At 34.5% G+C, this 57,671-nt stretch carries 58 protein-coding genes (2 of these 58 only partly in view); 36 read left to right on the forward strand and 22 right to left on the reverse strand.

Annotation, left to right across the window (positions count from 1 at the left end):
• From rsmA to ABTV69_RS04095, 7 genes are all read right to left on the reverse strand, one after another.
• Positions 1-371, reverse strand: partial view of a 16S rRNA (adenine(1518)-N(6)/adenine(1519)-N(6))-dimethyltransferase RsmA gene (rsmA, locus tag ABTV69_RS04065; RefSeq protein WP_433834400.1) — the 5' end (the start) only. The gene continues 415 nt to the left of window position 1, outside the view; the window shows 371 of its 786 coding nt (coding positions 1-371); the start codon lies at positions 369-371; the stop codon falls past the left edge of the window.
• A 174-nt stretch (positions 372-545) separates the two neighbouring features.
• Positions 546-857, reverse strand: a complete 312-nt coding sequence (locus ABTV69_RS04070) for a DUF4286 family protein (RefSeq protein ID WP_433834401.1) — start codon at positions 855-857, stop codon at positions 546-548.
• A gap of 60 nt (positions 858-917) precedes the next feature.
• A complete protein-coding gene (locus ABTV69_RS04075; RefSeq protein WP_433834402.1) occupies positions 918-2,699 on the reverse strand; it encodes a tetratricopeptide repeat protein in 1,782 nt (593 codons plus the stop codon).
• Positions 2,700-2,741: 42 nt separating this feature from the next.
• Complete coding sequence (lgt, locus tag ABTV69_RS04080) at positions 2,742-3,587, reverse strand: prolipoprotein diacylglyceryl transferase (protein WP_433834403.1); 846 nt, start codon at positions 3,585-3,587, stop codon at positions 2,742-2,744.
• A gap of 66 nt (positions 3,588-3,653) precedes the next feature.
• The gene (serS, locus tag ABTV69_RS04085; protein ID WP_433834404.1) at positions 3,654-4,925 is read right to left on the reverse strand and encodes a serine--tRNA ligase; all 1,272 of its coding nucleotides are present in this window, start codon (positions 4,923-4,925) and stop codon (positions 3,654-3,656) included.
• A 157-nt stretch (positions 4,926-5,082) separates the two neighbouring features.
• Positions 5,083-6,006 (reverse strand): hypothetical protein, encoded by a 924-nt coding sequence (locus tag ABTV69_RS04090; RefSeq protein ID WP_433834405.1) that lies wholly within the window; start codon positions 6,004-6,006, stop codon positions 5,083-5,085.
• A gap of 77 nt (positions 6,007-6,083) precedes the next feature.
• The gene (locus ABTV69_RS04095) at positions 6,084-6,623 is read right to left on the reverse strand and encodes a DMP19 family protein (RefSeq protein ID WP_433834406.1); all 540 of its coding nucleotides are present in this window, start codon (positions 6,621-6,623) and stop codon (positions 6,084-6,086) included.
• A 246-nt stretch (positions 6,624-6,869) separates the two neighbouring features.
• On the opposite strand from ABTV69_RS04095, the gene ABTV69_RS04100 reads away from it, so the two are divergent.
• Positions 6,870-7,319: a protease complex subunit PrcB family protein gene (locus ABTV69_RS04100; RefSeq protein WP_433834407.1), complete on the forward strand. Its 450-nt coding sequence runs from the start codon at positions 6,870-6,872 to the stop codon at positions 7,317-7,319.
• A gap of 143 nt (positions 7,320-7,462) precedes the next feature.
• On the opposite strand, the gene ABTV69_RS04105 is transcribed toward ABTV69_RS04100, so the two are convergent.
• Positions 7,463-7,639, reverse strand: a complete 177-nt coding sequence (locus ABTV69_RS04105) for a hypothetical protein (RefSeq protein WP_433834408.1) — start codon at positions 7,637-7,639, stop codon at positions 7,463-7,465.
• A 401-nt stretch (positions 7,640-8,040) separates the two neighbouring features.
• Here ABTV69_RS04105 and ABTV69_RS04110 point away from each other — a divergent pair, with 401 nt between their 5' ends.
• Together ABTV69_RS04110 and ABTV69_RS04115 are read left to right on the forward strand one after the other, a co-directional pair.
• A complete protein-coding gene (locus tag ABTV69_RS04110) occupies positions 8,041-8,943 on the forward strand; it encodes a PhzF family phenazine biosynthesis protein (RefSeq protein ID WP_433834409.1) in 903 nt (300 codons plus the stop codon).
• Between the two features lie 52 nt (positions 8,944-8,995).
• A complete protein-coding gene (locus tag ABTV69_RS04115) occupies positions 8,996-9,739 on the forward strand; it encodes a hypothetical protein (protein WP_433834410.1) in 744 nt (247 codons plus the stop codon).
• A gap of 54 nt (positions 9,740-9,793) precedes the next feature.
• Here ABTV69_RS04115 and ABTV69_RS04120 read toward each other — a convergent pair whose 3' ends face one another.
• On the reverse strand, positions 9,794-10,021 hold the full coding sequence (locus ABTV69_RS04120; protein ID WP_306153757.1) for a CDGSH iron-sulfur domain-containing protein: 228 nt from the start codon (positions 10,019-10,021) through the stop codon (positions 9,794-9,796).
• 283 nt (positions 10,022-10,304) lie between these two features.
• Positions 10,305-11,804 (reverse strand): family 43 glycosylhydrolase, encoded by a 1,500-nt coding sequence (locus ABTV69_RS04125; RefSeq protein ID WP_433834411.1) that lies wholly within the window; start codon positions 11,802-11,804, stop codon positions 10,305-10,307.
• Positions 11,805-12,214: 410 nt separating this feature from the next.
• Between ABTV69_RS04125 and metG the strand changes: the two genes are divergently transcribed.
• From metG to ABTV69_RS04180, 11 genes are all read left to right on the forward strand, one after another.
• Positions 12,215-14,350 carry a methionine--tRNA ligase gene (gene metG, locus ABTV69_RS04130; RefSeq protein WP_433834412.1) on the forward strand — a complete coding sequence of 712 codons (2,136 nt, stop codon included), beginning with the start codon at positions 12,215-12,217 and terminating at the stop codon, positions 14,348-14,350.
• Between the two features lie 144 nt (positions 14,351-14,494).
• Positions 14,495-15,946, forward strand: a complete 1,452-nt coding sequence (locus ABTV69_RS04135; protein WP_433834413.1) for a hypothetical protein — start codon at positions 14,495-14,497, stop codon at positions 15,944-15,946.
• Between the two features lie 134 nt (positions 15,947-16,080).
• Complete coding sequence (locus ABTV69_RS04140; RefSeq protein ID WP_433834414.1) at positions 16,081-16,968, forward strand: DMT family transporter; 888 nt, start codon at positions 16,081-16,083, stop codon at positions 16,966-16,968.
• Positions 16,969-17,343: 375 nt separating this feature from the next.
• Positions 17,344-18,051 carry an HAD family hydrolase gene (locus ABTV69_RS04145; RefSeq protein ID WP_144216688.1) on the forward strand — a complete coding sequence of 236 codons (708 nt, stop codon included), beginning with the start codon at positions 17,344-17,346 and terminating at the stop codon, positions 18,049-18,051.
• Entirely contained in the window at positions 18,051-18,680 is a 630-nt protein-coding gene (locus ABTV69_RS04150) for a CatA-like O-acetyltransferase (RefSeq protein ID WP_433834415.1), read from the forward strand. The genes ABTV69_RS04145 and ABTV69_RS04150 overlap by 1 nt, the downstream gene beginning before the upstream one ends.
• 128 nt (positions 18,681-18,808) lie before the next feature.
• Positions 18,809-20,107, forward strand: coding sequence for a hypothetical protein (locus ABTV69_RS04155; RefSeq protein WP_433834416.1), 1,299 nt, complete (start codon positions 18,809-18,811; stop codon positions 20,105-20,107).
• Between the two features lie 177 nt (positions 20,108-20,284).
• Positions 20,285-21,415, forward strand: coding sequence for an OmpA family protein (locus ABTV69_RS04160; protein WP_433834417.1), 1,131 nt, complete (start codon positions 20,285-20,287; stop codon positions 21,413-21,415).
• Positions 21,416-21,606: 191 nt separating this feature from the next.
• Positions 21,607-22,986 carry a hypothetical protein gene (locus ABTV69_RS04165; RefSeq protein ID WP_433834418.1) on the forward strand — a complete coding sequence of 460 codons (1,380 nt, stop codon included), beginning with the start codon at positions 21,607-21,609 and terminating at the stop codon, positions 22,984-22,986.
• Positions 22,987-23,082: 96 nt separating this feature from the next.
• Positions 23,083-23,601, forward strand: a complete 519-nt coding sequence (locus tag ABTV69_RS04170) for a ferritin (protein WP_433834419.1) — start codon at positions 23,083-23,085, stop codon at positions 23,599-23,601.
• A gap of 82 nt (positions 23,602-23,683) precedes the next feature.
• Positions 23,684-23,869: a hypothetical protein gene (locus tag ABTV69_RS04175; protein WP_144216676.1), complete on the forward strand. Its 186-nt coding sequence runs from the start codon at positions 23,684-23,686 to the stop codon at positions 23,867-23,869.
• An 83-nt stretch (positions 23,870-23,952) separates the two neighbouring features.
• A complete protein-coding gene (locus ABTV69_RS04180) occupies positions 23,953-24,645 on the forward strand; it encodes a DUF2461 domain-containing protein (protein ID WP_433836669.1) in 693 nt (230 codons plus the stop codon).
• Positions 24,646-24,751: 106 nt separating this feature from the next.
• Here the strand turns inward: ABTV69_RS04180 and ABTV69_RS04185 are convergent, their stop codons facing one another.
• Positions 24,752-25,075, reverse strand: coding sequence for a single-stranded DNA-binding protein (locus ABTV69_RS04185; protein WP_433834420.1), 324 nt, complete (start codon positions 25,073-25,075; stop codon positions 24,752-24,754).
• A gap of 178 nt (positions 25,076-25,253) precedes the next feature.
• Here ABTV69_RS04185 and ABTV69_RS04190 point away from each other — a divergent pair, with 178 nt between their 5' ends.
• The 6 genes from ABTV69_RS04190 to ABTV69_RS04215 are packed head-to-tail and all read left to right on the forward strand — an operon-like array spanning position 25,254 to position 30,861.
• Positions 25,254-26,783 (forward strand): GNAT family N-acetyltransferase, encoded by a 1,530-nt coding sequence (locus ABTV69_RS04190; protein ID WP_433834421.1) that lies wholly within the window; start codon positions 25,254-25,256, stop codon positions 26,781-26,783.
• On the forward strand, positions 26,780-27,127 hold the full coding sequence (locus tag ABTV69_RS04195) for a hypothetical protein (protein WP_306153792.1): 348 nt from the start codon (positions 26,780-26,782) through the stop codon (positions 27,125-27,127). The genes ABTV69_RS04190 and ABTV69_RS04195 overlap by 4 nt, the downstream gene beginning before the upstream one ends.
• A gap of 16 nt (positions 27,128-27,143) precedes the next feature.
• A complete protein-coding gene (locus ABTV69_RS04200; RefSeq protein WP_433834422.1) occupies positions 27,144-29,540 on the forward strand; it encodes a M28 family peptidase in 2,397 nt (798 codons plus the stop codon).
• Positions 29,541-29,569: 29 nt separating this feature from the next.
• Positions 29,570-30,439, forward strand: coding sequence for a tetratricopeptide repeat protein (locus ABTV69_RS04205; RefSeq protein ID WP_433834423.1), 870 nt, complete (start codon positions 29,570-29,572; stop codon positions 30,437-30,439).
• Positions 30,440-30,467: 28 nt separating this feature from the next.
• Complete coding sequence (locus ABTV69_RS04210; protein WP_433834424.1) at positions 30,468-30,710, forward strand: SRPBCC family protein; 243 nt, start codon at positions 30,468-30,470, stop codon at positions 30,708-30,710.
• A 7-nt stretch (positions 30,711-30,717) separates the two neighbouring features.
• On the forward strand, positions 30,718-30,861 hold the full coding sequence (locus ABTV69_RS04215) for a hypothetical protein (protein ID WP_433834425.1): 144 nt from the start codon (positions 30,718-30,720) through the stop codon (positions 30,859-30,861).
• A gap of 118 nt (positions 30,862-30,979) precedes the next feature.
• On the opposite strand, the gene ABTV69_RS04220 is transcribed toward ABTV69_RS04215, so the two are convergent.
• Positions 30,980-31,375 carry a rhodanese-like domain-containing protein gene (locus tag ABTV69_RS04220; protein WP_433834426.1) on the reverse strand — a complete coding sequence of 132 codons (396 nt, stop codon included), beginning with the start codon at positions 31,373-31,375 and terminating at the stop codon, positions 30,980-30,982.
• 146 nt (positions 31,376-31,521) lie between these two features.
• Here ABTV69_RS04220 and ABTV69_RS04225 point away from each other — a divergent pair, with 146 nt between their 5' ends.
• The 11 genes from ABTV69_RS04225 (at position 31,522) to ABTV69_RS04275 (ending at position 43,365) form a co-directional block, all read left to right on the forward strand.
• Positions 31,522-32,424 (forward strand): LysR family transcriptional regulator, encoded by a 903-nt coding sequence (locus ABTV69_RS04225; protein ID WP_433834427.1) that lies wholly within the window; start codon positions 31,522-31,524, stop codon positions 32,422-32,424.
• Entirely contained in the window at positions 32,409-32,858 is a 450-nt protein-coding gene (locus ABTV69_RS04230) for an N-acetyltransferase family protein (protein ID WP_433834428.1), read from the forward strand. Before ABTV69_RS04225 ends, ABTV69_RS04230 begins: the two co-directional genes overlap by 16 nt.
• Before the next feature lie 211 nt (positions 32,859-33,069).
• Entirely contained in the window at positions 33,070-33,888 is an 819-nt protein-coding gene (locus ABTV69_RS04235; RefSeq protein ID WP_433834429.1) for an SDR family oxidoreductase, read from the forward strand.
• A gap of 53 nt (positions 33,889-33,941) precedes the next feature.
• Positions 33,942-35,825 (forward strand): DUF2207 domain-containing protein, encoded by a 1,884-nt coding sequence (locus ABTV69_RS04240; RefSeq protein ID WP_433834430.1) that lies wholly within the window; start codon positions 33,942-33,944, stop codon positions 35,823-35,825.
• A 107-nt stretch (positions 35,826-35,932) separates the two neighbouring features.
• A complete protein-coding gene (locus tag ABTV69_RS04245; RefSeq protein ID WP_433834431.1) occupies positions 35,933-36,409 on the forward strand; it encodes a methylated-DNA--[protein]-cysteine S-methyltransferase in 477 nt (158 codons plus the stop codon).
• Positions 36,410-36,652: 243 nt separating this feature from the next.
• On the forward strand, positions 36,653-37,366 hold the full coding sequence (locus tag ABTV69_RS04250; RefSeq protein ID WP_433834432.1) for a 3'-5' exonuclease: 714 nt from the start codon (positions 36,653-36,655) through the stop codon (positions 37,364-37,366).
• Between the two features lie 69 nt (positions 37,367-37,435).
• On the forward strand, positions 37,436-38,509 hold the full coding sequence (locus ABTV69_RS04255; RefSeq protein ID WP_433834433.1) for a winged helix DNA-binding domain-containing protein: 1,074 nt from the start codon (positions 37,436-37,438) through the stop codon (positions 38,507-38,509).
• 138 nt (positions 38,510-38,647) lie between these two features.
• Positions 38,648-40,087, forward strand: a complete 1,440-nt coding sequence (locus ABTV69_RS04260) for a nucleoside recognition domain-containing protein (RefSeq protein WP_433834434.1) — start codon at positions 38,648-38,650, stop codon at positions 40,085-40,087.
• Positions 40,088-40,468: 381 nt separating this feature from the next.
• Positions 40,469-40,930 (forward strand): IS200/IS605 family transposase, encoded by a 462-nt coding sequence (tnpA, locus tag ABTV69_RS04265; protein ID WP_433834435.1) that lies wholly within the window; start codon positions 40,469-40,471, stop codon positions 40,928-40,930.
• Positions 40,931-40,935: 5 nt separating this feature from the next.
• A complete protein-coding gene (locus ABTV69_RS04270; protein ID WP_433834436.1) occupies positions 40,936-41,682 on the forward strand; it encodes a hypothetical protein in 747 nt (248 codons plus the stop codon).
• A gap of 78 nt (positions 41,683-41,760) precedes the next feature.
• Positions 41,761-43,365, forward strand: coding sequence for a fumarate hydratase (locus ABTV69_RS04275; RefSeq protein WP_433834437.1), 1,605 nt, complete (start codon positions 41,761-41,763; stop codon positions 43,363-43,365).
• A gap of 143 nt (positions 43,366-43,508) precedes the next feature.
• Here the strand turns inward: ABTV69_RS04275 and ABTV69_RS04280 are convergent, their stop codons facing one another.
• Positions 43,509-44,009: a PAS domain-containing protein gene (locus ABTV69_RS04280; RefSeq protein WP_433834438.1), complete on the reverse strand. Its 501-nt coding sequence runs from the start codon at positions 44,007-44,009 to the stop codon at positions 43,509-43,511.
• 104 nt (positions 44,010-44,113) lie between these two features.
• Positions 44,114-45,196: a DNA polymerase IV gene (gene dinB / locus ABTV69_RS04285; RefSeq protein ID WP_433834439.1), complete on the reverse strand. Its 1,083-nt coding sequence runs from the start codon at positions 45,194-45,196 to the stop codon at positions 44,114-44,116.
• Between the two features lie 140 nt (positions 45,197-45,336).
• Between dinB and ABTV69_RS04290 the strand changes: the two genes are divergently transcribed.
• Positions 45,337-46,071: a metallophosphoesterase family protein gene (locus ABTV69_RS04290; protein WP_433834440.1), complete on the forward strand. Its 735-nt coding sequence runs from the start codon at positions 45,337-45,339 to the stop codon at positions 46,069-46,071.
• 49 nt (positions 46,072-46,120) lie between these two features.
• Positions 46,121-46,648 carry a DUF6646 family protein gene (locus ABTV69_RS04295; protein ID WP_433834441.1) on the forward strand — a complete coding sequence of 176 codons (528 nt, stop codon included), beginning with the start codon at positions 46,121-46,123 and terminating at the stop codon, positions 46,646-46,648.
• 130 nt (positions 46,649-46,778) lie between these two features.
• Here the strand turns inward: ABTV69_RS04295 and ABTV69_RS04300 are convergent, their stop codons facing one another.
• The 6 genes from ABTV69_RS04300 to ABTV69_RS04325 all read right to left on the reverse strand — a co-directional run bounded on the left by ABTV69_RS04300 (position 46,779) and on the right by ABTV69_RS04325 (position 53,555).
• Positions 46,779-47,435: a CoA transferase subunit B gene (locus ABTV69_RS04300; RefSeq protein WP_223706314.1), complete on the reverse strand. Its 657-nt coding sequence runs from the start codon at positions 47,433-47,435 to the stop codon at positions 46,779-46,781.
• A gap of 82 nt (positions 47,436-47,517) precedes the next feature.
• On the reverse strand, positions 47,518-48,411 hold the full coding sequence (gene bla, locus ABTV69_RS04305) for a class A beta-lactamase, subclass A2 (RefSeq protein ID WP_433834442.1): 894 nt from the start codon (positions 48,409-48,411) through the stop codon (positions 47,518-47,520).
• Positions 48,412-48,503: 92 nt separating this feature from the next.
• Positions 48,504-49,205, reverse strand: a complete 702-nt coding sequence (locus ABTV69_RS04310; RefSeq protein WP_433834443.1) for a CoA transferase subunit A — start codon at positions 49,203-49,205, stop codon at positions 48,504-48,506.
• A gap of 166 nt (positions 49,206-49,371) precedes the next feature.
• Complete coding sequence (locus ABTV69_RS04315; protein ID WP_433834444.1) at positions 49,372-51,678, reverse strand: penicillin-binding protein 1A; 2,307 nt, start codon at positions 51,676-51,678, stop codon at positions 49,372-49,374.
• A gap of 10 nt (positions 51,679-51,688) precedes the next feature.
• Positions 51,689-52,168, reverse strand: a complete 480-nt coding sequence (locus tag ABTV69_RS04320) for a gliding motility lipoprotein GldH (protein ID WP_433834445.1) — start codon at positions 52,166-52,168, stop codon at positions 51,689-51,691.
• Complete coding sequence (locus ABTV69_RS04325) at positions 52,152-53,555, reverse strand: PSP1 domain-containing protein (RefSeq protein WP_433834446.1); 1,404 nt, start codon at positions 53,553-53,555, stop codon at positions 52,152-52,154. Before ABTV69_RS04325 ends, ABTV69_RS04320 begins: the two co-directional genes overlap by 17 nt.
• Positions 53,556-53,910: 355 nt before the next feature.
• Between ABTV69_RS04325 and ABTV69_RS04330 the strand changes: the two genes are divergently transcribed.
• Genes ABTV69_RS04330 through ABTV69_RS04340 form a run of 3 tightly spaced genes read left to right on the forward strand, consistent with a single transcriptional unit; the run spans position 53,911 to position 57,034 of the window.
• Entirely contained in the window at positions 53,911-55,089 is a 1,179-nt protein-coding gene (locus ABTV69_RS04330) for an ankyrin repeat domain-containing protein (RefSeq protein WP_433834447.1), read from the forward strand.
• A gap of 32 nt (positions 55,090-55,121) precedes the next feature.
• Positions 55,122-56,471 carry an ankyrin repeat domain-containing protein gene (locus tag ABTV69_RS04335; RefSeq protein WP_433834448.1) on the forward strand — a complete coding sequence of 450 codons (1,350 nt, stop codon included), beginning with the start codon at positions 55,122-55,124 and terminating at the stop codon, positions 56,469-56,471.
• A 20-nt stretch (positions 56,472-56,491) separates the two neighbouring features.
• Complete coding sequence (locus ABTV69_RS04340) at positions 56,492-57,034, forward strand: hypothetical protein (protein WP_433834449.1); 543 nt, start codon at positions 56,492-56,494, stop codon at positions 57,032-57,034.
• 62 nt (positions 57,035-57,096) lie between these two features.
• On the opposite strand, the gene ABTV69_RS04345 is transcribed toward ABTV69_RS04340, so the two are convergent.
• Both ABTV69_RS04345 and ABTV69_RS04350 read right to left on the reverse strand, forming a co-directional pair.
• Positions 57,097-57,327, reverse strand: a complete 231-nt coding sequence (locus tag ABTV69_RS04345; RefSeq protein ID WP_433834450.1) for a ferredoxin — start codon at positions 57,325-57,327, stop codon at positions 57,097-57,099.
• On the reverse strand, positions 57,327-57,671 hold the 3' end of the coding sequence (locus tag ABTV69_RS04350; protein WP_433834451.1) for a peptidase U32 family protein. The gene runs 897 nt beyond the window's last position; only the last 345 of its 1,242 coding nucleotides appear in the window; its start codon lies off the right edge, out of view; its stop codon occupies positions 57,327-57,329. Before ABTV69_RS04350 ends, ABTV69_RS04345 begins: the two co-directional genes overlap by 1 nt.

Consider the following 57,671-nt stretch of genomic DNA (forward strand, 5'->3'; position numbering starts at 1 on the left):
TGGTCTCTAAGTTCTAATGTTCTAAAAACAATCTGAGAAGAAATATTATACGGAAAGTTGCCTATTATGGCAAACTGTTTATTTTGGTAAACTTCATTTATATTATACTTCAGGAAATCCTGAGAGATAATTTTATCTTTTAATTTTGGATAATTGGCATCCAAATACGCTACCGATTCGGTATCGATCTCAATAACGTGCGTGTTGATTGGTTTTTCAAGCAAATATTTAGTAAGCACACCCATTCCTGGTCCTATTTCTAAAACCTCATCATATCCTTTAAGCGTCAAAGTATCGGCAATAGCTTTTGCGATACTTTCATCCTTAAGAAAGTGCTGTCCTAAATGTTTTTTTGCTTTTACTTTTTCCATTTCAATTCTTGTTTGTCACGAGGCTGCAAAAGTATTCTTTTTGTTCTAAAGGCACTAAGAAGCAAAGCTTTATTTTCGTTTTTTTTGCCATTAGTGCTCAAAGACAACCAGTTTTTGTTCTTTTCCTCAATTTTTGAACTAAAAAAACGAGATCGAAGACTAAAAACTAAAAAATTAATGTTCTGAAATAACTTCTAATTCTGTTCTAAAAGAAAGCATCTTATCTGCAAATAGACTCAAAGCTTCTCGGTGAAATTCTGGTTCATCTTCGATATAAAACTTTTCCAAAGTTTCTTTGCTATCAGTCACGTACTGCACTGAGTAAGTAATGCCACCCATTTCTTCTTCAACCAGAACTTTTACAATTCTTGCAGAAAAAAATTTATTCGTTGCTAGAATTTCTGGTATGTGTTTTTCCTGCATCCATTTTAACCATTGGTCGTGAACGCTTTCGTGTATATTTGTGGTAACGTTGTAAATAATCATTTTTTCTTGTTTAATCGTTTATCCGGTTAAACGGTTAATCGATTAACCGCTTAAACAGAATTACAAATTCTTATCCCCTCTCAATTCTCGGTATTTTTTTCTAGCATCGACAAAGTAAATACTGTCTTGATGGTTAAAAATTACCTTTTCATATAAAGGCTTTGCCTTTTCTGGTTCTTTTAATTCGTCGTTATAAATTTCAGCCGAGAAAAACAACGCTTCGTCTACATAAATTCCGTCACTGTGATTGTCTATAATCTGCTGATATTGGCTTAAAGCCGAAGCAAAATCTTTCTGGCTCTCATAAACTTTTCCTAAACGAAGCAAAGTCACGGCTTCAATTTCTTGACCTTTATAGGCTTTCAGAATATTCTGAAACTGTGCTATCGCTTCTTGCTTTTTATTTTGATAAATTAAAAAATCGCCTTTTGCAAATTGTTTCAAAGCCACTTGAGTCGAATCTGCTGCCGTATTATCATTAATTAAAAGAAAATATTCTAGAGCATCGTTGGCAATTAATTGCGTGTTCGCCGCTTTTAATTCTTTAAACTGTTTATTTGCCCATTCAAAATCGCCTTTGTAATAACTTGTTTTGGCAGCTTTCAAACTAGCTTCGTGCGCCATTACATCGTTCTTTAAATCCAATTGAATCTGTGAATAATAAATCAGCGCCTGATTGTACTTTTCTTCCAAAAGCAAAATATCAGCCAATTCCATTTTAGCGTCGGCTTTTTGATATTCGTTTAAATTCAATTCTAGGGCTTTTTTGATCACTGCCTTGCCTTCTTCTGGTTTTTTCAAATTAAAAGCCAAAAAATGAGCTTGAATGATTTGCAAAGATAAGCTAAAAGGATTGATTTCGTAAGTTGCCACTAATTGCTGCAATTCCTGATTGATGGCTGGATAATCTTTTTCCTGCGCATTATCAATCTTAATCTGCATTAAATAGGCATTGCTCTGAATTAGTAAATCTCGATCTTTAGTATTTTGAAGAATAAAATTTAAGATTTCAACTGCTGTTTCATCATCATCTTCATTCATTGCAAACTGACTCAGATTGACGATACTCATCAACGATTCTGGCTCGCGCTTGTAAATGGCTTTTTCTTGAATAAACGCTTTACCGAATTCTTTCTGCTGTACATAAAACCAGCTTAAATAATGATTCCAGAAAACCTCTTGATCTTTCTGCGTTTTCAATATCAATGCTTTTCGCATGGCATCTTTGAAAGCCGTATTATCGGTTTCACCATTCATGAATCGAGACAATTGCGTCTGAATCAAATTGGTATTTTGCGGATTTGTAAAAGATTCTGTCAATAACAAATCAATCATCAAATCGGTTTTTCCTAACTGGCCGTACAGCATTCCGATTTGAAAATTGAAATTAAAGTTCGGCTGAACTTGCATTGCCGTTTGATACGCTTTTAAAGCATATTCCAACAATACCTTTTTCTCAAATGAACTTGCAACTCCGTACACATCATTCGGACTCGTTTTTATTTTTTCGATTGCTTGTTCGTAATAATTTTTAGCTTTCGAATCGTTTTTCTGCAATTGAAAGTTGTATCCCAATTCAACTAAAAAAACACCTTGTTTATAGCGATTGAAACGATCTTGAATTGCTTTTTCGGCATTTGCGTATTGCTGCAATTGCTGATAACAATCGACAGTTCTTAAAAAATATTGAGTATTGGACGGCGCTGCTCGCAAAAGCTCTTCATAACTGATTTTAGCTTTATCAAAATCTCCTTTATCGTAGTAATATTGGGCCAACTGCTCGTTTTGACCAAATGCAAAACCAGAACATAATAAAACGATACAAATCAATATGTTTTTCATATTTTTTTTAGTTTCAGTCCAGTCGCAGTTTTCAGTCGTTATTTAAAACTGTAAACTGTCACTATCAACTGTGGCTTTTTTACTTTTCCAAAAAATCAAACCTAAACCAATTAAAATGAACGGAATACTTAAAATCTGCCCCATATTAATTAGCATATTATTTTCGAAAGCTTCTTGATTTTCCTTGAAAAATTCAATTATGAAACGAGCTGTAAATAATAAAGTTAAGAAAGTTCCGAAGATTAATCCCTGTGCATTTCTGATTTTTTCTGATTTGTACATGTAAAACAAAATTCCAAAAATCAATAAATAAGCAAATGCCTCATACAATTGAGTTGGATGTCTCGGAATTAAATCGTCTCGCTGAAAAACCACACCCCAATTTCCATTAGTTGGTTTTCCATAGATTTCAGAATTCATAAAATTCCCCATTCTTATAAAAGCGCCAGTTACAGGAACCGCAACAGCCATTTTATCTAAAAGCTCTAAGAATTGGACTTTGTATTTTCGACAATATAAAATCATTGCCGTAATTACTCCAATCGAACCTCCGTGACTTGCTAAACCTTGATACCCTACAAACTGATAAACTCCTTTTATTTTCTGAATTGGTAAAAGAATTTCTATCGGATGCTTAAAAAAATAATCAGGTTCGTAAAAGAAACAATGTCCCAGTCTTGCGCCCAGAACGGTTCCGACGATGACATAAATCAATAAAGAGTCAAGATTGTCTAAAGAAAGATTTTCTTTTTTATAAATGTTTCTTACGATATAAAACCCGAGAAGAAGTCCGCAGGCAAAAAGAGCTCCGTAATATTTAAGAGGAAAACTATCTGTAATCCAGAATATAACGGGATCAACGTTCCAGTTTAAGATACCGTTTTTCATTTGTTGTTTTTTACATTTAAGAAACCCGACAGGTTTAAAAAAACAGTCGGGTTTAACCTTAAAAAATTAGTTTATAATATCAAATCCGCAGTAAGGACGTAAAACCTCTGGGATTACGATTCCTTCTGGAGTTTGATAATTTTCAATGATTCCTGCTAAAACACGTGGAAGCGCTAACGAACTTCCGTTAAGCGTGTGCGCCAATTGATTTTTTCCTTCTTTGTCTTTGAAACGTAATTTCAAACGGTTTGCCTGGAAAGTTTCAAAGTTAGAAACAGAACTAATCTCTAACCAGCGATCTTGAGCAGTTGAAAACACTTCAAAATCGTAAGTTAAAGCAGATGTGAATCCCATATCGCCACCGCAAAGACGTAAAATTCTATATGGCAATTTCAATTCTTGAAGAATATTTTTAACATGTTCTACCATTCCATCTAATGCTGCATAAGAATTGTCTGGATGCTCGATGCGAACGATTTCTACTTTGTCAAATTGGTGCAAACGGTTTAATCCGCGAACGTGCGCTCCGTAAGAACCTGCCTCACGACGGAAACATGGCGTGTATGCTGTTTGTAAAACTGGCAATTCGCTTTCGTTTAAGATTACATCACGGAATAAATTCGTAACTGGAACCTCAGCCGTTGGAATTAGATATAAATCGTCTAAACCTGCATGATACATCTGCCCTTCTTTATCTGGCAATTGTCCTGTTCCGTATCCAGAAGCTTCGTTTACCAAATGAGGAACCTGAACTTCGTTATAACCTGCAGCGGTATTTTTGTCTAAAAAGTAATTGATTAAAGCACGTTGTAAACGAGCTCCTTTTCCTTTATAAACAGGAAATCCTGCTCCAGTAATTTTTACACCCAATTCAAAATCGATGATGTCGTATTTCTTTACCAATTCCCAATGCGGTTGCGCGCCTTCGTGTAAAACCGGAATATCGCCTTCTTGAAAAACATTTACGTTATCATCTGGAGTCTTTCCTTCAGGAACAATATCCGCTGGAAGATTTGGTAAAGTGTATAATTTATTGGTTAACTCAACAGCCAAAGCTTCTGCTTTTTCGCTCAGTTCTTTGCTTTTCTCTTTTAGTGAAACTGTTTTTTCTTTTAAGATTGCTGCTTTAGCTTTCTCTCCAGCTTTCATCAATTCACCAATATCTTTGGACAATTTATTAGATTCTGATAAAGTATTGTCTAATTCTACTTGTGCAGCACGACGATTTTCGTCTAATTGAACCACTTCTTCAACAACGCTTTTAGCATCGATATTTCGTTTTGCTAAAGCTTTGATTACTTTCTCTTGATTGTCTCTAATAAATGCAATTTGTAACATAGCTTGTTTTTTATAACTATTCTATTTTTATAACGGAAGCAAATTTAAGGAAATGTTTGTTAACAATAGGTCAAAGTTTTGCAGTAAAACCGAAATCATCTATAAACCGCAAAAGCACCCTAAAAGTGCTTTTCGTATTATTTGAAATTTATACTGTTTATTCTAAGAAACGATGCCTGTCGTCTCTATGAAAAGCATAATCTTTTCCGTTAAACTTAATCTTTTCCAATTCTTTTTTAGTTTTCAGATCGCTTTGTTGTATAACTCCGTTTTCTAGATCTTCTTCAACAGCTTCTTCATAAGAAAAGTTTTTAGTGATTAGCAGATCAAAATAACCGTTTGTTTTGTGATCCGAAAAACTCATTCCTGTTTCTAAGGTTTCGATTTGAAAAGTACCGCTTCCGTTAGAATCGCCGTTGGTTAATCGAATAGGATATTCGTATAATACCTTTTTTATCTCATTGTCTATTAAAGCAATTAGTGTAAATTTTTGTTCAGAGTACAATACAATTCGGCTTCTTGCGCTGGCTTGGGTATAAAATCCAATTGCAAGCGTTTTTTCGTCCAGAAAAACCAAATCTTTTAAAATATGTGATTTCGAAAACTGGATGGCTTCATTATCATAATAACCGAGGTTTTCATCAAATTCTTCAGCAATTATGCTTCCATTTTCGCGATTTACAAACAAGTACTTGCGCTGAAAATAATTGCCAAGTTCTTCATCATCATCGCTGGTTCTAAATGCTTTCTTGTCATGTGATACTGTTGTAAGAACAAAAAAAACAGTTTGTTCATCATAATTGATTGAGCTTGATTCTGCAATTTTAATATCGGAATATTTGATTTTGAGATGAGAGGCTACTTTTGAAAGCAGCTGCAGATTCATTTCTTTTGAATCTTCAATTTCATCCAGATTTTTAAAAATGAGTTTTTTTATGGGCTTTTTGTTATGAGCAAGATGTGCTTGCGTTTCTGAAAGCAGCTCTTGATACTGAACTTCGGCAGCGTTTTTAACATCTTCTTTTTTTCCGCAGGAAAAGAAAAACATCAAAACGCCGCTTAAAAGAATCGTTTTTTTCATAGATTTTCGGTTTGTTAGATTTTTTGGGCATTCCAAATATATAATTTTCTTACAAACCACAGCTAAAAAATAAAAACTTAATCTCTCTTAATTTCGTGTCCAACAAACTCTTCTAATGTTTTAAACATTTCTTCAACCGAAAGCACATCTGTATCGGGATGTGATTTTAAAAAAGCAGCATTCAATGCAACTAGATTTTCGTCTAGTTCAAAATAAGCGTTGTTATTTAGCAAATCTCTAAAAGCGTTTGGAGTATCGTATTTTTCTTTTAAAAATTTTCCTAATTTAATAGTGCTCTGCAAACGCAGTTTACGACATTGCTCTTTAAATAATTCCAAATGTTTTTCTGCACCGATTAAAGCTAAACCTTCTTCGATTAACTCGTTTAATTCCTTATTCCATCCAGAATCGTAAACAAACTTAGAAAAGTTTCCCTCTGCATATTTTGAAGCGTAAAAATCTAAATAATAACTCATCAAAGCATCTTCATGAATCAAATCGTCGTCTATTTTTTCTTCACGCATTAAATTGATTACCGAAATATTAGAATTTACAACGTCTTGCGGGTTTTCACTATTCGCCGCACTTTCTGAAATGATGATTTTACCGAATTCCATGTGAGTTTTTGTTTAAAGATTGTTTTGCAAAGTTGAGGCAAATAAATTATTCTTCCGTAGAATTTAATAGTTTTTCTACACATTTATTCGATTGAGGCAATATTTGATCAGAATTAGCGTTATCTTTATCTAATATAAAGATGCTAATAAAACTAAACACCTTTTTTACGCAACTATTTGGATACAAATGCATCTGTTTATATAGATAAAACTTTATGCAAAAGTTTTAAAACCAAAACCAAAATCATGAAACAGATTATCCTAATATTTAGCATTTTGCTAGCTTTAACAAGTTGCGAGAATGAAGATTTACCAAACTCTGATGTGCAATATTCGTTAATAGCTAAAGGAGATTCTTTTCCTAATGACGAAAGCCTTGCGCCAAGACATTTAATTATTAAGGATCAAAAAGCTTGGGACAGACTAATTACAGAAATGAACGTTTCTACAGATTTGTCTAAAAACTTTAAGGAAATAAATATTGATTTCGACAAATATCAAGTTATTGCCGTAATAGACAAAACCCAAAACACTGATGGCCATTCTATAGATATTGTTGAAATTACCGAAAATCGAAATACCATAATTGTAAAAGTTGAAAAACTAAAAAACGGCAATAGCACTTTAAAATTATCAAGACCTTACGATATTATCAAAACAGACAAAACAGATAAAAAGATCATTTTTGAGCAATAATCTGTTTTGAATTGCCTCCAGATTTAGCGGGTGGTTTCTAAAGATTTAAAAGCAAAAGGCTTTAGCCAAACACACAAGTTTGGCTAAAGCCTTTTTTATTGTCCTATTATGACCTCCAGCTAAAGCTGGAGGCAATTTGTTTTTCAGAATTGCCAAATATATCCAGCCGAATAACAGCCTCCAGAAACCGTCGAAAAATAATCGACTTCATTCAAAAAATTACGGTTCGAATTGTTTTCTTGAATTTCTTCTAAACCCAAAAGCCCCCTCATGCTAAAAAACTGAGCTCTAGACCCTCCACCAGAAATAGCAACGCTCAAAGCGATATTAGGATTTTGAAATCGATTGTCTCGACCTTGAGCCTATTTGTATTCATTCAAATTGACAACAGGAATAGAGTTATAATTAATCTCAGAAAAGAGATTAATCTTATTTTGCACCACTCCTTTATTCATTAGAAAAAGAATCCTATTGAAAGTCTTTTAAACATCATAAAACAAAACAGTATTTGAATGTTTAAAATTAATCGAATTAATTCAAAATGAAATATTTGCTGACTATTTTTCAACTTTTATAATTTCTTTTTTTGATTTAGAAAGCAAATTTTTAATCAAAAAGTAATATTAAAATAACCATGAAAAACAAAACGTGTCTATGAAATACAAGAATAAACCGTAATTTTATTCCATTCATAATCGATTTAGGGGAAAAATAGAAAAATATGAACGGAAGAAAAGCATTAGAATATTACGTTTTAGACGTATTCTCAAACGAAAGCTATAAGGGAAATCCGCTTTCAGTCGTTTTTACAGACGGGAATTTAAAACTCGAAACTTATCAGGATATTTCTAAAGAATTTGGCTATTCTGAAACCTCTTTTGTTTATTATTCTTCCAGAGAAAAAGCACTTGTAGTTCGTTCGTTTACGCCAACTGGAATTGAAATTGACGGTGCTGGACATAATTTATTGGGTGCAGTCTGTGGCGCATTACTAAAAGGACTTCCCATTTTTGACGAACAGAACGAAAGTGAGCCGTTTGTAATTATGAACCATTCGGCAATTCCAGTCACGGTAAGTTTTGATCCAGACACTTTATTTCCAGTTGTTCAAATGCATCAGAAATCGGCAGTTATCAAGCAAGAAATCCCAACGTATAAAATTGCGGTAGCTCTTGGTTTAAAGATTGAAGATTTGGATGTCAATTCTTTTGTACCAACGATCGTTAAAACAGAAGTTGCGCATACAATGGTTCCTATCAAAAACAGCCAAATATTGAATAGTTTTGTTCCAGACAACCAGCTTTTAATCCAAATCTCGAAAGAATACAATTCTGAAGGTTTTTATTGTTTCGCTCCAGCAGATGAAGATCAAGATCATATCGTCGAAACGAGATTTTTTAATCCGATTATTGGCATAAATGAAGATCCTGCAACAGGAACAGCCGCAGGCCCCCTAATTGGCTTTTTAACGCAAAAGAAATTCACTAAATCAGACAAAGAGTATAAAATCCTTCAAGGTGTAAAACTAAAACAAGCTTCAATGATTGAAGTGATGAATCGCGAAGAAGATATATTGGTTGGCGGTTCTTCTATTATTACAATGAAAGGGGAATTGTATTTATAATCTCTTTTTATCTTGCAGCCTTTTGCCTTAGAAGATTTAAAGATTTACTATTATGACATTTTACCAAAGATATTTAAATGGAGAAACAAAGGAAGTTTATGATGAAATCTACAAATTAGGTCAAGATGCATTTCTTCTAGATACTTTTAGTGACATCGAAAAAGTATTGACAGAAACTTTTGAGCGAGTAGCTTATAATTTAGACATCATTCACAAAGAATTAGTCAGTATCGATTATCTTTTTAAAACCGATTTTCAGTTTAATTTCGAACGTCCACTCCTAAAACCTCTTCATAATAGAGATTTGTTACTTCAAAAACTTGAAGAATCGGTTAAACCATTCGGATTTGTGCCGTTATCTTTAAAGATGTTTTACCAAATTGTAGGCTCTTGTAATTTTGCTTGGGATTATAATGTGAATGAAGATTTTATTTGGGAATATGCAGATCCTATTCAGATTATAAGTTTAGACGAACTTGTGTCAATGGCTACTGACGAATATGCTTTTGAAACATTTCAAGAATATTATGAAGAGGATGGCTTTATTTCATTAGAACTTTCGGCAGATTACTATCATAAAGACAATGTAAGTGGCGGTCAAGCTTATGCAATAAAAATCAATTCGAAACCAAGTATTGACGGAGCATTTTTGTACGAAGAACATAACACGACATTTATTGATTATCTAAGAATTTGCTTTGAAAGTTGTGGCTTTTCAAGAATTACAAACCCAGAAAACAATAATGATTATCAGAGTTTTTTTGACAAAGTTAAGCCTCAATTAAAAGAAATATAAAAAAACCGCATCTGGCAGAATGCGGTTTTTAGATATTTAAAACTATAGAACTTCTTAGTTCGTTTTCATTGGCGGCAAATCAAAAGCCTTTGAATCGTGTTCGAAGTTGTTTCTGTGCGCTCCATCGCAAAATGGTTTGTTTGCAGAATGTCCGCAACGGCAAAGACCCAATGCAGATCTTCCTTGTAAACCGTAAAGTGCTCCTTCTGGATCCATGATTTCAAAATCTCCTTCGATTTTGATAGAACCGTTTTTATTGATGATTAATTTAGTCTTGCTCATAAATTTGTTTTTTTCGAGTGCAAAGATTGCGAAATATATTCTCATTTATAAGCGCGAAACGTAGTTTAAACTGGTTCTATTTTATGGGAGAATTACGCAGAGATTCACCGAGGTTTTTCGCAGAGATACGCAAAGTTTTTTTGATTTTTTGTTCTCGCAAAGACGCTAAGGCGCAAAGCTTACTGTTTTAAGCCAAGGATTAACCATTCATTTTATCATAGAAATTGAAATGACAAACTAGAACAAAAAATCTTCGTATCTTAATGCTTCGTGGCAAAAAAAACTACAGCGCCTTATAAACGAAATTTTTAAATTTCACACTTCCTTTCCCTATCGAACAAAGACCAATTCTTAATCCCAAGAAACCACTCAAAACATTATGATTGTATCCTGAAACTTCTACCGAATTTTCAATTTTCTTCCAGTCTTTTCCATCTAGACTGTAAAACATATCAACCGTATTTTTGATGTTTTTTAGTTTAAGAAATACTTTTCTTGTGTGCGTATTTTTTTCTGTTGGAAATTGCCATCCTCTCAGATTTGCCAAAATGTTATTTTGATCTGCTAATATTCCAGAATAATACCTATTATCATAAAAAAGCACCAAACCTCCTGTTGCATCTCCTTCAATTTCCATTTCAACCTCAGCAGAATACGATTGTCCGCCTGGAACAACTACTAGCGGAGAACTGTTTCCTACTCCATCACCTTTTCCTGCAATTGTTAATGTATTATTAGCCACTTTAAATCGTGAAGCTTCTGTTCCATTATAAAACTTCCATTGTGGTTTAAGAGCTGAACCTCCGAAATTGTCACTCAAAGAAAATTCTGGAAGTGTTTTCCCTTCTGGTTTTGCAATGGGTTTATCGGTCTGTATGTTATCAGGAATTTTATACCAACCGTCTTTTGTCCATTCAACAGGTTGCAACAAAGTCTGGCGTCCTAAATTGTAATAGTCTTTTTCATAACCGTGAAAAATCATCCACCATTTTCCGTTTGCATCTTCAAAAACAGCGCTGTGCCCTTTTGACCACCAAGTTTCAGAACTGCTATTGGTTCTCACAATCGGATTATGAGGCGAATTTTCCCAAGGTCCAAAAGGCGATTTTGATCGTGCCGAAATCACCATATGACTTGTCGCTGGGCCAGCTGTGCCCCCTTCTGCAACAGTCAGATAATAATATTCTCCTCGTTTGAATAATTTCGGACCTTCCATACAAAAACATTCAATGCTCCATTCGCGCGGAATTTTCCATCCATCATAAACATGTTTTAATTCGCTCGTTACGGAAAGTCCGTCTTTTGATAAAGCGACATAACCGCCGTTACTGAAATATAAAAAGCGATTTCCTTTATCGTCGGTAACATGTCCTGGATCAATATTCCCGATTTTTAAATCTACAGGTTCGCTCCACGGACCATTTATAGAATCGGCTGTAACTACAAAATTGGTGTTATTCGCAGGAAAATAGATGTAATATTTGTTGTTGTATTTGATTAAATCTGGCGCCCAAACCGCTCCAACGTATTTGTGAAGCGCATTGGTTACCGGTTCCCAATTCATTAAGTCGGTCGAATGCCAAATTAAAAGTCCAGGATAATAATCGAACGAAGAATGCACCACATAATAATCTTTTCCATCACGCAATAAACTCGGATCTGGATAATCGCCTGCAAAAATCGGATTACTGTATTGCCCTTGTTTTAGACTTTCTGCTAATTGCGATTGAGAATAGCCGCAAAACGATAAAAGAACCAAAAAGGCTAGATATATTTTTTTCATGTTTTGATATTTTTTTTCAAATATAGTCAAAAAGACCATAAGGTTTGTGTTGAAGAGAATTTTGTTGGGTTGTTACGCGGAGATGCGCGGAGGAATTCGCAGAGATGCGCAAAGTTTTTTTATAGTTCTCGCAAAGACGCGAAGTCGCAAAGTATTATTCTTCTAGTTTGTCATCCTGAGGAACGAAGGATCGCACACGCAACTCTATAAAGATTGGCAATTTTGATGACGGATAACAAACAGTGCGATTTATTCTTATCTTAAAACAAAAAACTTTGCGCCTCTGCGACTTTGCGAGAACCAAATTCAAAAAAATCTTTGCGAATCTCTGCGCTTTTTCTTTGTGAATCTCTGCGTAATAACAAAATCTCAATTCTATTGCTTATTTTTGCACTCTAAAATTCATATTAATGACACAGAATCCAAAGAGATATACGATCACGGCGGCATTACCTTACACCAACGGACCTATTCATATTGGTCACTTGGCGGGAGTTTATGTGCCTGCAGATATATATTCAAGATATTTAAGATTGCAAGGAAAAGATGTAGCATTTATTTGCGGAAGCGATGAACACGGAGTTGCAATCTCTATGAAAGCCAAAAAAGAAGGAGTTACACCACAGGAAGTTATTGATAAATATGATGGAATTATTCGCAAATCGTTCTCAGATTTCGGAATTTCATTCAACAATTATTCAAGAACTTCGGCAAAAATTCATCACGATACGGCTTCGGAATTCTTTAGAACATTATATGATAAGGGCGATTTTATCGAAGAAGTAACCGAACAATTATACGATGCAAAAGCAAATCAGTTTTTGGCAGATCGTTTTGTTGTAGGAACTTGTCCGAAATGTGATAATCCAGAAGCTTACGGAGATCAGTGCGAAAAATGTGGATCTACCTTGAACGCGACTGATTTGATCAATCCAAAATCGACTATTACTGGAGAAACTCCAATTCTTAAAGAAACAAAACACTGGTTTTTACCTTTAGACAGATATACAGATTTCTTAACTAAATGGATTTTAGAAGGCCATAAAAGTGACTGGAAAACCAATGTTTACGGACAAGTAAAATCTTGGATCGATGCAGGATTAGAACCTCGTGCGGTAACTCGTGACCTTGATTGGGGAATTGATGTTCCTGTTGAAGGTGCTGAAGGCAAAAAACTTTACGTTTGGTTTGATGCGCCAATTGGGTACATTTCTTCTACAAAAGAATGGGCAGCGCGCGAAGGAAAAGATTGGGAACCATACTGGAAAGATGAAGAAACGAAATTGGTTCACTTTATCGGGAAAGACAATATTGTTTTCCATTGTATCATTTTCCCAGCGATGTTAAAAGCAGAAGGAAGCTATATTTTACCAGACAACGTTCCTGCAAACGAGTTCTTGAATTTGGAAGGAAATAAACTTTCAACTTCAAAAAACTGGGCGGTTTGGTTGCACGAATATTTAGAAGAGTTTCCAGATAAGCAAGATGTTTTGCGTTACGCTTTAACATCTAACGCGCCTGAAACAAAAGATAACGACTTTACTTGGAAAGATTTCCAAGCTAGAAATAACAACGAATTGGTTGCCGTTTTCGGAAACTTCGTAAATCGTGTGGTAGTTTTAACCAACAAATATTACGACGGCGTTATCCCGACTCCAAACGAATTTACAGAAATTGACGAAGCAACTTTAGCTGAATTAAAAGCGTATCCAGCTGTGATTTCAAGTTCAGTTGAGCGTTACAGATTCCGTGAAGCTTTGGGCGAATTGATGAATGTGGCTCGTTTAGGAAATAAATATTTAGCAGACGAAGAGCCTTGGAAAGTGATGAAAGACAATCCAGAGCGTGTAAAAACTCAAATGTATGTAGCGTTGCAAATCGCTGCTGCGTTGAGCGTTTTGGCTGAGCCATTTTTACCTTTTACAGCGGCTAAACTGTCAAAAATCTTAAACTTAGGTGACTTAAAAGAACACTTTAAAGGATTTAGCAAGTTCTTGAAAGAAAATCATCCTGGAGCTACAGATGTTGTTTTGGATAAAACATTAGGTTGGAATGATATTTCTGAGCATTCAGATTTAATTCCTGCTGGACATAAAATTGGTGAAGCAGAATTGCTTTTCGCTAAAATCGAAGACGAAGAAATACAAAAACAAATAGATAAATTGGAAGCAACAAAAACAGCTAATTTGGCTGAAAACAAACAAGCTGAACCACAAAAAGATTTAATTCAGTTTGAGGATTTCGCGAAAATGGATATTCGTATCGGAACTATTTTAGAAGCTGAAAAAATGCCAAAAGCAAACAAACTTTTAGTTTTGAAAGTAGATACAGGAATCGATGTTCGTACAATTGTTTCAGGAATTGCTGAAAGTTTTTCTCCAGAAGAAATTATCGGAAAACGTGTTTCTGTATTAGCGAATTTAGCTCCAAGAGCTTTACGCGGTGTTGAAAGTCAAGGAATGATCTTGATGACAACGAATGCAGAAGGAAAATTAGTTTTCGTAAATCCAGATGCTGATGCACCAAATGGGGCAACTGTGAACTAAGTTTTTTAAACGTATATATAAAAAGCGTGAATTGGTTAGAAATAACTGATTCACGCTTTTACATTTTAAAAATTACTGTTATCATTCCTATTAAAAAAATTAAGATATTAGCCAAAAAATTATCTAACCAAACCATCCGTCATTATGAAGAAAAAAATATTTGGCTTTTGCTTATTATTGAGTGTTTTTACCTCTTTTTCGCAAGAAGTTGTAAACTCGGTACCAATCGAATTAAAAAAAAATCGTGATATTTTTCAGGTTGTAAATAACGAAAAGAAAGACGTTACTTTATTTGTGAGCGATAAAATAAAAGTAAAAGCGATTCATCTTGATGGAAATATGAAAATAGTTGATAGTATTTCTGCTCAAAGACCAGATACTAAAAAATACGACATGATGATTGGCTATAACAGCAGCAACAACAGTCCACGTTTGTTCTGGGCCTCTAGCGATTACGAAAACATTCTTGCTCAATTATATGATGTTTCAAATCAAAAAGTTACCACACAAGAATATACTCTTGCGCTTAAAGAAGAAAAAATCTTGCAGAAATTCAGCGAGAGTGAGAAGTTTTACATTTTAACTGTCCTTAAAAAAGGGAATTCTTTAAAACTGCATATGTTTGATAAAAATGGCATTTATTCTGCAAAAGTTTTCAATTTAGATGCGTTTCATTTCTTCAAATCAAATTATACAAAATCTGATATTTACGGAATTTTAGGCGAAAATCTACTTCCGTTTGAAGCACCTTTTTCTATAAAAAATATCAATGTAGACAATCCGACTTCGTTAACAGATGCGGCGAGAAAAAGAAAATGCTATTTTAATAATAAAACGCTTGTAATAACCATTGACACCAATCCAGATTACACGCAAGCGATTGTAATTGATTTAGAGAAATTTTCGGCATCCGAAAAGATAATTCGTTCTCCAGGTATTTCTAATGTTACGACCTCAGGATACAAAATTCCTATAACTTCAAATTCATTTTATTTTGACAATAAATTTTACATCTTAAAATCTTCTGAAGATCAATTTTTCTTCACTGTAAAAGATTTAGAAGACAATACATTAAAAGAATTTACAGCAACATCTGATGCCCCTATTGATTTCAAAAACTCTGATATCTATCAGGAAGGAGGCGATTTTGGCGGAAAAAGAACATTAACAAACAGCTCTCAATTTTTGCGAAAAATTATCAATTTAAATGCGGGGCTTTCTTGTTATCATATCGGCGATAATACACTGATTACCTTTGGCGGAATTTCAGCAACTGGACAATCTGGAGGACAAGTTGTTGCCAATCAATTTGGATTAATTGGAGCTTTGGTTGGCGCTGCTTTCTTTAGTCCGACTATGGATAATTTTAACGCTTACGCTAACAGAAAAGTAGTGAAAATTGAAGGTCTCTTTGACAGTCAGGACAATCATATAAAAGGCGATTTGAAACCGTTGGCTTTTGATAAAATCCGAACCTTTTTTGATGATCATAAAGATGTGTCTTCTCAAACTTTATTCAATATGGAAGCGGTCTATTATTTAGGATATTACGATAATAAAACCAAAGAATATACGATCAGAAAATTTGCAGATTAATTTTGTAATCGTAAAGTTTCAAAACATCCAAAAGCGTGAATAGTTAATTTTTAACCAATTCGCGCTTTTTGCTTTCAAACTATTGGCTTTTGTAGATTATCTTTGACAAATAATACAGGAATAAAATACACTAAATGAAACTCACCAAACCAAGATTAGCACTAATCTGCGGTATACTTTGCATTTCGATTTTTCCAATATTGGTAAAATTACGTTTGACTCCAGGATTAATTTCGGCTTTTTACCGAATGTTTTTCGCTGTCGTTCTGCTGCTGCCTTATGTTCTTTTCAGCGGAAATTTTAAATTTCCTCCTTTAAAATTTGCTCTTTTGGCAGCACTCTGCGGCGTTTTATTTGCGTCAGATGTTGCTGTTTGGAATATCGCCATTCAGGAATCAAGCGCGACTCAGGCTTCGCTTCTGACGAATTTATCTCCTGTTTGGGTTGGAGTTGGTTCTTTTTTCTTTTTGAAAGTTCGTCCAGCTACTAATTTTTGGATCGGAACTGTAGTTTCACTTTTCGGAATGATCACTTTGGTTGGTTTTGAGTTTTTTATCGATTTAAACTTCGATCAGGCATTCTTATTTGCGGTTTTATCGGGGATCTTATATTCCATTTATCTTTTGGTCAGCAAAAATGTACTTACGACGGTTGATGTTCTTTCGTTTATGACGATCAGTTTAATGGCTTCGAGCATTTATTTGGGCATTTTATGCTATTCGCTAAACGAACCTTTCACAGGATTTTCAAATACTGGCTGGTTTGTTTTAGTGCTTCAAGCTGTAATTTGTCAATTGTGTGCTTGGCTTTCGATCAGTTATGCTACGCAACACATGCGTGCGACTAGAGTTTCGCTGAGTTTATTAAGTCAGGCGGTAATTACCTCCATTTTAGCTTGGTTGTTTTTAGAAGAAAAAATAACTTTACAGATGGTTTTGGGCGGAATCATTCTGCTTTTCGGAATCCGAATTACTTTTTACGATAAGACTATTTCTTTGAAAAGGCTATTTTCTAAAGATTGAGATTGGAAAGTCTCTCGCAGATTATGCAGATTGAGCAGATTTATTTATTAAAACATAAATAATCTTTTAGTCTGTGGCTAAAAAATTTGCGCAATTTGTGTAATTTGTGGCTAAAAAAAGTTTCCCGCTCCCGATCGCTATCGGGATGCAGATTGAGCAGATTTTAATTTAAAAAAATCCTTAAAATCTTTTTAATCTGTGGCTAAAAAAAATTACCGTAAATTCGTGAAATTACTTCTCCAAATTTCAAAATAATTTATCTCATTAGCTATCACAAATTAAAAATTCGTGAATTGCTGCGCCTCTTCGCTATCGCTCGAGTCATGGCTAAAAAACTTGAAACAAAGAAAACCTAAAACTTGAAACAAAAACATCATGTTACATAAAACTAAAATACCAAACTTAAAAGTAATCGCCTTTGATGCCGACGACACTTTGTTTGTAAACGAACCTTACTTTCAAGAAACCGAACATAAATTTTGCGCTTTGATGGAAGATTACCTTTCGCATCAAGGTATTTCGCAGGAATTATTTAAAATCGAAATTGCCAATCTGCCTTTGTACGGTTACGGAATTAAAGGTTACATTCTTTCGATGATTGAAGCTGCGATGAACATTTCAAACAATACCATCCCTGTTGAAGTGATCGAAAAAATCATTCAATACGGAAAAGAACTGCTTGAAAAACCAATCGAACTTCTGGACGGAATCGAAGAAACGCTTGAAGCTTTAAAAGGAAAATACAAATTGGTTGTTGCTACAAAAGGCGATTTAAAAGACCAGCACAGCAAATTGCATCGTTCTGGTTTAGGACATTATTTTCACCACATCGAAGTAATGTCAGACAAACAAGAAATAGATTATCAAAAATTACTTGGCCGTTTAGATATTCAAGCGCATGAATTTTTGATGATCGGAAACTCATTAAAATCAGATGTTCTTCCCGTTTTAGGAATTGGCGGTTATGCCGTTCACATTCCGTTTCACACGACTTGGGAACACGAAAAAATTAATCATACTATCGAACACGAACATTTTAGTTCTTTTGAAACTATTGCAGAGGTTGTTCCGAATTTATTATAATGAAAACACTTTTAGATCTAGAAAATTGGAATAGAAAAGAGCATTTTGCCCATTTTAAACAAATGGAAGAACCTTTTTTTGGTATCACAGTAGAAATCGACTGCACCAAAGCGTATCAAACGACAAAAAGCTTGAATGCTTCTTTTTTCATTTTCTATTTGCATAAAACTTTGGTAGCAGTGAATGCTATTGAAAATTTTAGATATCGAATTTCAGAAAACCAGATTTACATTAACGATCGCGTTGATGCATCGGCAACGATTGGCCGTGAAGATGGCACTTTTGGGTTTTCTTTAATCGAATATCATCCCGATTTTAAAACATTTGAACAAATTGCATTAACTGAAATTGAACGCATTCAAAACACAGCCGGACTTTTCACCAGATCTTTTGATGATGATAATCTGATTCATTTCTCGGCAATTCCGTGGTTGAATTTTAGTTCCATAACCCATGCGCGCAGTTTCACCTATCCGGACAGCTGTCCGAAAATTTCTTTTGGAAAAATGATGGTTTCTGAAACTGGAAAAAGAACCATGTCAATGGCAGTTTATGTACATCATGGTTTAATGGATGGCATGCATGTTGGTCAGTTTGTAGATTTTTTTCAAGAGCTTATGAATCAATAAATAAACGGAATAATTTTTGCGCCCTAAAACACATGAAACAGATTTTTCTTTTTTTGTTTTTAATTCCTAATACTGTTTTGTTAAGTCAAACAGTACTAAATTCTTATACAATTGATTTAAAAAACAAAATGACACAGTCACAAATTATGACTGGAGAAAATACGGTTACCCATGATGTCTTTGTTTTTGCTGCCAGCGCAGATAGCCTCTCGATATTAAAATACAACAGCGCTATATTTTTAAGAGAGAAATTTGTAACCAACCGCCAGTATACAGAAAACAAATCTTTGATGGGCTATAGTTTCAGCGAAGACGGAAATCCTACTTTATACTGGTTTTCGCGAGAAGAAAAAGCAATCATTCTAATTAAATATTATCTCGAAAATAAAACTTCAAAAGCGCTCAAATTTCAGATTCCGCTCGACGACAAATCAATTGTAACGACTTATCAGAAAGACAACAATTTTTATTTGTTGATGAAAGAAAAGACAAAGGAGGCATTAACGGTTTTTATCTTTAAAAATGGAATGGCTCAAGAAAAGTTTCTCGACTTTAGCTCTTTCAAATTTATAGATCGAAAAACCCAACCTAAAACATTCAGTCAGATTTTGAATGAAAATCCGATTGAGAAAATGGATTCTGGCGAATACAATCCGTTGTATAAGGTTACATCCAAGAGCAAACTCTACACGCTTCCGAACCGTTTGATTCTAACTTTGGATCAAAGCTTTAGAAAAACACAACTTTTTGATATTGATTTAGAAAGCCTGGAAGTAAAAGAAAAGACATTTATGAAACCTGTTGGAGCCAAAAATCCAAAAACGTCTAATTCCTTTTACCACGAAAACAAATTGTATCAAATCAATGTAAACGCCGACGAACTTTTATTTGACATTAAAAATTATGAATCTGGCGATTTGATAAAAAATTTTATTGTTTCAAAAAATGACACGATTCGCTTTGCCAATTCGCCTTTACTGATGCAGATTGAAGATCGCGAGCCTCGAAAATTAAAGAATACAGCAAAATTTTTAAAAACTTTATCGTCTCTCGATGCTGGACTTTCTGTTTATAAAAACAGTCAAAATCTTTTTATAACTTTAGGAGGAACGGGCAGCGATTTAAAATCCATCTCTATGAACGGTTTTAATTTTAGCGATCCTTTTGGAGATTTTCCTTCAAACAATTATTACAATATTGAAACCAATTATTCTGTCTTTTTAGAAAGCATCTGGACAAAAAAATTAGAATTAACAAAAGAAATACACGAACCTTTTGCAAGCGATAAAGTATTTTTCTTTTTAGATTCCCATAAAGAAGCCGTTCTTAACAATACCCTTAAACTAAATAACTATATACTTCTAAGTTATTATGATATTGTTGCAAAGGAGCTTGTATTACGAAAATTCACTGATGGATTCAACTAACAAACTCGCTACAAATAACTTACCCTAAAAACTTTAAATCTATTTTCATTTTGGTTTCTTTTTTTGCTCTTTAGATTTTAAAAAAAATGATCTTATTTTAATACTTTTCTGTCTTTTAAAGAAAGTTTTTACTTACACTTTTTTGTTGTTTTGGGCAAAATTTAAAATTGAAAAACAATGAAAAAAATTGTAATGACTCTTGCATTTGCCCTAGCGTTAACTGGAGTACATGCGCAAACAGAAAACAGTAACGGATACAACAAATGGTCTATAGATTTAGGCGCAGGTTTTAATAAGCCACAACGCCCTTTTAGTGATGGATATTCTACAAACACAATAAGTCCTTGGACTGGTGATTTAGGTGTTCGTTATATGTTAAACAATAAATTTGGTTTGAAAGTCGATTTTGGATACAATAGTTTTACTTCAAAAGGAAACACCATCGATTTTGATTCAAAATACTATAGAATAGATCTGCAAGCTGTTGCCAATTTAGGTCGAATCATGAATTTTGAAACGTGGACAAATACTATTGGTTTATTAGGACATGCGGGGTTTGGTTATGCTCAATTACGAAATGATAATTTTAAGGGAGCAGATGAAATAGGCAACTTTATTGCTGGTGTAACGGGACAAATTAAATTATCGAACAGAGTGGCTTTAACCGGTGACTTTTCTACTATTTTAAATGCATCTCAAGACCGCACTTTTGACGGAGCATACGTTTCTGACAATAGAGGTTTTTCCGGATTGGTTTTTAATGGAACTGTTGGTTTAAACGTTTATTTAGGCAAAAACACAAAACATGCAGACTGGACAGTAATTTCTAACGAAACTAATGACATTTCATTCTTAGAGAATAAAGTTTCAGATCTTGAAGCTCAAATCAAGAAAATTCCAGCACAAAAAGAAGTTGTTATTGAAAAACAAATTAGTAATGCACAGCCAACTGATAATGATTTGATCAAAAAAATGATTAATGACAAATATTATAGCGTGTATTTTGATTTTAATAAAACGACGCCAATAGAAAACTCAACAGCGGCAATTGATGTAGTTTTAAATTACTTAAGAAAAAATCCTTCTGCTTCTCTTGATCTTATCGGTTATGCCGACCAAGTTGGTAAAGCAGCTTATAACGAAAAACTATCTAATACCAGAGCAGAAAACGTAAAAACGATTTTTGAAAAAGCAGGAATCGATTCTTCCCGTTTAAATGTTATCGCGAATGGTGCCGACACCTCAATCCAAAAAGATTCTGACGAAGCTAGAAGATTAGCAAGAAGAGTTACCTTTATTGTAAAATAGTTTCTTTACTATTTAATTCAAAAGCCCTTAAATAAATTTAAGGGCTTTTCTTATTATCCAAATTAGGCCGATAGTAATATGTAATAAAAATTGGAATAAAATTTGATTAAAATTCATTTATGAAAAAACGGCTACTACTTTCGCTCTTGCTTTGTCAAACAGTTCTGTTTGCTCAAACAGTCTTAAATTCTTTGCCATTACATCTAAATAATTTAGCAAAAACTCAAATTTTTAACCTTGAAGACGAAAAAACCAAAGACATTTATGCTTTTGCTTGGGACGACCAAAACATAAATATTCTGAAATACAATAAGTCTTTATTTCTAGCCAATCAGTTTACAGATTACATAAAAATGGAAGCAAATCGGAATTTAATCGGCGCGACTGTTAATACAGATCAAAAACCTACGCTATATTGGATTTCTGGAAACAATAAAAATGTTCTCATTACGACTTACGATCTAGATTATAAAACATCCAAATCCTTAAATTTTGATTTTCCTAAAAATCACGATCATATTATAAACACTTTTCAAGAGCATAACGTCTTTTATATTCTTGCCAAAGAGAAAGAATTTGAGCATCTTCTACTTTACAGGTTTGAAAATAAAAAATGTGAAATTAAAATGCTTGATTTTTCTCCGTTCACATTTAAAAACAAACAGAATGTAACTATTTCTTTCAATGCCCTTATCCAATACTTTCCCATAAAAAAAATGGAATCGGATAGTTTTAATCCTATTGACCTTGCATCACAAATCAGCAAATGCTATGTGGTAGATGACCATCTTATTTTGACATTTGATGATCGTGTAGAACGAACATTGGTTTTTGAGGTTGATCTGAAAACTGGCACCATGAAAGACAGAATTTTTAATCATCCGGTTTCCAAAAGTCCTTTACGAACTGCTAATTCATTTTATAACGATAATAAACTATTTCAAGTTGCAGCCAATAAAGATGAGCTGCTATTTGAAGTAAAAGATTTTGACTATAAAACGACTATTAAAAAGTTTTCTTTTTCAAAAAATGATAGCATTCCGTTTAAAAGCTCGCCTTTCTTTGTTCAGACAAACAACAAGAAACCTCAACAATTAAAAACGACCGCAAAATTTCTTAAAGATTTGGACGGACTTACTGCTGGTATTTCTATACTTAAAAACAAAAAAAATACTTTTATCACTTTTAGTGGTTTTGGAGAATCTCTAGATTACTATTTCAGATCTGACTCTCCCGAAGAGTTTGGCGTTCGAGAATATTATTCGGTAAGCAAAATGGTCTTTTTTGATGCGATGCTAAATGAAAATTTCGATTTTGCAAGCGATAAACAATCAGAACCATTGGCAATTGACAACGTGTTTTACTTTTTGCGTGCCAATAAAAAAATAACCTTATACGATGTTTTAAAATTAAAGAATGACCGTATTTTAAGTTATTACGACGACGCTTCCAAGCAATTCTTCATGAGAAAATTTACAGATGGTTTTATGATCGAACAAAATAGAAATTCGATTATAAACAAATCGACATTCTCAAATCCTGCCACTTTTGGAAAAATCAATTCCCATTAGTTAGATCCACAATTAATCTATAAAGTCTGATGATTCCAAGCTTTTGAGAAAATGAAATGAATAATTTTTCTTAATTTTACAAAAAAGACACTTATTATGTTAGCACAAAATATTGAATCAGCTTTAAACAAGCAAATCCGCATAGAAGCAGAATCTTCGCAAACGTATCTATCTATGGCTTGTTGGGCTGAAGTACAAGGATTGGAGGGAATCGCTCAATTTATGTACACACAGTCAGATGAAGAGCGTGCACATATGCTTAAATTGGTTAAGTATGTAAACGAACGCGGAGGACACGCTCAGGTAACAGATTTAAAAGCACCTAAAACAACCTATTCTACATTCAAAGAAATGTTTGAAGAGCTTTATAAACACGAACTTTTTGTATCGAAATCAATCAACGAATTGGTGCATATTACTTTTGAGGAAAGAGATTATGCTACACACAATTTCTTGCAATGGTATGTTTCGGAACAAATCGAAGAAGAAGCTACAGCAAAATCTATCTTAGATAAAATTAACTTAATTGGTGATGATAAAGGCGGACTTTATTTGTTTGACCGTGATATTCAACAATTAACAGTTACAAGTTCAATCGCAATCAATCCAAAATAAAAAAGTTAAAAGTTTATTTAGAATACTTAAAAATAACTTTTTTGATTTATATTTGTCTCTGTTTTTATAATACAGAGGAAAATTGGGCAAGAAAGAAAAAGACAAGGACAAGAAAAAGGATAAAAAAGACAAAAAAAATAAAGTCATCCTTGAGAAAATTAAGAAGATTGAAAATTGCAAATCTTCTTGCTGTGAAAAATATAAGAAAAGTGAAAAGAAACGCTGCTCACGCTGTCCTATGTTTGATTTATTCAAAAAAACGGCTTAACAAGATATAGAAAAACCCATCAGATTTCCCTGGTGGGTTTTTTAGTTTTAAATTGCAGTCCACTTTTGATTTTAATTTCCATGATGAAAAACGATATTATAATTCCCAAATCAAGTCTTGACTTTTTGCTCGAGCTAAAAGAAAACAATAACAAACCATGGTTTGAAGCCAATAAGCCACAATATTTAAAAGAACTTAATCATATTGAAAATTTTGCTGGCGCTTTATTAAAAGAACTTTCCAAAACGGATGTATTAGAAAACACTTCGGGCAAAAAAAGCGTTTACAGAATCTATCGCGATATCCGTTTTTCTAAAGACAAAACACCTTTTAAACATTATTGGGGCGGAAGTTACACACGTGCAACAGCTGCAAGACGTGGCGGTTATTATTTTCATCTGGAAAAAGGAAACACTTTCTTCGCAGGCGGTTTTTGGGGACCAAATGCGACAGATTTAAAACGGATAAGAACCGAATTTGCACAAGATCCCGAAACCTTTCAGAAAATACTGAATTCAAAATCTTTTAAAAGTAATTTTGGAACATTGCAAGGCGAACAGCTTAAAACAAAACCAAAAGCGTTTGAGGTAGACCATCCTGCTATCGATTTGCTTCGTTACAAACAATTTTTGGTTATAAAGCGTTTTACTGATAAAGAAGTACTGAGTCCGCAATTTTTAGAACTGGCTTTGGATGCATTCAAAAACATGAGACCATTTTTTGATTACATGAGTGAAGTGCTTACTACAGATGCTAATGGGGTTTCAATCTTATAAAAACCATTTTCGATAAAATAGTAAAACCCGACAGGTTTTAAAAATCTGTCGGGTTTCTGTTGAGATTAGCTCTGTCAAAGTTTAAAACTATGACAGAGCTTCTACATTATTTACTCAACAATAAAATTTCATTTACCACAACTTCGGTTATATAGCGTTTTTCGCCGTTTTTATCGTCGTAGCTTCGGTGTGTCAGTTTTCCTTCAACGGCGATTTCTTTTCCTTTCACGACATATTTCTCAATTAGTTCTGCTGTTTTTCCCCAGGCCGTTACTCGGTGCCATTCTGTTTGTTCTACTCTTTCTCCTTTCTCATTTTTGTAATAGTCATTTGTCGCAATTGTAATGTGCGCTAGCTTTCTGCCGTTTTCTAATGTTTTAACTTCTGGATCGTTTCCTACATTCCCAATTAACTGTACTCTGTTTTTCATGGCGTATATTATTTTAGTGTTATATATTAAATTGAATTGTTCATCAAATTCAACAGGGCAAAGATGCGAAACCCTAGCGCCGACAGTCGGTTATTAACTGTTTACTATCGACTGTAACTATTTGTAAGCGTTTGTAAATGGAAATTGTTTTTTGTATATTTGAGATAAATCTTACGATATGCAGGCAAAAATTAAAAAAGTTGAGTTAAGAAATCTTGAAATTGAAGATTACAAACAATTAAAAAAATCAATGATTGAATCGTATCCAGAAATGGCCGATTCGTATTGGGGATCTGATGATATAGAAAGACTTCTTTCTATTTTCCCAGAAGGACAACTCGTGATTTTGGTTGACGGAAAAGTTGTTGGTTCTGCCCTATCTCTTATTGTTGACGAAAAATTAGTAGAAAAAAGACATAATTATCAGCAGATTAGTGGCGACTACACTTTCTCTACTCATAATCCAAATGCAGAAATTTTATACGGAATAGATGTTTTTATCCATCCAAATTATCGAGGTCTTCGTTTAGGACGCCGATTATATGATGCAAGAAAAGAACTTTGCGAGCAATTGAATCTAAAAGCAATTGTTTTTGCAGGGAGAATTCCGAATTATCGAGAACATGCTAAAAAGATGTCTCCAAAAGCGTATATCGAAAAAGTTCGCACCAAAGAATTGTATGATCCTGTTCTTTCTTTTCAATTAAGCAATGATTTTCATGTTTTGAGAATCATCAAAAATTATTTGGAAGGAGACGAAGAATCAAAAGAATTTGCAGTTTTACTGGAGTGGAATAATATTTATTATGAAGAAAGTCCGAAACTGATTAACCTTAAAAAAGAAATCATTCGTTTGGGATTAATCCAATGGCAAATGCGTCCGCTGAATAATGTTGAAGCGCTTTTTGAACAAGCCGAATTTTTTATCGACGCCGTTTCGGGTTACGGTTCTGATTTTGCTTTGTTCCCAGAATTATTCACCGCGCCTTTAATGGCCGATTATAATCATTTGTCTGAAGCAGAAGCCATTCGTGAATTGGCACGCCACACAGATCCAATTCGTAAACGTTTTCAAGAATTTGCTATTTCGTACAATATCAATATTATCACTGGAAGTATGCCTTATGTAGAAAGTGGTAATCTTTATAATGTTGGTTTTTTATGCAAAAGAGACGGAACTTCAGAAATGTATACCAAAATTCATATCACACCAAATGAAGTGATTCATTGGGGAATGAAAGGCGGATCGCAGTTTAAAACTTTTGATACCGATTGTGGTAAAATCGGAATTTTAATCTGCTATGATGTGGAGTTTCCAGAACTTTCGAGACTTTTGGCAGATGAAGGAATGGATATTTTGTTTGTACCGTTTTTGACTGATACGCAAAACGGATATACTCGTGTAAAACATTGTTCGCAAGCACGCGCGATCGAAAATGAGTGTTATGTAGCCATAGCAGGTTGCGTTGGAAATCTTCCGAAAGTAAATAATATGGACATCCAATATGCGCAGTCTTCCGTATTTACGCCATCAGATTTTGCTTTTCCAAGTAACGGAATCAAAGCTGAAGCCACGCCAAATACAGAAATGACTTTGATTGTTGATGTTGATTTGAATTTATTGAAGGAACTACACGAACATGGAAGTGTAAAAACCTTAAAAGACCGAAGATCTGATCTTTACGAAATTAAAAAATTGAATTCATGAAAACATGCCTCGAATGCTCCGCCAAAATTTTCGGTCGCGAAGACAAGAAATTCTGTTCCGATAGTTGCCGAAATGCGTACAATAACAAAATAAATAAAGATAGTACGAATTTCATGCGAAATATAAACAACAAGTTACGTAAAAATTACCGTATTTTGGCAGAGTTAAATGTAGAAGGAAAATCCAAAGCTTCTCGAGATAAATTATTGACAAAAGGTTTTGATTTTGAGTTCTTTACAAACATTTTACAAACCAAGACAGGAAACACATATTATTTCCTTTACGATCAAGGCTATCGTTCCTTGGACAATGATTATTTTATGCTTGTTAAAAAAGAAATATAGTTAGTATTTATTTACCATGAGAAAAAACCCCACCTCAATTCTAGCCATAGTCTGCGTTTTAGCTTTACTTGGCATTATATATGCCACGATGATGCCGCAAGGAATCTCGAAAGACGACGAAGCCCTTGCTGAATTTTCGACCGAAAGAGCCTTAAACCAGGTCGAAATTATTGCGCAAAAACCGCACTATGTTGGATCGACAAATCACGAGCTTGTTGCTAACTACTTAAAATTAGAATTAAACAGAATCGGATTAGAAACGAGTGTTCAGGAAGGTTTTACTCTAAATGATAAAGGTCTTTTGGTGAAGTCAAAAAATATTTTGGCTCGAATTAAAGGAACAAACAATACAAAAGCACTTTTACTTCTTTCACATTATGACAGCGCTCCCCACTCTTTTTCAAAAGGGGCAAGTGACGACGCTTCTGGTGTCGCTACAATTTTAGAAGGCATACGCGCCTTTTTATATTCTAAACATCCTCAAAAAAACGATATTATCATTTTATTCTCTGATGCAGAAGAATTAGGATTAAACGGTGCCGCTTTATTCGTAAACAAACACCCTTGGGCAAAAGACGTAGGTTTGGTTTTAAACTTTGAAGCTCGAGGAACTTCTGGACCAAGCTACATGCTAATGGAAACCAATAAAGGAAACGAAGCCTTGATTAAAGAATTTACCAAAGCTAAACCTTCACACCCGGTTTCAAACTCGTTGATGTATAGCATTTACAAAATGCTTCCTAACGATACCGATTTAACCGTTTTTAGAGAGCAAGGAAATATTCAGGGATTCAATTTTGCTTTTATCGATGGTCACTTCAACTATCATACACAACAAGACGATGTTCAGCATCTAAACAAAACTACATTAGCACATCAAGGCACTTACATTATGCCTTTGCTAAAATACTTCTCCAATATTGATTTAAACCAAACCGAGTCTACAGCAGACGATGTTTATTTCAATGCTCCTTTTACTTTCATAAGTTATCCCTTTACTTGGGTTATGCCAATGACATTGATTGCTCTTGGTTTATTGGTTATTTTCATTTTTGTTGGAAAAGTAAAAAGAATCATCACTTTCACAGAAATTTTCAAAGGATTTGTTCCGTTGCTAGGATCGATAATAGTTGCCGGATTGGTGACCTTTTTAGGATGGAAATTGGTTCTTGAAATTTATCCGCAGTATTCTGATCTCTTAAACGGATTTACGTATAACGGACATGCTTATATTGGCGCTTTCGTTACTTTGAGTATCGCAATCTGTTTTGCTTTTTATCATCATTTTTCTGAAGCCAAAACTACGATGAACCATTTCGTGGCGCCTTTGCTGCTTTGGATTATCATTAATGCATTTTTGGCCAATAGCCTAACTGGTGCAGGTTTCTTAATCATTCCCGTTTATTTCGGAATCTTATTGTTCGGAATCTTTGTTTTCACACAACATTATAGTTTAGGAATGAATTTGATATTCTCCATTCCTGCCCTAGCAATTGTTGCGCCTTTTATTGTGATGTTCCCAATTGGTTTAGGACTTAAAATATTATACGGAAGTGCTGTTCTAACTGTATTGCTATTCGGATTGTTATTGCCAATATTTGGCGCTTTCGCTAAGAAAGGAGCTTGGATTGTGGTTTTCTTCCTTACTTCTATTGGATTTTTCATTTACGCAGGATACAATTCTGGTTATGAATACGGAAAAGCCAAATCAAACAGTTTACTTTATGTTTATAATGCCGATAACAATTCTGCCGTTTGGACTACTTATGACACTAATTTAGACGAATGGACTAAATCTTATTTAGGCGAAAGCAATCAAAAAGCAGTTGGACTAAATACGCTTCCGCTAACGAGCAAATACAATACAACATTTACCTACAGTGCCATTGCTCCAGTTGTTGAAGTTCCGAAACCGACCATTCAGTTTCTAAGAGACAGTGTAATTGGAAATAATAGATATCTAAAAATCAAAATTTCTCCAAATAGAAAAGTAAACCGCTACGATATTTATGCAAATCCGAAAATGACGTTTTTCAACTTTAAAGCAAACGGAGTGGCAACTTCTGGCGAAAAAGGAAATCGTCTGCAAAGAGAAGACACTAAAATTTTATGCTATTATGTTGTAGGCAACGAACCGCTTGAAATGGAGTTCTACATCAATAAATCTTCTGTTTTTGATATGGATTTAATCGAAAGTTCGTTCGATTTAATGAGTAATCCGTTGTTGAATGTTAAGCCAAGAAACGATTGGATGATGCCAACACCATTTGTCTTGAACGACGCCGTTTTAATTCAGCAGAAAATCAAAAGATACGTACCGCCAGTAAAACCTATTGAACCAGTTGTGCCTATTGATAGTTTGGCTGTTTCAAAAGACAGTTTGAAACCAGTACCAGTTGCAAAACCAGAATAAGAAAGCATTCTAACCTTTAATCATTTAAAATGAAAAGAACCCTCTCGTTGTTTTTAACTTTTAGCGGCTTTTTAGCATTAAATGCACAAACCGTTGAAGAAAAAATCGCTGCAAAAGCATGCGAATGTTTAGAAAAAAGTTCAAAAATTACAGAAGAGGTTTTCAGAGATTGTCTCACCAACACAATGAGTGAAATGATTTTGACAGATAAAGATCCAAAAGTTAGAGAATCAATGAATACAGTTGAAGGTATTCAAGGTATGTTTTTGAGGATTCATGGTGTTATTGAAAAAAAATGTCCAAACTTAATTCCAGAATTAAATCAAAACAAAGACGATGTTTTTTATAGCGAATCTAAAAACAAAAAAGCGCAGAATTCTTATATAATTGGAAAAGATTTTATGCGTGAGAAAAACTATAAAATAGCTATTGAAAATTTTCAGCTGGCTATAAAAGATGATCCCAATTTTGTTCTTGCCCTTGATGATATGGCGGTTTCTTACAGACAGCTGAATGATTATGACAATGCTATTAAATATTATAAAAAATCGCTAGAAATTTATCCTGAAGGAAATTTCGCTTTAATGAATATTGGTGTTGTGTATACTTTAAAATCCGATTTTAAAACAGCAATCAGTTATTATGAAAAACTAATACAATATCATCCAGACAATGCAGAAGGTTATTTTGGCGCTGGAAAAAATTATATTCTGCTGAACGAGGATGAAAAAGCATTGGATAATCTTTTTATCGCACATGTTATCTACACCAATGAAAATTCAGAATACATGAAAGATTCTGAGAAACTTATCGGTGCTCTTTATCAGAAAATGAAATCGGAGAACAAAGAAGATTTATTTAAAAAGATTGCGGAGAAAAACAACATTAAATTAGATTAAACATGGCAATAAATTTTCTACAATCGTTTTGAATGCTCCAGCCGAAAAAGTTTGGAACGCATTAACACAACCAGAATTGGTTAAACAATGGCAATACGGAAGCGATTTGTTGACAGATTGGAAAATTGGAAGCGAAATCAGATTCAGAAATGAATGGGACGGCCAAGTTTTTGAACAATGGGGAACGATTTTAGAAGTTATTCCAAACCAGAAAATTAAATATTCTCTGTTTTTCCCAAGGCCAGGATTAGAAGACAAACCAGAGAATTAATTTCATAATGAATTATGTTTTAACTGAAGAAAATCAGAAAACAAAACTCGACATTATTCAGAAAGACAATCGTCCAGGAGCTGTACAAGAAGCACCGCAAGGTGAAGAAAATCCGATTCTTCAAGGTTTGAAAACTATAATTGAGTCTTGAAATAAGGTTCAAAGTTTCAGAGAAACAAAGTAACAAAGGTTTCTCTACTTATCTAAAAAACTAAAGCACTATTTTCATAGTGCTTTTTTTTAATCTTTGCAACTTTGTACCTCAAAAATCAACATGCACATTCGATCTTCAAACCTTGCTTCTCGCCTTTTGTTCCTTCGGTTGCATATCCGTCGATTTTCCACCATTCTAGACCACCGATTAGCTCTTTTACTTTAAAACCTAACTTCGTCATATTCAACGCTCCTTTTGTAGACGCGTTACAACCAATTCCGGTACAATAGGTCACATACAAAACATCTTTGTCTAAATGCTGCGTCGTTTCTACATTCATTTCGCGATGCGGAATATTAACTGCATTCGGAATATGTTCTTCGTTGTAGCCAAAAGCTCGTCTGGCATCGATTACGATTATTTTTTCACCGTTGTTTAAAGCTTCAAATAGATCGGATGGATCCATTTCAAAAGCTAATTTGTTTTCATAATGTTTAATTTGTGCTTCCATGTTGTTTCGATTTTGATGTTTTACTTTTCCAAAAGTAGACGAACATCAAATGCCAGAAAAACGAAAAGAATTCATCAACAGCATTACTTTTTTTCATACAAAAGCCACTCTAAAATTTTGTTACTTTGCGTATTAATTCTTCAAAAATGGAAATCCGCCACTTAAAATTGATAAAAGCAATTGTCGAAGAAGGAAGTATCACCAAAGCGATCGACAAACTGCATTTGACACAATCTGCTTTGAGCCATCAGCTCAAAGAAGCCGAATATCAATTGGGAACTGCTATTTTTTTAAGAACGAATAAAAAACTGGTGCTTACAAAAGCAGGCGAAAAAATCTACGAACTCGCCAATGAAATCCTAAATAAATTGGCAGAAACCGAAACTCAGATCAAGCAAATGGTTTTTGGCGAACATGGCGAAATCAGAATCAGTACTGAATGCTTCTCGAGCTACCATTGGCTTCCTTCGGTTTTAAAGCAATTTCACCTTTTATATCCAAATGTAGAATTGAAAATTGTAGCCGAAGCTACTCACATTCCACTACAAAAACTGCTCGAAAATACGATTGACATTGCCATTGTTAGCGATCAGACAAAAGACAGCAACATCAAATATCAAGAGCTTTTTCAGGACGAAATGGTTATCGTCGTTTCAGAAAATCATGCTTGGGCAGATAAAAAATATGTGATTGCAGAAGATTTCATCAGCGAACATTTGATTATTCATTCGCTTCCGTTGGAAACCGTTACTATTCATCAGTTTCTTTTGGCTCCAGCCAAAGTAAGTCCGAAGAAAATAACTCCAATGCCATTAACCGAAGCTTCTCTAGAAATGGTAAAAGCCGATATGGGCGTCATGTCGATGGCAAAATGGGCATTACAACCTCATTTAAAAACAAGTCCGCTAAGAGCCATAAAGGTTGGAAAAAATGGTTTAAAAAGAAAACATTTCATTGCCACGCGCGCCAATGAAAGTTATCCTGATTACTTTCATCATTTCATCAGCTTTTTACAAAACGAAATCAATTTACAATGGAATATTCAATAAGAAACTGTGAAATCACAGATTTGCCTAAACTACTTGTTTTAATTGAAAAACACGCCGAATTTGAGAAAGCTGAATTTTCTTCCGAAGGAAAAGAAGAAGATTTAAAAAATGCTTTATTTGGCCAAAATCCTAAACTACATTGTTTGGTGGTTGCGACAAAAGAAACCATTGTGGGTTACACCTCTTATACTTTTGATTTTTCGACCTGGAATGCACAAAACTTTCTTTACATGGACTGTTTGTTTTTGGAAGAAGAAACAAGAGGTTTTGGGATAGGCGAAATCTTAATCGAAAAACTAAAAGAAATCGGAAAACAGAATAATTGCGTCAACATACAATGGCAAACGCCAGAATTCAATACCAGAGCGATTAAATTTTATAATAGAATGGGCGCAAAAGGAAAAGACAAAGTGCGATTTACTTTAACTTTGTAAAAAATTAATCTCGCAAAGGCACGAAGATACTAAGTTTAGCAGGAATGTTTGTCATTTCGACGAAGGAGAAATCGCACGCGGGATTCCGCATAGATTATAAAAATTCTTTGTCGAGTTACTAGTGCGATTTCTCCTTCGTCGAAATGACAAGATTGTGTAAAAAACTTTGCGACTCTGCGACTTTGCGAGATTATTACTTAAATCAAAATAAATGACAAAAATAAGCATACTCGGCTGCGGTTGGCTTGGACTTCCTTTAGCAAAAGCATTAATAGAAAAAGGAAATTCAGTAAACGGATCAACAACTTCAGAAAACAAACTTTCAATCTTAGAAGATGCTGGAATAAATCCGTTTTTACTAACCGTTGAAAGCGAAAATATTTCTGAAAATATCGTTCATTTTTTAGCGGAAAGCGAAATTCTAATTATTGATATTCCACCAAAATTAAGAGCAGTCGATCCTAATGCTGAGAAGAAAACTTTTGTCGAAAAAATCAGAAATTTAATACCTTTTATAGAAAAATCGACAATCAAGAAAGTGCTTTTTATAAGTTCAACATCAGTTTATGGTGATGACAACGATCTTGTAACCGAAGAAACGATCCCTAATCCAGATACAGAGAGTGGCAGACAATTGATTTTAGCCGAAAAATTGCTTCAAGAAAACCCAAATTTCGAAACTACAATTCTGCGTTTTGCCGGATTAATTGGTGAAGATCGTCATCCTGTCAAATTCTTGGCTGGAAAAGAAAATCTAGAAAATCCAGACGCACCAATTAATTTAATTCATAGAAACGATTGTATCAGAATCATTAAAGAAATACTAAGTCAATCCAAATGGAATGAAGTTTTTAATGCTGCTGCACCTTTTCATCCGACAAGAGAAATGTATTATACGCAAGAAGCTAAAGATCAAAACTTGCCTTTGCCAAAATTCAGCACCAAAAAATCAAACATTAAAAAGGAAATTTCGAGTATAAAAGTGGAGGAGAGCTTGAATTTTCAATTTGACCAAACCGATTATTATTAAAATTTAAAATAAAAACACTATTTTTCCTTCATAAAAAATAATTGTTTTTACAGATGAAAAAATTGAGGTTTCTACTTTCAATCAGCATTTTATTGCTTTTCGTTTTCCAAAGTTACGCTCAAGACGAAAATTATTCTTCTGATGAAAATGAGTATCCTGAAAAAATAAAACAATTTCATGCCGACATTTTGGTCAAAGAAAACGGAAATCTGATTGTTACAGAAACGATTAAGGTTTACGCTAAAGGCATAAAAATAAATCACGGTATATTTAGACAGCTTCCTGTAAAAAGCAACTCGACTAAAGTTTCTAGAGACAATTACTACACGGTCTTGAATGTTACCCGAAATGGTTTGAACGAACCTTACCGTGTCATTTCGGCGTTTGGCGATTTTGAAATTTATATTGGCGACAAAAAATCTAGTATCGCAGAAGGAACTCATATTTATAAAATAACGTATGAAGTAGAAGCGCAAATACATTCTTATCCTGATTTTGATGAAGTTTATTGGAACGTTACAGGAAATTATTGGGATTTTGAAATTGACAATGTCAGCGCAAAAATAACGCTGCCAAAATCTACAAAAATACTTCAGACTGCTTGCTATACAGGCGTTTCTGGTTCTACAGCAAAGGAATGCAACTCAAAAATAACGGATAACACCGTTTATTTCACTTCAAAAAACTTGAAAAAAGAAGAAGGTTTTACCATTGCTGCTGGTTTTCCTAAAGGAATTGTCAATCAGCCTTTCTTCAGACCTCATTACAAAATGGAGGAATTTTTGGATGTGGATAAAATATTATTTGCAATTGCAGTAGTTGCTATCTGCTTTGGATTTTATTATTTTTCTTGGAAGAAATATGGAAAAGATCCGTTAAAAAGCACATTGAAGAAACAACCAATTGATTTAAAAAATCGTTATTCAGCGACATCTTTGCAATATATAAAATATCGAGGCGTTGATTCTCAAACGCTTTTAGTTGCTATAATTGATCTTGCTCTAAAAGGCGCGATTGAAATTTCTGACAATGGAAAAGAAACTTGGGCAGATGAATTTAAACATTCACTCAAAATTGGAAATAAAACAGCCGATTTATCAAAAGAAGAAAAAACCGTTTTAGATCGTTTATTTAAAGAAAAAGACTCGTTTGAAATTGATAAAGAGACTTATAAAATCTTTTATGAAGCAAGAGAAGCGCTCGAAAAACCATTGGAAGAAAAATATAATTTAAAAGATTATTATTCTGGAAATTCCACTCAAATCTTAATTGGATTCGCAATCACAATTCCGGCCTTGCTTGGATATTGCCAATACTCAAAAGGAACTATTTATTGGTCTGTAATCTCTGGATTTACTATGCTAGTATTTACCTATTTATTGCTTAAAGGTTCTATAAAAGCCATTAGAGAGCAAGATTATAAAACAACATTTGGCTATCTTTTCCTTTCTCTTTTTACTAGTATTTTTTCTGTTGGCTGGTACTTTGCCAGCAACGTCGACAAAAGTTATTCGGGATTAACGCTGTTGGTTGTTTTTTTAATCATCACTGGATTTTCTGTTTATCTAAGTTTGATTGGCGCTTATACCGAACTTGGTCTCGAAACAAAAACCGAAACCGAAAAGCTTAAAAAGTATCTCTTAGATTACAAACCAGAAGAAAGCTCTGCGATAAGTGTTTATGAAGAAAATCTGCCTTATGCTTTTGCCTTAGGAATTGCAGATGAATGGAATTCAAAATTTATCGATATTCTGAAAAGATTAAATTATAACAATAATTGGATCAAAACCGATACACGCACCTATCTTTCTTCACCAGCATTCGTCTCGAGTTTTCGTAGCTCCTACTCGACTTATTCGACTTCTTCTAGCAGTGGAAGCGGCGGCGGAGGAAGTTCTGGCGGCGGCGGAGGTGGCGGCGGTGGCGGTGGCTGGTAAAATCCTCCAAGATTTAACTGATTTAATTTATAAATTAAAAAAACTTTGCTCCCGATAGCTATCGGGATTGCGAAACCACTTTATATTTGCAATTAAAAAACAAAAATATGGAAACAGTTTTCATCAATTCACCTCTTGGAATCACCAAAATTATGGGAGATGAAAACGGTATTTCGTTAATTTCTGTTTCTGATGTTGGCACAAATGAAGCTTCAAAGACCATTCCTGAAATTTTACAAGACGCCGTTTTGCAATTAAATGAATATTTTGAAGGCACAAGAACCGATTTTGATCTAAAACTGAATCCGCAAGGAACCGAATTTCAGCAGAAAGTATGGAAAGCTTTATTAGAGATTCCATACGGAAAAACGGTAAGTTATATGGATCAGACCAAAAAGCTTGGCGATGTTAAAGCAATTCGTGCCGTGGCATCAGCAAATGGTAAAAATCCGCTTTGGATTGTCGTTCCGTGTCACCGCGTTATTGGCACAAACGGATCTTTAACTGGATACGCTGGCGGACTGTCTCGCAAAAAATGGCTTTTGGAACATGAATCGCCATCGCAACAACAAAGTTTGTTTTAGTTTTATTTGCCACAACCCGAGCGATAGCGAACAGGCGAAGCAATTCACGAATTTTCATTTTTACTTGAAACCTATCAATTTTCCTCAACATTAAAATATAAGAAAATTCACTCTATTTGTGTTTTCGTAAAACAACATAACCAAATTTATGTACATTTATATCAAAGAAAAGTTAGTATAATTCGCGACTCGAGCGATAGTGAACAAATGAAATAATTCGTGGCAAAAAGAGCATAGCAAAATATGATTGAAAAAATAAACCTCAATAACATTTTATTTCTTGATATAGAAACTGTTCCTGAAGAAGAGAATTTCAATTCGCTTGACGCGGAAATGCAATCACTTTGGGATTTAAAAACACAATATCAGCGAAAAGAAGAGTTTACACCAGAAGAGTTTTACGAGCGCGCCGGAATTTGGGCCGAATTCGGAAAAATAATCTGCATTTCGGTTGGCTTTTTTACGATTAAAGGTGATGTGAGAAACTTTAGAGTGACTTCATTTTTTGGTGAAGAAAAGAAAATCTTGAAAGACTTTTCGAATCTGATCAGTAATCATTTCAATCAACCGCAGCATTTGATGTGTGGACACAATTCGAAAGAATTTGATATTCCGTTCATTGCCCGAAGAATGATCATCAATCAAATGCCAATTCCAGATAAAATGAACTTATTTGGCAAAAAACCTTGGGAGATTCCGCATTTAGATACTTTAGAATTATGGAAGTTTGGCGATTATAAACACTATACATCTTTAAAATTGCTAACCAAGATTCTTGGAGTTCCTTCGCCAAAAGGAGACATCGACGGAAGTCAGGTTGCGCATGTCTATTATGTTGAAAAAGACATTGACCGAATCATTACATACTGCGAAAAAGATACAATTGCTGTAGCTCAGATTTTTTTACGCTTACGCCGAGAAGATTTGTTGATTGAGGAAGAGATTATTCATGTCTAATTGAAGGGACAGATAAACAAAGGGACAAAGTTTTTAAATGAACTTATATAACTTATATGGTTTAAAAAAATGATATACGAGGAGATTTCACATTATCGTTTGGTTTCGCAAAAGCTTTACAAAAAAAGTTCTTGTTCTCCGCAAGAAATTGTGAAGCATTTTGGTGCTATGCAGGCTCAAGATTATGCAATGGCAAAATGGGCAATTGGTTCTCGTTGCAATTCTAACGAAAAAGAGATTGAAGAAGCGATAAATTCAGGCAAAATTATCAGAACGCATATTCTGCGCCCGACTTGGCATTTTGTTTCTCCTGATGATATTTATTGGATGTTGGATCTTTCAGCTCCACAAGTAAAACGTTTTACGGCTTCTGCAGCTAAAAAGTTTGGTTACGATGATAAAAAACTAGATCAAGCTAATGCTTCTATCGAAAAACTACTCGCAGGAAACAATCATTTGACTCGAGATGAAATCATGCAGGAACTTGGCATTAAAAGAACTTCAAGCGAAGATTTTTTAAGTGCTGCCATTATGATGAATGCCGAATTGGATGGTTTGGTTTGTAATGGAAAAATGAAAGGCAAGCAAATTACGTATGCTTTACTCGAAGAAAGAGTTTCTAAACCTAATTCCAAATTGACTAAAGAAGAAGCGTTGGCCAAACTCGCTCTACGTTATTTTGAAAGTCATGGTCCAGCAACAGTACTTGATTTTTCGTGGTGGTCTGGTTTTCCTCCTACTATTTGCCAAAAAACAATTAACGCAATTGAGTTGCAATTAAATTGTATTACCATTGATAATCAGCAATATTGGTTTAAAAAAGATTTAAAAAACGAAGGTAACTTTCGCGAAAGCGTACATTTCCTTCCCGCATTTGATGAGATTTTAATTTCGTATAAAACACGTGAAGTTTCTTTCAATACAGAACATCAATCGAAAGTTTTTACCAATAATGGCATTTTTAAACCCATTATTTTAGAAAACGGAAAAGTGATTGGTATCTGGAAAAGAACCTTTAAAAAAGATCATGCGAAAATAGAAACGGAATTTTTTAATGAAATCGAAATAAATAAAAAGGAACTTCTTTTTGAAGGAATTAAATCTTTTGAAAGGTATTTAAAAACTAAAATTGTTATCGACTAATACTCGAAATCTTATTATGTGTCATTCAGCTGGAGCTTTTGTTTCTATTAAAACGAATAATCATCAAATTCCTATCGCATAAACAAAATCTTTATGCTTATTATTGCTAAATAATTACATTTACAAAAAAATACAATTATGGTTTTAAGCAGATTTTGGTTAACGATTTTTATTTCTTCGATTGTTTTTATTGTAGTCAGTTTATTTACTGCCAATACGTATACAATTGATTCTGTTTTGAATGGAAAAAAAGACGATCCAATTTTGGTTTCTGAAAAATACATTCACGAACTTCCTGCTTTCATCAAAGACAGCATTTCAAAAGCCAAAGATCAAACCATGATTATCAATCGTGACACGCTAAATGCCGACACGACGTATGTTTACAAAAACAAAACCGTAAAAATCTATAGCGGACTTCAAAAATCTGATGGTTTATTACCAACTTGTAAAAGCACTTTGGTTGATTTGATTCTGCCTCTGATCGCTTATCTAGCTTTTTTCTGCGGTTTGATGGAACTTTTAATCGTTTCAGGCGCTTCTGGAAAATTAGCCAAAGCTTTGAGTCCTGTATTTGTGAAAGTATTTCCGAGTATTCCACAAAACCACCCTTCAATATCCTACATGACCTTGAATTTTGCTGCCAATTTCTTGGGATTAGATTCGGCCGCAACTCCATTTGGATTGAAAGCCATGGAAAGTTTACAGGAAATAAACCCCGATAAAGACAAAGCAAGTGATGCGCAAATCATGTTTATGTGTCTTCATGCTTCTGGTCTAACATTAATCGCAACTTCGATTATCGGTTATCGCGCGGCTGCAAACGCAAGTAATCCTGCCGATGTTATGTTACCATGTATCATAACTTCTTTTATCGGAACCATTGCCGCTTTCTTGATTGTCGGTATTAAACAAAAAATCAATTTCAAAAGTGCTTCGCTTCTTATTGGTTTAATGGTTTTGATTGCTGCAATTGTAGGTTTACTGATGTATGTGAATCATTTAGACTTAATTGGAAAGAACTACTTCACTTCTAATCTTTCGGGATTGATTTTACTTTCAATTGTTGTTTTTACTTTGATTTTTGCATTCAAACATGAGAAAAAATTCAGAGAAGCAGATACTACTCCTTTCGACACTTTTGTAGTTGGAGCCAATAATGGGGTTAAAACCGGAGTAACAATTTTTCCTTATGTATTAGGAATGTTGGTTGCAATTTCATTATTCAGAAACAGTGGATTGTTTGAAATTATTAGCGACGGAATCGGATTTGTATTTTCAAATCTTGGCGTTAGCAAAGAAATTACAAATGCGCTTCCTGTTGCCATGCTTCGTCCATTTAGTTCTGCGGGTTCAAGAGGATTTTTGATTGATTCGATGAATACTTTTGGTGCAGATTCTTTAACCGCGAGATTGAGCAGTATTTTCCAATGTAGTGCGGAGAGCACTTTCTACGTAATTGCCGTTTATTTTGGATCTGTAAATATCAAAAATACCCGTTACGCTTTGGGCACCATGCTTTTGGTTGATTTGATCTGCGTGATTACAGCGATATTTGTTGCGACTTGGTTTTTTTAATATGAATTTAACCAATATTATGGCCAGATTGAAATCTGACACTACAATATAAACCGAGCCGAAGGCTCTCTACATTAAATGGGAAATTTTTCACGTTAACCGGATTAAAATCCGGCCCTACAATATGTTTCGAGCCGATGGCTCTTCTAAATTTCATTTGTGCTAAGTCCCATAGAAACGCTTAAATTTTGTAGCAACGGATTTCAATCTGTTGATGATAATAAATACAGCCTTTTCAAAAGTTCCGTAGGAACGAAAAATATTGTAGCCACGGATTTTAATCCGTGGAATGCGGAACGATAGGATAAATTTTTGAATCAAAAAAAGAAAGTTAAATATTACAAATTATTAAAAAGATATATTTATTTTTCCAGAAAAAAAATGGCGAATACCTATCATCAAGTCTACATTCAAGTAGTTTTTGCAGTTAAATACAGAAATGCTATAATTGAAGAAAGCTGGAAATCACAATTACTTGGAATAATTGGAAATTTAATTAATGAAAACGGCGGCAAAACAATTATTGTAAATGGTGTTGAGGATCATGTGCATTGTTTATTGGCTATTAAGCCAACTATTTCGATCTCCGAGCTTATGAAAAATGTTAAAGCCAAATCATCAAAGTACATCAACGACAATCAATTAACAAAATCCAAATTTTCATGGCAAGTCGGATATGGTGTTTTCTCCTATAGTCAATCTCAAATTGATTCTGTTTATAAATACATTGAAAATCAAGAAAGCCATCACAAAAAACAAAATTTTAACGATGAATATCTGAATTTTCTAAATAAATTCAAGGTTGATTACGATGAAAAATTTATATTTGATAATCTAATATAACCACTATGAAACTTGCCCCCCTTTTCTTCGTATTGCTCTTAATCGGATGTCAAAAAACAAAACCTACAGATGCTGCGCCACCAACAATAGCAGAAATCATTGAACCGCAAGAAACTTTAGAGGTTTCAGCTGACGAAAAAATCATCAAAACTGACACCGTAGCGATTTACACCGACGGAACAGAATCTTCTACAGATTTTATCCTGGCGCATTTGGTAGATCAGCAGGCAGATAAAGACAGTATTGTTACGGTAAAATACCGATTAGACTTTTATCAGAACAAAGCTAAAACCGCATCTTCTAAAATTGCAATAAAAGGTTTTGAAAAAGGTTCTGAATGGACCGCTTCTTACGGATTAACATCAGAAACTTCTAAAAATTCGCCATTCGTACAAATAACTGTTGGATTTCCTGCTTGCGGTTATTCTCATGACAACTATCTTTATTATTTAAAAAATAACGGATTACAATTGGTTCACCAATGGAGCTCAATGTCCGATAGCGGCTGGGGAAGCTGGGTAGAAATCGTAAACCCTACAACCAATTCTGATCCAAAATCTTTTTATTGCAAGACTGTTGCATTTGTACCTGCAGACGAAGACGAGAACATGGATATGGGAATTCTTAAACATTCAGACTCAATATCTTTCGAATTAAAAGACAGCAAATGGAAAAAGATGTTACTATCTGCCAAAGACAAACCATACTTTGAAAAAAAGATGACGTTTGATCAATTTAACACTTCAGAGTAAAAAAATAGCTGCAGAAGAGCCCTAATTCAAATTCTTTCTTAGGTAAATAATTTCTAAATTTGTAAAAAAACAAAACTAATGATTGATTTTATATACCAAGATCCTTATCCGATCTTAAAGGATGATACGCAGTACCGCAAAATCACTTCTGATTTTGTGAAAGTGGAACAATTTGGAGAACGTGAAGTTTTAACGGTTGATCCAAAAGGTTTAGAATTATTGGCTGAAGAAGCTTTGACAGATGTTTCGTTTATGCTGAGAACAACGCATTTACAGAAACTAAGAAAAATTCTAGACGATCCAGAAGCAACAGACAATGATCGTTTCGTAGCTTACAATTTGCTTCAAAATGCTTCTGTAGCTGCCGAAGGTCAGTTACCAAGCTGCCAAGATACTGGAACTGCGATTGTAATGGCTAAAAAAGGTGAAAGCATCTTTACTGGTGTTGATGATGCAGAATGGTTAAGCCGCGGTATTTTTAATACCTATCAAAAAAGAAACTTACGTTATTCGCAGATTGTTCCGATTTCGATGTTTGAAGAAAAGAATTCAGGATCAAATCTTCCAGCACAAATTGATATTTATGCTAAAAAAGGAGCTTCTTACGACTTTTTGTTCATGGCAAAAGGTGGAGGATCTGCAAACAAAACATACTTATACCAACAGACAAAATCTTTGTTGAATGAAAAATCTATGGATGAATTCATTCGCACAAAAATCAAAGATTTAGGAACTTCTGCTTGTCCTCCTTACCATTTAGCTTTGGTAATTGGTGGAACTTCTGCGGAGGCGAACTTAAGCGCTGTTAAAAAAGCATCTGCAGGATATTATGATCATCTTCCAACTTCTGGAAACATGGCAGGCCAAGCTTTCCGTGATTTAGAATGGGAAGAAAGAGTTCAAAAAATCTGCCAGGAGAGTGCTATCGGAGCGCAGTTTGGAGGGAAATATTTCACGCATGACGTTCGTGTAATCCGTTTACCTCGTCACGCGGCTTCTTGTCCAGTTGGATTGGGAGTTTCTTGTTCTGCTGATAGAAACATCAAAGGAAAAATCACGAAAGACGGAATCTTCGTTGAGCAGTTAGAAGTAAATCCAAAACAATTTTTACCAGAAACAGCTCCGCATTTAGAAGCTCCTGTAGAAATTGATTTAGATCAGCCAATGGCAGATATTCTAGCTAAATTATCTCAATATCCAGTAAAAACTCGTTTGAAACTAAACGGAACTGTAATTGTTGCCCGTGATATTGCTCACGCAAAAATCAAAGAATTATTAGACGCTGGAAAACCAATGCCAGAATATTTCAAAAATCATCCAGTTTACTACGCTGGTCCTGCAAAAACTCCAGATGGAATGGCTTCTGGAAGTTTCGGACCAACAACTGCTGGACGTATGGACGTTTATGTTGATGAATTCCAGAAAAATGGCGGAAGTATGATTATGCTAGCAAAAGGAAATCGTACTAAACAAGTAACCGATGCCTGCAACAAATATGGCGGATTCTACTTAGGTTCTATTGGAGGTCCTGCTGCTATTTTGGCTCAAGATAACATTCTAAAAGTAGAAGTAGTTGATTTTGAAGAATTAGGAATGGAAGCAGTTCGTAAAATCACCGTTAAAGATTTCCCTGCTTTTATTATTACGGATGATAAAGGAAATGATTTCTTTGCTGATTTGTAAGAGATTTTAACCGCAAAGGCGCAAGGATTTACGCGAAGTTCGCAAAGAATATATATATAAAAACAAAAAAACCGTCCAAGTTGGACGGTTTTTTTATGCTTAGCGTGCCTTGCGTAAATCCTTGCGTTTTGCGGTTAAATAAATTAAGCGCTCATATCTTGTTTTTCGAAGGCTATAAAATGAGATATTTCGCCTTTTAGATTATAAACTGGTGAAGCATCTATTTTGCATTTATACGTTTGGCCGTTTTTTCTATAATTTTCGAGAGTTTTGGCAAAAGGAATCTGCTTTTTTACCGCTTCTCGAATTTCCTTTAAATCTTTTTGGGAAGTTGCTGGGCCCTGAAACATCTTTGGCGTTTTTCCTAAGACTTCTTCTTCTTTGTAACCCGTCATTTTTTTTATTCCGCTTGACGCGAAAACTATTTTCAAATCTAAATCGGTTACCAGAACAACTTCACTTTTGATTCTCTCTTGAATATTAAGTTTTTTTTCGTCCCAAGTAAATTCATCCGAAATTTCGTTTACCCTTTTCAAATCAGCACTTAACGCTTTTAGCTCGTTCAGATATTCGTAATGAAAATCCCAAGATAGAATTGGAACTGAATGTCGTTGCAGCGGATCATCGGAATTTTTATTTTTCATACAAAATCAATTCAGAAGACAGATAAAATCTTTTTACTCAAAGATAGCAGAAAAATCCTGTTATTCATAGCCGAAACCTTATTTTGAACTTTTCAAAATTGTTATTAAAAAGTAAATTTTAATTGCACTACCACAGCCTTTTTCACCTCATTATTCAAATTACTTAATGAGATTCCGAGTAGTCGAACTGAATCTTTCATCTTTTCCTGATACAATAATTCCTCCACGTTTTCCATAATCAAACTTTTATCGGCAATAAAATAAGGCAGGGTTTTACTTCGGGTCTGTTGCGAAAAATCGCTGTATTTGATTTTTAGTGTAATCGTTTTTCCTGAAATATTGTGTCTTTGCAAGCGTTTTTCTAGCGAAGCTGCAATACGTTCCAACTGTTGCATCATGAAAATCTCTGAAGACAAATTTACATCAAAGGTATGTTCTGCGGCTACAGATTTGGTAATCCTAGAAGATTTCACTTCACTATTGTGAATACCACGAACGACATGATAATAAAATGCTCCCGACTTACCGAAGTGCTTTTCTAGAAACTCTAAAGACTTGCTTTTCAAATCGGTTCCGGTGAAAATTCCGAGCTGATACATTTTTTCTGTCGTTACTTTTCCAACTCCATAAAACTTACGAATCGGCAGATCTTCCAAAAAAGCTTCTACTTCATCAGGATTTACCGTTTTTTGCCCGTTTGGTTTATTATAATCGCTAGCAATCTTGGCCACAAACTTATTGATTGAAATTCCAGCCGAAGCAGTCAACCCGACTTCATCAAAAATTCTTTGTCTAATTTCCTGTGCCAAAAGACTTGCACTCGGATTTCCTTTTTTGTTTTTAGTAACATCCAAGTATGCCTCATCAAGCGAAAGAGGCTCAACCAAATCGGTATAATCATGGAAGATTTTATGAATTTTGGATGAAATCTCTTTATAACGGTCAAATCTTGGTCTAACGAAGATAATATCTGGACAATATTTTTTGGCTAAAACTCCGCTGATGGCACTGCGAACACCAAACTTTCTTGCTTCGTAACTTGCCGCCGAAACCACTCCTCGATTCTCTGAACCTCCAACGGCAACTGGTCTTCCCTTCAGCTCTGGATTATCCATCTGCTCTACTGATGCGTAAAAGGCATCCATATCAATATGAATAATTTTTCTATATGTTGGAGTTTCAGACATTTTGCAAATTTACTGAGGAAAAACAATAAAAATGCACTGTAAATAGTTATAAATCATATCATTTTTTAAAGAATATGAATTCGATGAGTTCAAACCAATTATTCTTTCTATTTTTGTTCTTCTACTCGAAAAATTAAATAATGCGAACATTTGTTATAGGTGACATTCATGGCGGATTACTTGCACTTGAACAAGTACTCGAAAGAGCCAAAGTCACTACTGAAGATACTCTAATTTTTTTGGGCGATTATGTTGACGGCTGGAGTCAGTCTGTTGAAGTGATCGACTATTTGATTGATTTAAAAAACAAACAAAACTGCATCTGCATAAGAGGAAATCACGACCAGCTTGCCTTAGAGTGGCTGGAAAACAGACACGATGATTTGGACGAAGAAACCTGGTTTAAACACGGAGGAAAAGCAACTGTTGAAGGTTACGCCAAAGTTTCGGATGATAAAAAGAAAACTCATATCGAATTTCTTGAAAATCTTCAGGATTTTTATCTTGACGACCAGAATCGTTTGTTTGTGCACGCTGGTTTTACCAATTTAAATGGCGTAAAATGGGAATATTTTTCGAAGCTATTTTATTGGGATAGAACTCTTTGGGAAACCGCGCTATCATTAGACCCCAAATTAAAAGTAGACGACTTACACTATCCGAAAAGATTTACCGTTTATAAGGAAGTTTATATTGGTCATACACCCGTTACCCGAATCGGCGAAACGGTTCCTGTAAATAGAGCTTGTGTCTGGAATGTCGATACAGGCGCGGCATTTAGAGGTCCGCTTACTATTTTAGACGTTGACACGAAGGAATACTGGCAAAGTGAACCATTAAACGAACTCTATTTTAACGAAAAGGGTAGGAATTAATTTCTTTAAAAATTACATTTGCTGCCCAAATAATTAATATTAAATTTTTATGAAAAAGGTTTTTACACTCCTGTTTTTAGTATCATTCGGATTTATTAATGCACAAAGCGCTTTTACAGGTAAAGGTGACACAAGAGTAAATGTTGGTGCTAATTTACAAGATGGTGGATCTGGAATTCAAGGTTCTATAGATTTTGGTTTAGGAGAAAATTTCTCTTTTGGTTTTGTTGCAAATTATTTATTAGGAGCTGATAATTTCAACGGTTTCTACCACGGAAGCTCTTCTGCTTATAACGATGCAAAACCAGATTTCTCTAATCGTTTTGATGCAAAAGCAAGAATTAATGCCAACTTATCTAGTGTAATTGGCGTTGAACAATTGGACATCTACCCTGGTTTAAGCTTAGGTTTACATAATTTTGGAGGTCACGTTGGTGGTCGTTATTTCTTCACTGACGGATTCGGTGTTTTCACAGAAATCGGATTCCCAATTGCAAAATACGGAACAAACAATGATCCATTTTATCATTTGAACAATCAAGCTACTTTCAGTTTAGGAGCTTCTTTCAACCTATAATACTTAGTAATTTGCCACAAAGGCACTAAGTCACAAAGTTTTTATTATAAAAGAAACCGCCTTATTGGGCGGTTTCGTTTTTTACTTTAAAAAATCACTTTGAGTCTTTGAGTCTTTGTGGCTATCTTTTTTAAATCACCATTTCCGGAATTTCTCCTTCAATGATCAAATCAGCTTCAGTTGATGCGATGATATGCTCAACCGAGACACCTGGTGCTCGTTCTAAGAGCTTAAAACCTTTTTCTGTCACTTCGAGAACCGCAAGCTCAGTTACAACCTTTTTAACGCATCCTACGCCCGTTAATGGCAAAGTGCATCTTTTCAAGATTTTTGACTCTCCTGCTTTGTTCACGTGCATCATTGCCACAATGATATTTTCGGCAGAAGCCACCAAATCCATTGCTCCTCCCATTCCTTTTACCATTTTACCAGGAATCTTCCAATTGGCAATATCTCCGTTTTCAGAAACTTCCATTGCTCCGAGAATAGTTAAATCTACTTTTTGGCTGCGAATCATCCCGAAACTAAAAGCCGAATCAAAGAAACTTGCACCTGGAAGCGTCGTAATGGTTTGTTTTCCTGCATTAATGATATCAGCATCTTCTTCTCCTTCAAAAGGAAAAGGTCCCATACCGAGAACGCCGTTTTCACTTTGGAATTCAACTGCTATATCTTCTCGAACGTAATTTGCCACCAAAGTTGGAATCCCGATTCCAAGATTTACGAAATAACGATCTTTTACCTCTTTTGCAATTCGCTTTGCTATATCTTCTTTACTAAGTGCCATAATTTTCTAATGTGTCAATTAGAGAATTTGATAATTAGATAATTCGCATACATTGTGAGAATTATCTAATTGGCTCATTCTCTCAATTATCTAATTTTTTCGTAAAATAATCCCAAGTTGCTCTTGTTATATCTGCAATTATCTTTTCTGTGTCTTCTCTTTTCTCTGTAATGTCTTTCAAATAAACCGATAGAATGAAATGCTTTCCGTTTGGAAGTTTTACAATTCCAATGTCATTCATAGCTGCTCTTAAATTAGCATCATTAGTTCCAGAAATACCAGTTCTGTGCGCTAATTCAGTATTTTCAGGAAGTCCTGCTTTCATCCAAGTAAGACCTCTTGAAGTTTCCACCATTATTTGATACAAATATTTTGTTGTTTCTTCTTTTAAAACTTCCCCTTTAAAAAATTGCTCAAGCAATTCTGTTGTTGCTAATGGAGTAGTAGTATTAACATAAAGATTTTTCCAAGTCTTCATCTGATCTTCATTCATTTTGATAACGAAATCCCCAATGCCGTGATCATTTATAAACTTCTGAATGTATTTTGTACCGCCAACTAAGTGGATCAAAATGTCACATCCGTTGTTATCACTGTGCGAAACCGTGTAGCGAAGCAGTTTATCTAAAGTCAGGTTTACATTTCCTTCTGGATAATCTTCTTTCATCGGACTCCATGTATCTTCCTTTAAATCTTTCTTTTTTATAAAGATTTCCTGCGTAAGATTGAGTTTTCCTTCATCAACTTTATGTAAAACCGCCAAAGCAATATGAAATTTAAATACACTCATCATTGGCATTCTCAAATTTCCATTAATACTCAAAGTATCCTTATTTTCAATACCTTTCATAGAAACACCTACAGTAGCACTTTTACTAGAAATGATTTGCTGCAATTGATTTCTAAGTTCATTTGCGCTTTGAGAAAAAGCTTGAAACGACAAAAACGAAACAAGAATTAAACTGAATTTAGTCATGTCTTTTTAATGTGTCAATTTGTGAATTTGCCAATTAGATAATTCTTTTCGCAATCTGAAGTAATTATTTAATTGACTCATTTTCTAATTATCTAATTTCTAGCTCTTACAGTTCGTTGCTCAATTCTTTTTTCAAATTTTTCTCCTCGAAAAATACGCTGCACCATAATTCCTGGAATATGAATCTGATTTGGATCTAATGAACCAACAGGAACCAATTCTTCGACTTCTGCAATTGTGATTTTTCCAGCACCTGCCATACAAGCATTGAAGTTTCTGGCAGTACCTTTGAAAATCAGATTTCCAGCTTCATCGCCTTTCCAGGCTTTTACGATAGCAAAATCGGCTTTAAAAGCTTCTTCCATAATGTGCATTTTCCCATTGAATTCGCGCGCTTCCTTTCCTTCGGCAACTTCAGTTCCGTAACCAGCTGGTGTGAAGAAAGCAGGAATTCCTGCTTGAGCCGCACGACAGCGCTCTGCCAAAGTTCCCTGAGGAGTCAATTCCACTTCTAACTCTCCAGAAAGCATCTGACGTTCGAATTCGGCATTTTCTCCCACATAAGAAGAAATCATTTTTTTGATCTGCTTTTTCTGCAACAGCAAGCCCAAGCCAAAATCATCTACTCCTGCATTGTTAGAAATACAAGTTAAATCTGAAACGGCTGTGTTTACCAAAGCTGCAATTGTATTTTCAGGAATACCGCATAATCCGAAACCGCCAAACATGATGGTCATTCCGCTACTAATTCCCTCAATAGCTTCGTGAACGCTATTTACTTTTTTTGTTATCATAACAAACTATCTTAATTGCTGAATATTTTTGATAAAAATAAGATTTTTAGATGAAATTATAACGATTTCGTAAAAATAAAACCAAAAGAAAAATCCCTTTACAAATCTTTTAAAAGAATTATAAAGGGATTGAAAAATAATCAGTTACGATTTTATTGCAACATTGTTACAATTCAAATTCATCTGTATTTTGTTCCGTCTGAGTCGTATCTTTTACAACGGCTGGTCTTTGGTAGCAATCTACTTTGATAGAAAGGTTCGCTGGACGTTCAAATTCTCCTTTAGAAATCTGAAGGTTTTTATCAGCATAACATTTCTTCATGAAATAACCCCAAACCGGTAAAGCAGCAGTTGCTCCTTGTCCATAAGTTAGACTTTTGAAACGTGCTGAACGGTCTTCGCAGCCTACCCAAACTCCAGTTACTAAATTAGGAACCATTCCCATAAACCATCCATCAGATTGATTTTGTGTTGTTCCGGTTTTACCTGCTATAGGATTTGTAAACATGTACGGATAACCTGTCCAACGATTGTCTCCGCTTCCACCGCCTTGCGTACGTAAACGTACACCAGAACCACTTTCTGTTACCCCTTGAAGCAATTTGATTACTGCAAAAGCAATATCCTTATTTAAAACGTCATGTGATTCCGGAATTGGCTCGTAAATTACCTCTCCGCTTTTATTCTCAATTCTGCTTAAAAACTGTGGTTTTACATAAACTCCTTGATTGGCAAATGTACTATACGCTGCAACCATATCTTCAACTGTAATATCTACAGCTCCTAATGCGATTGAAGGCTGAACTGGAATTTCTGTTTTAACCCCTAATTTTTTAGTCAGCTCTACCACTGCTTCTGGACTCGTTCTATCAATTAATTTAGCAGACACGGTATTGATAGATGCTGCCAAAGCTTGTTTTAAAGTAACCATTCCTCTATATCTGTAATCCGAGTTTCTTGGTTCCCAATCTTCTGTTACGTGGTGACGTCCTTTGTGAATCATAAAAGGTCCATCCAAAATAGAATCGCAAGGAGACATATTTAGCTCTTCGATAGCTGTTGCATAAACGAAAGGTTTAAAAGTAGAACCTACTTGTCTAGCTCCCTGCCCTACGTGATCGTATTGAAAATATTTATAATTGATACCACCAACCCAAGCTTTAATTGCTCCTGTTTGAGGTTCCATTGCCATTAAACCAGACTGTAAAAAGTGCTTGTAATAACGAATAGAATCCAGTGGCGTCATTACGGTATCACGTTCTCCTTTCCAAGTAAAGACGCGCATTTTCGTTTTTACTTTAAATGAAGCAATAATATCTTCTTCACTTTTATCCATTTCTTTCATCTGAGCCCAACGAACAGAATTTTTCATTGCTTGCATGATGATTCTATCTGTCTCAGCTTGTGTAATATTTACGAAAGGAGCATTTTTATTGTTTTTTTGTTCAATAAAAAACTGCTGTTGAAGGTTTTCCATGTGTGCAGAAACCGCTTCTTCAGCATACGTTTGCATTCTAGAATCTATTGTGGTATAGATTTTAAGACCGTCTTTGTAAATATCATATTCCGACCCGTCAGGTTTTTTATTTTCAGTAACCCATTTTTTCATGTAATCACGAAGATACTCTCTAAAATAAGTTGCCATACCTTCACGGTGGCTTTCCAATTTAAATTTCAACGTAATTGGCAGTGCTTGAAGTCTTTCTTTTTCAGCTTCTGAAATCATTTTTGCTTTTGCCATTTGCGACAAAACTACATTACGACGATTTTTTACTCCTTGCGGATTTCTCACCGGATTGTATAAACCTGAGTTTTTGAACATTCCAACCAAAATAGCCGATTCATCTACGGTTAAGTCTTTTGGATCTTTTGAAAAATAAGTCTGAGCTGCAGAACTTACTCCTACTGAATAATTTCCAAAATCATAAACGTTGCAGTACATCGCTAAGATTTCATTCTTGGTATATTGTCTTTCTAGACGAATGGCAATAATCCATTCTTTTATTTTTTGTACAATTCTAAAAGGTAAAAACTTCGATCCTTCACCGTGAAATAATTGTTTTGCAAGCTGTTGCGTCAAAGTACTCGCACCTCCATTTGTTCCTAAACTAAAAACAGCTCTTAAAGTTCCGCGTCCATCAATTCCTGAATGTTCATAGAAACGTGCATCTTCCGTTGCTACAAGCGCCTCAACTAAATTTTTAGGCAAATCAGAATACTTAAGCTGTGATCTATTGGTCTTGAAATATTTACCAATTACAACTCCATCAGAAGAAATAATTTCTGTAGCAAGGTTTGAATCTGGATTCTCTAAATCTTCAAATGAAGGCATAGATCCAAATAAACCCCAAGAAGCAAATAAAAAGAAGGCTAAAACTCCTAGCAAAGAGTAGGCAAAAACCCGCCAAAATTTCTTTTTGTAGTAGTTAATATCCTTAACGGTATTGGATTTATTGTTTTTTTTAGCAGCCATAACTATTTATCTAATCTTTTTGTTCTATTCTAAAACCAACGTCTGTAATTCCTTGTAAAGCTTCAACACCCGGAATTTTACCCGATTGTCTAACAGCCTGTTTAATGTGAACTTTGTAATTTCCTTTAAACTTTACATCTTCTTTGTAATACAGCTTACTTTCTTTAATATCAGAAAACCCGTTTCCTAACAATGTTCCGTCTGGCTCTGCCATTTGGTATTCTAAGGTATCCACTTTGGTAAATCCGCTCGGCATTTCAATAGCCACAATCAAAAACAAATTATTAAACGGATAATTGTTATTGTCTCGTATGTTTACAAAAAGATTGTACTTTTTTGTAGAATCTAAAACCGGCAGATCAAAGCTTATAATACTGTCTTTATGCCAAGCACTTCCAACAGATTTATACTGATCGAATACTCTTTTTTTATCACAAGAAAAAAGAAGTATTGCTGCCAAAAGAAGAATTCCGCTATTTTTTATTCTCATTTTTAGTATTCGTTATTGGTTTTCTAGGTTCAGCAGGTTTATTATCATTTGAATTCTGCTTATTCGGATTGTTTTTATTCGAATTATGCTTCTTCTTATGATTTTGTTTATTTGGATTGTTTTGGTTGTTTGGCTTATTTGCATTGCCATTGTTCACATTTCCAGCATTGTTCGGATTATTATTTCCTGCTGGTTTAGCGTTATTCGCATTTTTTTCCTGCTGTGGTTTTGCAGGAGTTGCAACACCAGCCGCCTCTGTGTTTTTACGCTTGCGATTTGGTTTTTTCTTTCTTTTTGGCTGATCAAAACGAGTTAAGCTCTCTTGACCCATTGCATTATTGAAGTCTTTTTCCGGTTCTGCAATTACCTCAACTGCAAAATCTTCTAAAGAAGAAACTTTATTCTTATGCTTGTTCTCTGCAATGATTTCTTTTACCTGATCGATTTTTAAAACATGCCAGTTTGCAAAGTTATTTGTGTAAGCAAACCACATTAAACCTTTAAAAATATCTTGTTTTTGGCAAACTGCATCCCCTTTTTCTGTGATTAGTTTGGTATCGTAATCTGGAAAATCTTTCAATGCGTCCATGTAAGTGTCTAACTCATAGTTTAGACAGCATTTTAATTTACCGCATTGTCCCGCTAGTTTCTGCGGATTCAATGATAACTGTTGGTAACGAGCCGCAGAAGTATTCACACTTCTAAAATCAGTTAACCAAGTAGAACAGCAAAGTTCGCGGCCACAAGAACCAACTCCACCTAAACGTGCTGCTTCCTGACGGAAACCAACTTGTTTCATTTCGACTCTCGTACTAAATTCTTTAGCAAAATCTTTAATCAGCATTCTAAAATCGACACGATCGTTTGCTGTGTAGTAAAAAGTCGCTTTAGATCCGTCACCTTGAAATTCGATATCAGAAATTTTCATTTCCAATTTGTGCTGAATTGCCAATTCACGTGCACGAACTTTCATTGGTTCCTCACGATCACGGGCCACAGACCAGATATCGATATCTTTTTGAGATGCCTTTCTATAAATTTTTGGAACGTCATTACTTTCGTAATTCACTCCTTTTTTCTTCATTTGAATCTTTACCAATTCGCCTGTAAGAGTCACAATTCCAATATCATGTCCTGGTGATGCAACAGTTGCTACAATATCACCAATACTTAAAGTTAATTTCTCTGAATTTCTAAAAAATTCCTTACGTCCGTTTTTAAAACGAACCTCAACACAATCAAAAATCGCCTCTCCATTAGACGGACTCATGTTCGAAAGCCAGTCAAAAACCGTCAATTTATTGCAGCTATCGGTGCCGCAAGTCCCATTATTTTTACAACCTTTTGGTGCGCCACCGTCTGAGGTTGAACAACTTGTACATGCCATAATTATATATGTAGTGCTGCCAAAAAGCAGCTTAAGTTCATAAACGTTTGATCGGTAAAGATAGTATTTTTTTTATTTTGCTTTTTATGGATAAAAATTAAAGGGTTGTTAAATAAAATAATACATCTTTTGCAAACAAAACTTCCCTAAAAGTATAAGCTTATTCTTATTAATAAGTAATTGTTTCTCACAAATCACGTTTTCTGTCCGTTCTAGATTGTAATTGGACTTTTTAACTTTTTATCCTAAAATATATTTACGATTTTTATGTTTTATCTTACAGCATCGTTTGCGAAGTCAATAAATTTATTCGCGAACCTCGCACAAACTTATCTTTTATTTAAATATATTTCAAATGCAAACACAAAACCAAATTGAAAGTTTCCTTTTTCAAGGAAAATTTGACGAGGCCAGAGAATGCCTAAACAACGGGGAAAAATTTAACGAACAGTATTTAAAAAACAACTTTTCGCAGATAGCAGCCAAAATTATCGAAGCAAAAGAACTCGATTTTATAGAAAAATTGATTAACGCAGGTTTTATTGAAACTGATATTTACGAATTGGATAGTTTTGACCAATCAATTTTTAAACCGTTGGCTTTATATTTAAAAGATGACGAAGATTCGATTGCTTTTTTTAAAGAATTGATGTCAAAAATGGACAACATTAACGACGAAATTAGCGACAAAACTTTGCTCGGCTATTTCCTTGAAAAAGGCATTTCGCCAAAAATAGTTCAAGTTTTAGTTGAAGATTTTAACGCTAACACTCAGTATAAGAACAATGCAGGAGAAAATTTTATTTATACTATTCTAAACACTTACGGACTGGATGCGGAAAAAGTAAAAGAATACATCAGTATATTAATCAATAATGGCGTTGACATCAACGAGAAAAATATTGTTGGAACTACTCCGTTAATGTGTGCTGTTAAAAGAAACCGAAAAGACCTTTTGTCATTTTTAGTAGAAAATGGTGCAGACCCAAATGAAACGGATAACCAAGAAAACAATGCTTTTTATTACGCTGCAGCAGAACAGTTTTCTTTTCCGATGTACGAACTTTTAGCAGAATCATCGTCGGCCAATTTTAGCAACATCAATAAAAATGGGAAAACTTTGCTTACAGAATTTATCCGAATGATGTCTGATTCAGAATACGATCTAAATTCATTACAAAGATTACTCTCTGATGGGGCCGATTTGAATCACTGTGCTCAATATTACGGAAATCCGAAATCAGGCGTAGATTATATTGTCGAAAAAAAATCAGGTGTTTTAAAATCGGTACTTGATAGTGGATCAGTTGACGTTAATGAACAAGATAATCAGGGAAATACTGTTTTGCATAAAGTCTGTGCCTACAATGTCAATTACGATGCAGAAATGGCAAAAGAAACCTATCGAAAAGTAAAATTGCTGCTTGAGAATGGTGCCGATAAAGAAATCACCAACGATAAAGATGAAACTGCCTTGATGCTTGCCTCGGAAGACAACCTGAAAATTAAGACCGTTGAGCTTTTAATGAAATAATAAAACGATTTTCTATTTAAAAAATATTACACATGTCAATGTCATTTATAGTTGCCTGCGAAAATGGGAACAGAAAAATAGCCGAATTACTTCTCCAGAATAAAGAAGTAGATGTAAAATATACAGACGAACTAGGAAGAACGGCTCTTCATTATGCGGCGCATCGCGGTTATCTCGATATTGTAAAAATTTTAACCGAAGACGGAGCCGATATCAACTACGAAGATCATCAGGGAGAAACGCCTTTATACTTTGCTTGTCTTCAAAAACAGAAACAAACGGCCCTGCATCTTTTAGACAATGGGGCAGAAATTACCAAAAACGACAAATTGGGAAATAGCCTGCTACATTTGGTCGTTCAGACAGCCCAAATTGATATTGCAACAAAGTTGCTCGAAGCAGGAATTGATGTTAATTTACTGAATAACAATGGGGAAACTCCGCTTTTATTGGCATCTGCAAAACTGAACAGAGAAATTATTCAATTGCTTTTAGAGAAAGGTGCTGATATAAATGTTACCGATAAACAAGGAAATACACCGCTTCTTTATGCTTGTTACACCAAATCGATTCCGATGGTAACCCTGCTTTTAGACAATGGTGCAGATATAAATCATGTAAATCATTCTGGTGAAACAGCACTTTTGATTGCTTGTTATGAGACCAACAGAATGCTTGCTAAATTATTGGTAGAAAGAGGTGCCAATGTTTTCACTTCAAACAATAATGGATATTCTCCAATTTGGTACGCTTGCGCGAATAATCAAAAGGAAATCGTGGCTTTATTTTTAGAAAACGGAGTCGACGTCAATTACAGCAAACCTGTCGCTCAAGATACTTCTTCAATGAATGATTATCTGGATTGGATCGTTAGTGCGACTAACATTTCTAACGAATCTAGTTTCTCCCTAAACAATTCTTATACTTACGGCGGAGAAAGTCTTCTTCACGTTGCTACTAAAAAAGGCAATTTGAGTATGGTTAAGCTATTGGTAGAGGCTGGCGCAAACATCAATATTCAGGACGAATCTGGAAATACGCCCTTACATTACAGTGCCGCAAACGGGAAAAAAGATGTTGTAAAATATCTATTAGATAACAAAGCTGATGCATCGATTGTCAATGTGAAAGAACAAAAAGCAATTGACTATTCGAATGTGAAAGGATTTAATGAAATTACAGAATTGATTCTGAAATATGCCCCTTCAGGAACTACTGTCAACCCAATTCAGACAACACAAGCTGAAGCTCCAAAAGCAGATGGATCAAATTCGATGGAAGCAAAGAAAAAAGCATTATTAGATTTGAAAGAACTTCTAGATGCTGGAATCTTAACTTCGGAAGAATTTGACGCTGAGAAAAGTAAAATTTTAAAAGGATAAATAATAATCAAACTTAAAAAATGAAAAGAATCTTAAATGCCACAATCCTATTTTTAGTAGTAATCGCCACAAGTCTAACTTTTACTTCTTGTAATAACCTTTCGCCAGAAAAAACTTTTGAAGTTGCCGCTTTAAACTCCAATTTACTATCTCGCTTTGGAAGTAAAGAAATCAACGAAAAACTGCAATCGGAAGCGATGGTTTATGATGAAAGCAAAAAAAAGATGGTTCCGTCTTCTTATCAGGATGCTTTTAAATATGATATTACCAATCTGGAAACGCGTTTCCAAACTATTAAAGACATTCCAGAAGATGACGACAACAAAGAACTTCTTCAGGCATCTAAAGACTTGTTCTCTTATGCAATTGCCAAACAAAAAGAAGGTTATTTGCCAATTGCTAAGCTGAAAGACGAAAAAGCTTCGCCAGAACAAATAGAAAAAGCAATTGCCGATTTTGACGCTTCAACTCGAAACGAAATAGATTCAAAATTCACAAAACTGATGAATGTTGCGCAGGCTTACGTTGATAAACACAATATAAATGCTAAAATTGGGATTTAAAAGTTTACTTAAAAGAACTAACCCTATTTTGTTTCATTACAAAATAGGGTTAGTTTTTATTTCTAAGTTTCCTTAACCGTAATAATCTTAACCGGACAAGCTTTTGCAGCCAATTCACAACTTTCTGCAATGGCATGATTTGGCGATTTTAAAGTAAAAAAGCCTTTTGCATTCTGCGAATGAAGCAATACCGATTTTCCGTCTTTTTTTGACATTTGAAAACGGATAGGATCCATTTCTACGCAGTAATTACAACCAATACATTTATCTCTTTGTAAAGTGATAATCACCATTATGCTTCAACAATTTTATATAATTTGTCCGACATTCTAATTCTAAACGGAAGTTTAAAAGTACAATCGTCTCCTTTTGTTGCTTTTTCTGCCGCCAGGTCATTTACAAACATTTCATCAATAATCATTTCTTGAGCACCTGTACTTGGCCCTGTTACCAAAATCTTATCACCAACTTTAATATCATAAGCTTCTATTTTGAACTGTCCAACTTCTGCTTTTGGGAAATAATGTGTTCCTTTTCCAACGTAAACCTTTTTCTGCGTTGCTGCAGAACCTGGAATATCACTCCACTCCCCTAATTCCTGTCCTAAATAATATCCAGACCAGAAACCGCGATTGTA

The sequence above is a fragment of the Flavobacterium anhuiense genome (assembly GCF_050990855.1).
Taxonomy (GTDB): domain Bacteria; phylum Bacteroidota; class Bacteroidia; order Flavobacteriales; family Flavobacteriaceae; genus Flavobacterium; species Flavobacterium anhuiense_C.

Bases quoted from the DNA above. Each gene is read 5' to 3' on its own strand.
- ABTV69_RS04070 (WP_433834401.1), bottom strand. From the start codon at position 857: ATGATTATTTACAACGTTACCACAAATATACACGAAAGCGTTCACGAC.
- ABTV69_RS04075 (WP_433834402.1), bottom strand. From the start codon at position 2,699: ATGAAAAACATATTGATTTGTATCGTTTTATTATGTTCTGGTTTTGCA.
- lgt (WP_433834403.1), bottom strand. From the start codon at position 3,587: ATGAAAAACGGTATCTTAAACTGGAACGTTGATCCCGTTATATTCTGG.
- serS (WP_433834404.1), bottom strand. From the start codon at position 4,925: ATGTTACAAATTGCATTTATTAGAGACAATCAAGAGAAAGTAATCAAA.
- ABTV69_RS04090 (WP_433834405.1), bottom strand. From the start codon at position 6,006: ATGAAAAAAACGATTCTTTTAAGCGGCGTTTTGATGTTTTTCTTTTCC.
- ABTV69_RS04095 (WP_433834406.1), bottom strand. From the start codon at position 6,623: ATGGAATTCGGTAAAATCATCATTTCAGAAAGTGCGGCGAATAGTGAA.
- ABTV69_RS04100 (WP_433834407.1), top strand. From the start codon at position 6,870: ATGAAACAGATTATCCTAATATTTAGCATTTTGCTAGCTTTAACAAGT.
- ABTV69_RS04110 (WP_433834409.1), top strand. From the start codon at position 8,041: ATGAACGGAAGAAAAGCATTAGAATATTACGTTTTAGACGTATTCTCA.
- ABTV69_RS04115 (WP_433834410.1), top strand. From the start codon at position 8,996: ATGACATTTTACCAAAGATATTTAAATGGAGAAACAAAGGAAGTTTAT.
- ABTV69_RS04120 (WP_306153757.1), bottom strand. From the start codon at position 10,021: ATGAGCAAGACTAAATTAATCATCAATAAAAACGGTTCTATCAAAATC.
- ABTV69_RS04125 (WP_433834411.1), bottom strand. From the start codon at position 11,804: ATGAAAAAAATATATCTAGCCTTTTTGGTTCTTTTATCGTTTTGCGGC.
- metG (WP_433834412.1), top strand. From the start codon at position 12,215: ATGACACAGAATCCAAAGAGATATACGATCACGGCGGCATTACCTTAC.
- ABTV69_RS04135 (WP_433834413.1), top strand. From the start codon at position 14,495: ATGAAGAAAAAAATATTTGGCTTTTGCTTATTATTGAGTGTTTTTACC.
- ABTV69_RS04140 (WP_433834414.1), top strand. From the start codon at position 16,081: ATGAAACTCACCAAACCAAGATTAGCACTAATCTGCGGTATACTTTGC.
- ABTV69_RS04145 (WP_144216688.1), top strand. From the start codon at position 17,344: ATGTTACATAAAACTAAAATACCAAACTTAAAAGTAATCGCCTTTGAT.
- ABTV69_RS04150 (WP_433834415.1), top strand. From the start codon at position 18,051: ATGAAAACACTTTTAGATCTAGAAAATTGGAATAGAAAAGAGCATTTT.
- ABTV69_RS04155 (WP_433834416.1), top strand. From the start codon at position 18,809: ATGACACAGTCACAAATTATGACTGGAGAAAATACGGTTACCCATGAT.
- ABTV69_RS04160 (WP_433834417.1), top strand. From the start codon at position 20,285: ATGAAAAAAATTGTAATGACTCTTGCATTTGCCCTAGCGTTAACTGGA.
- ABTV69_RS04170 (WP_433834419.1), top strand. From the start codon at position 23,083: ATGTTAGCACAAAATATTGAATCAGCTTTAAACAAGCAAATCCGCATA.
- ABTV69_RS04180 (WP_433836669.1), top strand. From the start codon at position 23,953: ATGAAAAACGATATTATAATTCCCAAATCAAGTCTTGACTTTTTGCTC.
- ABTV69_RS04185 (WP_433834420.1), bottom strand. From the start codon at position 25,075: ATGAAAAACAGAGTACAGTTAATTGGGAATGTAGGAAACGATCCAGAA.
- ABTV69_RS04190 (WP_433834421.1), top strand. From the start codon at position 25,254: ATGCAGGCAAAAATTAAAAAAGTTGAGTTAAGAAATCTTGAAATTGAA.
- ABTV69_RS04195 (WP_306153792.1), top strand. From the start codon at position 26,780: ATGAAAACATGCCTCGAATGCTCCGCCAAAATTTTCGGTCGCGAAGAC.
- ABTV69_RS04200 (WP_433834422.1), top strand. From the start codon at position 27,144: ATGAGAAAAAACCCCACCTCAATTCTAGCCATAGTCTGCGTTTTAGCT.
- ABTV69_RS04205 (WP_433834423.1), top strand. From the start codon at position 29,570: ATGAAAAGAACCCTCTCGTTGTTTTTAACTTTTAGCGGCTTTTTAGCA.
- ABTV69_RS04215 (WP_433834425.1), top strand. From the start codon at position 30,718: ATGAATTATGTTTTAACTGAAGAAAATCAGAAAACAAAACTCGACATT.
- ABTV69_RS04220 (WP_433834426.1), bottom strand. From the start codon at position 31,375: ATGGAAGCACAAATTAAACATTATGAAAACAAATTAGCTTTTGAAATG.
- ABTV69_RS04225 (WP_433834427.1), top strand. From the start codon at position 31,522: ATGGAAATCCGCCACTTAAAATTGATAAAAGCAATTGTCGAAGAAGGA.
- ABTV69_RS04230 (WP_433834428.1), top strand. From the start codon at position 32,409: ATGGAATATTCAATAAGAAACTGTGAAATCACAGATTTGCCTAAACTA.
- ABTV69_RS04235 (WP_433834429.1), top strand. From the start codon at position 33,070: ATGACAAAAATAAGCATACTCGGCTGCGGTTGGCTTGGACTTCCTTTA.
- ABTV69_RS04240 (WP_433834430.1), top strand. From the start codon at position 33,942: ATGAAAAAATTGAGGTTTCTACTTTCAATCAGCATTTTATTGCTTTTC.
- ABTV69_RS04245 (WP_433834431.1), top strand. From the start codon at position 35,933: ATGGAAACAGTTTTCATCAATTCACCTCTTGGAATCACCAAAATTATG.
- ABTV69_RS04250 (WP_433834432.1), top strand. From the start codon at position 36,653: ATGATTGAAAAAATAAACCTCAATAACATTTTATTTCTTGATATAGAA.
- ABTV69_RS04255 (WP_433834433.1), top strand. From the start codon at position 37,436: ATGATATACGAGGAGATTTCACATTATCGTTTGGTTTCGCAAAAGCTT.
- ABTV69_RS04260 (WP_433834434.1), top strand. From the start codon at position 38,648: ATGGTTTTAAGCAGATTTTGGTTAACGATTTTTATTTCTTCGATTGTT.
- tnpA (WP_433834435.1), top strand. From the start codon at position 40,469: ATGGCGAATACCTATCATCAAGTCTACATTCAAGTAGTTTTTGCAGTT.
- ABTV69_RS04270 (WP_433834436.1), top strand. From the start codon at position 40,936: ATGAAACTTGCCCCCCTTTTCTTCGTATTGCTCTTAATCGGATGTCAA.
- ABTV69_RS04275 (WP_433834437.1), top strand. From the start codon at position 41,761: ATGATTGATTTTATATACCAAGATCCTTATCCGATCTTAAAGGATGAT.
- ABTV69_RS04280 (WP_433834438.1), bottom strand. From the start codon at position 44,009: ATGAAAAATAAAAATTCCGATGATCCGCTGCAACGACATTCAGTTCCA.
- dinB (WP_433834439.1), bottom strand. From the start codon at position 45,196: ATGTCTGAAACTCCAACATATAGAAAAATTATTCATATTGATATGGAT.
- ABTV69_RS04290 (WP_433834440.1), top strand. From the start codon at position 45,337: ATGCGAACATTTGTTATAGGTGACATTCATGGCGGATTACTTGCACTT.
- ABTV69_RS04295 (WP_433834441.1), top strand. From the start codon at position 46,121: ATGAAAAAGGTTTTTACACTCCTGTTTTTAGTATCATTCGGATTTATT.
- ABTV69_RS04300 (WP_223706314.1), bottom strand. From the start codon at position 47,435: ATGGCACTTAGTAAAGAAGATATAGCAAAGCGAATTGCAAAAGAGGTA.
- bla (WP_433834442.1), bottom strand. From the start codon at position 48,411: ATGACTAAATTCAGTTTAATTCTTGTTTCGTTTTTGTCGTTTCAAGCT.
- ABTV69_RS04310 (WP_433834443.1), bottom strand. From the start codon at position 49,205: ATGATAACAAAAAAAGTAAATAGCGTTCACGAAGCTATTGAGGGAATT.
- ABTV69_RS04315 (WP_433834444.1), bottom strand. From the start codon at position 51,678: ATGGCTGCTAAAAAAAACAATAAATCCAATACCGTTAAGGATATTAAC.
- ABTV69_RS04320 (WP_433834445.1), bottom strand. From the start codon at position 52,168: ATGAGAATAAAAAATAGCGGAATTCTTCTTTTGGCAGCAATACTTCTT.
- ABTV69_RS04325 (WP_433834446.1), bottom strand. From the start codon at position 53,555: ATGGCATGTACAAGTTGTTCAACCTCAGACGGTGGCGCACCAAAAGGT.
- ABTV69_RS04330 (WP_433834447.1), top strand. From the start codon at position 53,911: ATGCAAACACAAAACCAAATTGAAAGTTTCCTTTTTCAAGGAAAATTT.
- ABTV69_RS04335 (WP_433834448.1), top strand. From the start codon at position 55,122: ATGTCAATGTCATTTATAGTTGCCTGCGAAAATGGGAACAGAAAAATA.
- ABTV69_RS04340 (WP_433834449.1), top strand. From the start codon at position 56,492: ATGAAAAGAATCTTAAATGCCACAATCCTATTTTTAGTAGTAATCGCC.
- ABTV69_RS04345 (WP_433834450.1), bottom strand. From the start codon at position 57,327: ATGGTGATTATCACTTTACAAAGAGATAAATGTATTGGTTGTAATTAC.